The sequence below is a fragment of the Acinetobacter sp. 22512 genome (assembly GCF_052044755.1).
In the GTDB taxonomy this organism is placed as follows: domain Bacteria; phylum Pseudomonadota; class Gammaproteobacteria; order Pseudomonadales; family Moraxellaceae; genus Acinetobacter; species Acinetobacter pittii.
Genome location: NZ_JBQENP010000008.1, coordinates 115343 through 163910 on the forward strand (window position 1 = coordinate 115343; position 48568 = coordinate 163910).

Genomic DNA, 48568 nt, shown 5'->3' on the forward strand with positions numbered 1-48568 from the left:
TGTAACTGATCAACAGACAACCAAGGCAAATGTTGAATACAAATTTGTATTAGACCGTTCAGAAATTGATCTTCCTTTTAATTTAGGACAAGAACTAGAAATCGAATGGACAGGTAATATTTATTGCACTTCTTGTGGCACTAAAACACCAAAGTCTTATTCTCAAGGCCACTGCTTTAAATGTTTTAAGACCAAAGCAGAATGTGACCTTTGTATTATGAAACCTGAAACATGTCACTATCACTTAGGCACATGTCGTGAAGATGACTTTGCCCATAGCGTTTGTTTCCAACCACATATTGTATATTTGGCAAACTCTAGTGCTTTAAAAGTGGGTATTACTCGTGTTAGCCATATGCCAGGTCGTTGGTTAGATCAAGGTGCAACTCAAGCCTTACCTATTTTAAAAGTTGGATCACGCCGTTTATCTGGTCAACTTGAAACCATGTTTGGTTCTTTAATTGCTGATAAAACAGATTGGCGCAAACTCCTCAAGGGTGAAGCTGAACCTTTAAATATGGTTGAACAACGGGATCAATTAATCGAAGAGTTCGCCCCTAAAATTCAAACTATTCGTGAAGAATTTAGTCAAAACCTTGAATTTAACGAAACGGTTGAACTACTAGAAAATGAATTGCCACGTGAGTTTGTTTACCCAGTTGAACAATATCCTGAAAAAATTAAGTCTCTAAACTTAGATAAAACACCGAAAATTCGCGGTGTATTACAAGGGATTAAAGGCCAATATTTAATTTTTGATATTGGTGTTATCAACATTCGTAAATATACTGGTTACGAGCTGATTGTACGTGCCTGAGTAGATTTAAAAAGCCCCTAAAAATGGGGCTTTTTTTACTTTTCAAGTACTTTTAGGACTGCTTGGACTGGGTCTTCTGTATTTCCAGAAATAAGCTGTTTATGCATAGTTAAATGTTGCATCACTTGAATTTGAGCTGTCTCAACATTCATTAGTTTTTCTATTTCAGCTGCTAAATTTTCAGGTGTGGCATCAGCTTGAATTAGCTCTTCAATTACTTTTTTACCCGCAATAATATTAGGCAAAGAGTAATAAGGAATTTTCACCAAGAATTTAGCAATTAAATAAGTTAACCAATGCAATTTATAGAATGTGACCATTGGTCGATGCATCAGCATGGCTTCTAATGTCGCCGTTCCTGATGCTAAAGCAATAACGTCACTCGCGTTCATGACCATACGACCAATTTTCGATTCACTATCTGTATTTTCTAAAATATGAATTTTTGCTTTTAATTGAGGCGCTAATTGTTCAACACCCTGCTCAATCTGTTGTTTACGAGCATCGTTAATTGCCGGAATTAAAAATTGAATGTCTGGATGTTTGGTATGCAAAATATTGGCAGCCCCCAGTAACATAGGAAGAAGACGCTCTACTTCACCTTTGCGGCTACCAGGTAACAAGGCAATATGTTTTTGATTTTCATCAATACCCAATTGCTGTTTGGCAATTTGAATTGGATTCTCAAGTGGCAATTGTTTAGCTAGCGGATGTCCGACAAATGCTGCTGGAACTTTATATTGTTCATAAAAAACTTTTTCAAAAGGAAATAAGCAAAGTACTAAATCTATACTTTGTTTGATGCCATGAACACGCCCTTGGCGCCACGCCCAAACTGATGGGCTCACATATTGAACTGTTTTTATTGGAAGATTCTTTTCTTTAATACTTTTCGAAAGTCTAAGGTTAAAGTCTGGTGCATCAATACCTATAAACATATCAACCGGATGTTGAGTCCATTGATTGATTAGACCATCACGCACGGCGAATAATTTTTTTAAATCTTTTAAGACCTCAACAATCCCCATCACAGATAGAGTTTCCATTGGGTAATAACTATTAAAACCTTCAGCAATCATTTGAGGACCACCGATTCCCTCAAATTCGGCATCGATTCCTTGTTCTCGAAAACTACGCATAAGTTTCACACCAAGCGTATCTCCAGAAACTTCACCAACTACAATGCCTATTTTAAGTTTTCGGTTTGCCAAGGTCATTTACCCAAGAATTTGAAATAATGCATTCTAGCATAGAGGTTTATCAATCTTGAACTTGATCTATATGTACTTACCAAGAGCAGCCACAGTACAAACTATCTAAAATTACACTCATTCACCATCTTTTAATCTAAATTAACAATGCAATTTGAATTGTAGCTTACATTTACAAACAATAAAATAAATGAGAATTATTTACATTATCCTTAATCTTATGAATATCCCACCTCGACCATTTAAGCTTACCGTAATCGCCTGCGCGATTTGTTATGCGAACCTCTCTCATGCTCAGGACTCAGAGGTACAATCTTTACAGACAATTCAAGTTAAAGCATCAAATGCTGAGCAGTCTTCTGAACAAACCAAAGCATATAATGTTAAGAACTCGAGTAGCGCAACCAAGCTTAATATTGAGGCTAAAGAAACTCCTCAAACCATTAACGTCGTTACTCGTCAGCAAATAGAAGATTTTGGTCTTACTAGTACCCGAGATGTTTTAAAAAATACCCCAGGTGTAACAGTATCTAATCAAGAAACTGAGCGAACTACTTATATGGCTCGTGGTTTTGAGATTTCAAATATATTAACTGACGGCGTAGGTTTTCCCCTCTCAGGTTATAACTATAACAATACGAATCCTGATACTTATTTCTATGATCGTGTAGAAGTTGTTAAAGGTGCTGATTCTTTAACTAACGCCTTCGGTGATCCAAGTGCAACAATCAATAATATTCGAAAACGCCCGACTCAGGAATTCCAAGCAAGTGGCGGTGTAAGTTATGGCTCTTGGGATACGCAGCGTTATGAAGCTGATGTTTCTGGCGCAATTATACCGAGTGGAAAAGTACGTGGCCGTATTATGGGCTATGAACAAACTGGTGATTCTTACCTTGACCGCTATTCTTCTGAGAAAAATGGTTTCGCAGGTATTATTGAAGCTGATTTGACAGATAGCACTTTACTTACCGCAGGTTATAGCCAAGAACAAAATAAACCTAATGCAAATAACTGGGGTTCTCTGCCTTTATTAGATGCCAATGGTAAACAAATTTCATATGATCGTTCATATAATCCAAACCCTGACTGGGCACACTGGGATAATGAAACTCAAAATGCTTTTGTTGAATTAAAGCAAAAAATTAATGACCTATGGACGGCTAAGCTAACTTACAACTATCTTGATACGAAGCATAATAGCCGTCTTCTCTATTACTATGGTTACCCAAAAGCTGACGGTTCAGGTGTTTCTCTAACTCCTTGGGGTGGCCAAGAACACCAAGAAAAACATGCTGTCGATTTTAATCTCGAAGGGAGCTATAAGCTTTTTAACCAAGAACATGAGGCATCTTTAGGCTATAGCTATGTACGTAATCATCAGCAAGATAAACAATCTACAGGAACGATTAACGATAGTAACGTTATAAAATCAACCACTACAGATTGGGCAAGTTGGACACCGCAATCTATAACTTGGTCGAATTTTACGGAAGCCGCAAACTATAAACAGAATATTAACTCCATCTATGCCGCGACACGCTTACATCTTAATGAAGATTTAAAACTTTTACTTGGTGCAAACTATGTCCAAGCTGAAAGTAAAGGTGAAAGTTATGGTTCACCAATGTCATATAGTGAAAGTAAAGTCTCACCATATGTTGGACTAACTTATAACTTTACACCTGAATATACAGGTTATATGAGTTACACCTCAATTTTCCGTCCTCAAACTGGTATTGATAAAGATACCAATCAAGCTTTAAAACCTATTGATGGTAAAAGCTATGAAATGGGCGTAAAAAGTTCATGGCTAGATGACCGTTTAACAGGAACACTTTCAGTATTTAAAACTGAACAAAATAATTACCCTTTACGCAGCTCTGATGGAAATCCACTTAATCGAAAAGTACCAACGAGTGGTTTAGAGTCACAAGGTGTAGAAGTCAGTCTATCAGGTCAAATTACTGATAACGTAAATCTTTCTTTCGGCTATGCTCAATTTAGTATTAAAGATACAAAAAATGGTGGCGAGGCAAGAACCTACAATCCAAACCAGACACTTAACTTGCTAACCACCTATACTCCGCCAGCTTTACCTAAGCTGAAAGTTGGTGCAGGTTTACAATGGCAAGATGGGATAAAGTTATATGATTCAAATGTAAACAGTACGATCAAACAAGATGCATATGCTTTAGTCAATTTAATGGCAAGCTATGAAGTCAATGATCATATTACGCTTCAAGCAAATGGTAATAATATTTTTGACAAGAAATATTTAAATAGTTTCCCCGATGGGCAAGCTTTTTATGGCGCTCCAGCCAATTATACAGTTGCTGTAAAGTTTAAATATTAATACCGTAGCCAATCCCAATTTAGGGATTGGCTTTACTTATTATTCTTTGTTTATGTGTCAGTAAAGATGTCCAAAACTGTAAATCTCCCTGTGTCATATCGTATAAAAGTTTTCTATCGATTCTTGCTAGTTTTCGGTATGGGCTTTGCCTGTATGACGTATTTAAGTCTTGGACTCACTGGAATTTTCCTTTTGAATCTGGACAAAGCTGAGGCTATCTATCTTTCAGCATTTATATCGATTTTATTTTACGTAGTCTTTGTAATTGTTGGTTTCTGCATTCAATCATTAGTACGACTGACCATTGTATCAATCGCACTATTTGCCCTTTTCTTTATTGTGACACGGACGGTGGGTTATGCATAAAGGTATACGTCAATCTATGGCATGGCTACACTCATGGACTGGCTTAATTTTTGGATGGCTCGTGTTTGCCATTTTCTTAATGGGTAGCCTATCTTATTACCGCCACGAAATTAATTTATGGATGCAGCCTGCACTTGCGCAATATGAAGTAAAGCAAGATATTGCTATTAAAACAGCATATCAATATTTACAAGAAAACGCTCCAGACGCCAAATCTTGGTACTTAACTGTGGCTACACCAGAAAGTCCCGTCAACACCATGTATTGGGAAAAAGCTGACGGCGGTTATGGTAATGCCACACTTGATGCTAATACGGGAAAAGAACTTCAACTTTCGGCAACCCTAGGCGGAGATTTTTTTTACCGCTTCCATTACCAACTTTTTGGCATTCCAATAATAGTTGGGCGATTAGTCGTATGTCTTGCCGCATTTATTATGCTGATTGCTTTGGTTTCAGGCATTATTACCCATAAAAAAATATTCACTGACTTTTTTACTTTACGTACATTTAAGTCTCAGCGTTCATGGCTAGACTTTCATAATATTTCTTCAGTCATTGCTCTGCCCTTCTTTTTAACCATAACATTTACAGGCTTAGCTATTTTCTTTTATTTATATCTGCCTTGGGGAATGCAAAAACTTTACCCTGAAAACCCTTATCAATATTTTACCGAAATCCGCACAAAGACTATATTTGAGAATCAATCGATTCAACCTGCTCAAAACTTAGCTATTGAGAAGCTGCTGAGCCAAGTTCAACAAAGTTGGGGCAACCAACCTTTATCAACAATGAGTGTAAAAAATCCAAATACCAATCAAGCTCAAATTACATTTATTCAAAAAGAAGACCGCACTATTACTCGAAATCAGCCTCAAATTACATTAAATGCTTCAACTGGCAAAGTCTTAGAAGACACACGTAATAATAGCCCTATTGCAACATTGAATGCGGGTGTTTATGGCCTGCACATGGCAACATTTGCTCAGCCTTTACTTCGTTTAGGATTCTTTTTCTCAGGCATTTTAGGCTGTGTAATGATTGCTTCTGGTTTATTACTTTGGAGTCTTAAACGCCAAATTCAAAATAAAAATAGTCAGTTTCATTTCGGACACTATTTAGTTGACCGTTTAAATGTTGCAGCATTTGTAGGATTGCCTTGTGCAACTGTGGCCTATTTAAGCTCAAATCGATTGTTTACAGTCACGTCAACCACAATCAATTATGAAGTTTATAGCTTTTTCTTGGTTTGGTTAATTAGCTTAATCATTGCATTAATCACTAAAAAACAGCATTTGTGGCGAACTCAACTTAGCGTTTTTATTATGCTGTGTCTTGCACTTCCAATCTTAAATCTAATTTATTTACTTAAACATGAGTATGTTCAAAGCCTCAGTGATTATTGGACCTTTGCACGTGTAGATGTATTTTTGTGGCTATTTGCAGCTTTAGCCATTTTTATATTTTGCAAAATTCAACCTATCCAGCATAAAGCTGTCGCAAAAATTCAAAAAAAGCTGAATAAATTAAATACTGAGGTGAGCTCATGATTCTTATAGCTTTCATCTTAATTTTATTAGGGATGTATATGTTGTTTATGGCGAGCGAGAAATATCGATCGCCGAAATCAACAGGTCATTTCAAATCGTTAGCTCAAAAGTATTACCGATATTTCAAAATAGCCGCATTCATATTATTTGGTTTATGTGCATTTATTCTTATTCAACAATATAAATTTTCAATTGGTTTTGTCAGTTGGTGGATCTTTGCAACGCCATTAACTTTTCTTCTTATACTTTTAGTTAACCCACTAAAGTCACCAAAATAATCATTTTCTTTAAAAAATGATGAAAAATAGTACAAGCTAAGCAAAATTTTCGTTGCTTAGCTTTTTTTTGCATAAGTAAATCATTATTCATGACAACTGTTTATCTCTAAAAGGAATAAGATATCTGCGTTTCGTGATAAGTGGCGATAAAGATGTCTGGTGCTTTTGAATTTATCTTAGCGGGTATGTTAGTTGGTTTCTGTGTAGGGATTACAGGAGTTGGTGGTGGATCATTAATGACACCAATTTTAATTAGTCTTTTTAGAATTGAACCTCATATCGCGATTGGTACCGATTTACTTTATGCCGCAATCTCAAAATTTTGTGGATCAATGGTTCACGCAAAAAAACTCAATATTGTCTGGCCAATTGTTTTATGGTTAGCAGTAGGTAGTATTCCTGCATCTTTCGGTACTTCATGGGTACTTGAGCATTATTTAAGCCAGTCAACACACTATAAAGCTGTACTCACCATGGTGTTAGGTTTTATGCTGACCTTAACTGGTGTTTCCATCATTTTCCGTACGCGTATTGAGAAATTCTTTAATAAATTCAGAACTAAAGAAGTCACTCAAACTGAAAATGAGCAGTTGGCAATCCATAAAAAACGTAGCTTTATCGTGATTATGGGCATCATTTTAGGTGTATTCGTAACTCTTTCATCAGTTGGTGCGGGTGCATTTGGAATCATGGCACTTGTGATTATGTTCCCGAACTTACCTATGATCCGAATTATTGGGTCGGATGTTGTACATGCAGTATTGCTTACCTTAGTGGCTGGCCTTGGACACATGAGTGCTGGTAACGTCGACTTTACACTTCTGATGTGGTTATTGGTGGGTTCAATTCCAGCAATTATTATTGGAACATTAATTAGCTCTCGTATGCCTGAACGTTTAATCCGAAAAATTCTAGGGATTACCCTATTTGCCCTCGGTGTTAACTTTATGGTTCATCCAGTCAAAGCAAAACCGAAAGCACCTGTGGTACAACAACAAGCAGTAGTTGCCGAAAAAACAGGCAACTCGACTGAAAGATAGTAAAATCAATAGGATTTTTCCAATCTGAAATACCATGAGATGTAGTATTTTCATAATTATTTCATGGTATATTCAGTACACAAAACAACCTTTAGTATGATCGAACCAGTGACAGCAATGACTACACATTCAAATTCCGTTTCAAAGCCAGATATCGACGACGTTAATATTAAAAGCATTCAAACTCTTGTAACACCAAATGAGCTTAAGTCAGAACTTCCTTTATCTGATGTTGCTTCGCAAACTGTTCTAAAAGGCCGCGAAACTATTCGTAATATTTTAGATGGTTCAGATAAACGTTTGTTTGTTGTTATTGGTCCTTGCTCTATTCACGACCCAAAAGCTGCTCACGAATATGCTGATCGCTTAAAAGCGCTAAGCGAAAAGGTTAAAGATACCCTATATCTAGTTATGCGTGTTTATTTTGAAAAACCACGTACGACAATTGGTTGGAAAGGTCTAATCAATGACCCGGATATGAACGACTCATTTAACATCGAAAAAGGTTTACGTATTGGTCGTAAACTCTTGCTTGAGTTAAATGAAAAAGGTTTGCCATGTGCAACTGAAGCACTCGATCCTAACTCTCCACAGTACTACCAAGACTTAATTTCATGGTCTGCAATTGGCGCACGTACAACCGAGAGCCAAACTCACCGTGAAATGTCTTCTGGCTTATCTTCACCAGTTGGTTTTAAAAATGGTACAGACGGTGGCTTAACTGTTGCAACCAATGCGATGCAATCTGTTAAATATGGCCATAGTTTCTTAGGTCTAAATGAAGACGGTCAGGTTTCAATTATTAATACAAATGGTAACCCTTATGCACACGTTGTATTACGTGGTGGTAATGGTAAACCAAACTATGACGCAGGCTCTGTTGCAGAAGCAGAAAATGCTTTAGCAAAAGCTAAAGTGAGCAACAAAATTATGATTGATGCGAGCCATGCTAACTCAAATAAAGACCCGTATTTACAACCACTTGTTCTTAAAAATATTACTGAACAAATTTTAGATGGTAATAAGTCAATCGTAGGTATTATGGTTGAAAGTCACTTAAAAGGTGGACGCCAAGATATTCCTGACAATCTTTGTGATTTAGAATATGGCAAATCAGTAACTGATGGTTGTATCGATTGGGAAGCTACTGAAAAGACATTGCTTGAAATGCATGAAGCTTTAAAAGATGTTTTACCAAACCGCTAATTCATCTTTTTAAGATTGAAAATTAAGCCCTCATTTTTTGAGGGCTTTTTTATTTTTGGATGAAACTCAAAATTAAAGTAAATAAAAATAACTCAAAACAAAAGCAAAAAGGAGTACGGTTTCACTTAGTTCAATCGCTGCACCGACGGTATCCCCCGTAATACCACCAATTCTTTTAATAAACAGATGTCTTAAATAAACGAGACTTATTAAAAAACTAATGATGGCAATAAGTCCTTGCAACTCCCAATACAAAGGTAATAGTAGAACGAACCCAGTGATTATCCATGAAGTTGTTTTAGGTGAGTGATCTGTCAAAGAACGCCCTAACCCTTTTTCACGTACATATGGTGTAGTTAAGAATAAAATAGATGGCACCACACGCCCAAGGCTAGGAACAAAGACTAAAAATAACGTTTGATGCTGTTCAATCAATACATAAACCAGTGCAAATTTGAGCAAACATATGATAACTAAGCTGAGGACTCCAATTGGGCCACAACTTGGATCCTTCATGATTTGTAAAGTTCGTTGTTTATCACCAAAACCGCCTACCCACGCATCGGCTGTATCTGCTAGCCCATCTAAATGCAGCCCACCTGTTAGCCAAATCCATAAAGTCATGATGATAGTAGCAAGCAAAAGAACGGGTAATTTAACTAAAAGACACGAGATAAGAAAAAGAACGCCACCAATAATCAGCCCAACCAGTGGATAAAACAAAATAGCTCGACCATTTTGTTGCGCCGTCGGCATTGTCTTTAGCTCAATAGGCAGAACAGTTAAAAATTGCAATGCAATCCAAAAAGGTGTCATATCCAAGTCTCTAACTGGTCTATATTTAAAAGCAAATTAAATTATGAAGAAATAAAAATGGGAATAGCAATCCCTATTCCCATTAAAGACTTCAAAAACTGAAAATCTATTGCATTTGATAGCACTGTTTCAATTTAATGTAGTCGTAGTAAAAACTAGTTGGTGTATAACGTGCATAGTTACATGCAGATTTGAACAAAGTTTCTTTTTCGTTATAAAGCATTTTAACCAAAGTAGAGCCTTGGCTATTTTGGTAAATATCCCATTGGACATTTGCTGCCATAGGTGAAACTACTTCACCGCGCCATGCGCTAGTTGAGTAATTATAAGTCTGGCGAAGCGGTAAAGGCTGCATCATATTATGTAAATCTAGACTGGTTGCTAGAGGAATAATAATTTCAGCATGGGCAAAACGTAAAACTGCTTTGTATGGTTGGGTTTTATTTACAACCGCATCAACTTGTTGGAACCAGTCCTGTTTGAGTCCTTGAGCAATTTCACTTGTGACTTGATTTGACTCTGTAAAACTTGGACCTTTTTCGTAAAAATCGTTTGCATCATTAAATTCAGCGTAGAATTTTGCAGCTTCTAACGGCATATATTTATCAAAATTGATACCTTTCAACTCATCTTTCATACCACCAGAAATTGAATAGAGCTCATAAATATACGCTGCTGCATCAACTGCACTGGAAATCGTATTTTTCCCCTTACCTTTTTCGGTAATTTGCTCACCTTTAGGTGAAGTGACTGTAAAAGATCCAGTGTTGCTAAAACTATAACCTGTTGTACCCAGTTTTTTAATAAAATCCGCTTTAAAAATCGGGCTGAGCACTGTTTGAGCTGTTTTTTCAGCCTCGGTATTTTTCGATAACTCATCTAACTTTTGGGCTAAATCTTTATTATTTTCTTCAAAATCTTGATAGGCCTGACTAGCATCATAAATTTTTTGTTGGCTAGCACTCAGGGGTTGAGCTAAGTCTTCGTCTGCATTCAAACTATGAAAATAGAGTTTGAAACGATCAACGCCGCCATCTTCAACACTCGGCCCGCTTTCACTTGATAAATTGGTATAAGACAATGGAACAATTTTATCTTTCAGTTGCGGTTGTTGTTTTATAAGTTCAGCAGTGAAAAATTTAGCACTATCTACCGCACGATCCACCCCAGAACTTTGTACCAATATAGAGGCTTGGGAATTTAAAAGAGTTGGTAAGCGTTGTAATAAACGATCTGCAATGCCACGGTGTTCTAAGATACCAGTCATGGTTTCATTTCCATAACCGTACTGGCGGATCCCTTCCACGCCATAACCTAATAAGATATTTGCCTTCATCATGGCTTCTAAATCAGCATCTAATTGCTCACCTAATGGTGTTAAGGCATTTTCTGCTTTTGCCTGTTTCCATAAATTATAAAGTGCCAAATCATATTTCAGACTTGAGAGACCTCTTGAACCGTGACGTGCCACTAGCTCTGTAAAAACTGGCTGGAATCCATTCGGTGTTTGTTCATAGTTTTTTATTTCTTGTTGCGGTTGGTAAGGCGTTTTTGTTTGATAATATTTTGATTGGTTTGTGGATGGTGCAGTTTGAGCTTCTTGATCATCATTATCGTTACACGCAACGAGTAATAGTGATGCGGCGAGCACAGTCGTTTTAAATAAAATATTCATAAGTCAGATGAGTGGTTATAAGAAATGCCAATAGCTTAGTTTTTAGCAATGACAGTTCTATTACACAGGCTAAAATAATATTGTAAAAATAATAACTTACAAGTGTATAAAAATATAAAACTACTATCTTAATATAAAAGTTAATTGACCATCTGTTTCAGAAAATTCAAGAGAATATAATTTCCCAAGTTCTGCCGGCATTTTAAGTAAGTCATCTAGAGGCTGTTGTCTGGCTAAGCAAGCCAATAGCTTAATTACACCGCCATGAGTTATAACCAGTGCATGCTGTAAGTTTTGCTTTTGCATATGCTTCAGCAAATCTTGAAAGCCTTTAAGGACCCTTATTTGAAACTGGTTTAATGTTTCTGCGCGAGGTGGACAATATTGACTAGGTTTTTGCCAAAAATTTGCAAGTAATTCGGGTGAAGTTTCATAAATTTGCTGAGTTGAGACGCCTTCCCAATCACCAAAATACATTTCCTTTAAGTCATGATTTAGAAGTAAAGGCAGCTGAGTTGTCTTCGCAAGTTGCTCAGCAAAACAAGCACAACGCTTTAATGATGAACTTATAATGACATCCCATGGCTGATTAGCCACTTGCTCAATGGTTGACTGCATTTGCTGCCAACCTTTTGCTGTTAACTCATCATCTAAATGTCCACGTAAAGTATGGCTATATTGACTTTCGCCATGTCTGAGCAAATCAATTCTAAATTTACCCAATTTTATCCCCGCTAACAGCAGCTTCGGCAAATGTAGCCATCTGGTTGTGTAATACACATGCCATTTTAACCAATGCCAAAGCAGCGCCAGCACCACTACCTTCACCTAAACGTAAATTCATTTTTAAAATCGGCTCAGCATTGAGTTCTTGTAAAATACGTTGGTGGCCATATTCTGCCGATTGATGGCCAAAAAGCATCCAGTCACGCACTTTAGAATTCATTCGTACTGCGCATAAAGCAGCGACCGAACTAATAAAACCATCCACAATGATAGGTAAGCCCACCTGCGCACAGCGGATATAAGCACCTGTAATTGCCGCAATTTCCAAACCACCTACGGCGCATAATGTTTTGAAGACATCACCGACGACATGTTTATGGTGAAGTTCAATTGCCTTTTCAATCACTTCAATTTTATGTCTTAACTGATCGGCACCAATTCCTGTACCAACTCCAGTTAATTGCTCGGCAGTATCATTTAATAAAAGACATGCTAAGGCAGAAGCAGAACAGGTATTTCCAATTCCCATTTCACCCGCAATATAAATATCTGCACCTTTAGATTTGGCCGTGTCTACACTGTTTTTACCTAACTCTAAGGCAGCACGGCACTCTTCAGCATTCATTGCAGCTTGTTTGGCAAAATTTGCTGTGCCGGCACGAATACAATGACGTTCAACCCCTGCATATTCATATGCTTCACCAACTGTACCGCAATCAATCACTTGTAAATGAGCTTGATGATATTTGGCAATGACACTAATTGCTGCACCACCAGTCGTGAAGTTTTGTAACATTTGACGGGTAACGGCTTGAGGATATGCAGAGATATTTTCTTCAACCACGCCATGATCGCCAGCAAAAACTGTAATCCATGGATGGTTAATGTGTGGATGCGCATTTGATTGCAAACTAGCAAGTTTTACTGCTATCAGTTCTAGATCACCTAAAGCACCTGTAGGTTTGGTCAGTTGAAGCTGGTGTTGCTCAGCTTGTTGTTTTGCGTCCACATCAGGTTGCTGTACAGATTGTAACCACCAGTTCATTTTATTTCTCACCTTTTAAAATCATTGGAAAACCAGCCACACAAAACACAACCTTATCTGCAATTTGCCCTAGAGCTTGATGTAGTCTGCCTGCTTCATCGACAAACCGACGACTGATCTCACCGAGTGGTACAACACCAAGACCAGTTTCATTACTTACTAAAATAATTTCTGACTGAAGCGTGGGTAAAATTTTTAACAGCTGCTCACATTCAAATTTCTGAACATTTTGATCTTCTAAAAGTAACAAATTGGTTAGCCAAAGTGTTAAACAATCCACAAGAATAATTTGATTAGGTCGATCAATTTTTTGCAGAATCTTTGCTAAATATAAAGGTTCTTCAACCAAGGACCAGTGAGAAGGACGCTGATTTTGATGATGGGTTATTCGACTTTGCATTTCAGAATCTAGCGCTTGCGCCGTTGCAACATAAGTGACAGCTAATTGCCTGTCTATTGCCGTTTGTTCAGCCAGTCGGCTTTTGCCAGAACGGGCTCCACCCAAAATCAGTTGCAACATGCATCACCTAAAAACAAATGCTGATACGGATATAACTTACCTTGTAAAGTTTGAGCTTGATAATAACCAAATGTTAAATGCTCAACTTTAAGGTCAAATTCAGCCTGTTTATATTGTACAGGTAATTCAGAAATTTTTTGTAAAATCAAATCACTACTATAGTCTGTTTTATACAACCCCAAAGTGATGTGTGGGCAATAATCTAAAGCCGCAATTTCATTAGAAACTAAACCTAACTTTTGGCGTATCTGAAATAAGATATTTTCAGTGTCTCCTATTTCTACAAATAGAGCACTACTAAAGCTATCGATTGAACCAATTTTTAAATGAAACGGAGCAAAATCTTCTTTTTTTAAGATTTCTCTTTGCTGCTCAAATTCACTCAAACTAAAGTCATCACTATAAACTCTGGTTTCGTGGTTTAAAAATCCACATATAAACAGCGTGATATGATATTGACGACTATTGGGTTCTAATAAGAATTCTGAAAAATGCGCGCGCAAGGCATCTAAATAATCAGCTATTTTTTGATCATTAATTTCTAAATACCATAACGCATAATTTTGGCGCCCAAGATGCCACTCAGGATAATCTCGTATAGATGTTGGCATCATGAACGTCGAGGGTTTTATCAACACAGCTTTAATTCAAAATCATTCAGTTTTTGTATTAAAGCATGTTTGCATTTCAGTTGTAGAGCATAATTAAAAGGATTTAGGCATATTGAGTTCGTGCTTTTTCTGAGTTGACAATATTCATGTTTAAAGGCTGTTTGCCTTGTTCAGAAAATAAATATTGAACTAATTGCGTTAACTCAACTTCAAGTTGTGCTTTTTGAGCAGCACCCATATCCAGTTTTTTAACTTGCTCGTGTAAATGTTTAATTGCATCAATCTCTTCAATTTCTAAAAATTGAATCGCATAGGCATAACCCAAAGCAGCACCTTTTAATAGGTTTTTATGAGGTAAATCATGTGCGATATTTACCTCAATTGATGCGATTACTCTTTCATTATGAGTTAACTTGCGAAGTGGATCTCTTGCCACTCTTTGACAAGGATCTTTAAAAGCATATTCACATGAGTCTAGAAAGCTTTGTGCCATACGGTCCAGATCTTTTGCATAATTAGGTAATACAATTGCAAGCCCTTGCTTTACTTCTCTAATTAAGTTTTCTGCAAACGTTTTAACTGAATGATCACCCATGGCAACACCAATAGACTCATAACCTAGTAAAGATGCGTACCAAGCAAGCATGGCATGCACGCCATTCCATAGACGGTTTTTGATTAATTGGATATCAGTAATCTGCCCAACCAAAGCAACTTGACGCAACTTTTCGAGTAAAGGGCTGCCTTTTTCTACATAAATTGGCATATCCGTTTCGCTATGAAACAGAATCAAGTCCATGCTTTGTAATATATGGCCTGGCTGGAAATTACGGCGCATGTTATCGACATATAAAGATACCTGGTTTTGCTGGTCTTGAGTCAGTTTATTACAGTCTTCAATTTCGATTTGTTCTTCGTGTTCAACATCTTCTAAATGCTGTTCAAGGAAATTATGCTTAATACGAAGTTGGCGATATAAATTTTGATTAGATAATTTTGAAACCATGCGATTTACAACGGTATCGCAAAAGTAATGTTCTTTTAAAATATGTTCAGTCACATCTTCATCGTTGGTCAATTCTAATAGAGCTTCTCTAAGATGCTTCATAACTAAATATTTCGCGCCGACTTTATTTAAAATAATTAGAAAAGTTAGTGGTTCAATACATGTTTCAAGTGATGAGTTAAAACGTGCATATAGCCCTTTTGCAATTATTTTTGCCTCAACTTCGATGGCCTGTTCGGGTAAACACAGTGCGATCAAACTTGAATGGGTATACATCTCCAACATTTGTTGTTCATTTTCAGAATCAACAATGGTCATATTCTCAATACGTTCATCATAAGAAAATTGCCCATAGCGAATGCTATATGTTCCAAATGCATTCACAGCTTCGCGAAAAAGACTATTACGTGTTGAAGCAATAATTTTTTTTGGTTTTGTGTACCCATCCCAATGTGACAAGATTTGCGCTACGTAACCACCGCCAATAGCACCAAAACCATGTATCCCAACTGTAAGTTGATTCAGACTTTGCGGAAAAGGTTCCTGCATTTCCGGCATGTCCATAACAGGGATAAATTGGTCGAGATCGGTTAAAAAGTCATACATCTGATCATAATAAAAATGTGCTTTTTCCAGCATTTCGTCATTTGGTTCTTTAATATCTTTTAATAAAATCGTTAAACCTTTTGAAGTGTGAGCTGAAGTTAAACCATTTTCAGAATCTTCAAACATAAGACACTGGTTAGCGTCCAAGTGAAGTTGACTAGCAGCTTTTAAAAAGATTTCTGGATGCGGCTTTCCTTGCTCTACTTCATCACCACAGGTAATCACATCAAAAAATTTATAAACATTCGCATTAATTAAATATTCTTCGGCAATTGCCCTACGGCTTGAAGTCGCAACAGCCATTCTTAAACCAGATTTTCGTAAACGTTCTAAAACTTGAACCAAACCTTTTTTAATCGGTACGCCGTGTTTTCGAATATATTCGAGCTCCATCTCATCAGCTTTTTTTCGAATTTCTTTATATGGAACATTTACGCCATATAGACGTTGAGCCAGTTGCTCAGCAGTAGTTGCACTTAAGCCTAAACATTGCATTAAATATTCGTGTGAAAACTCCTGTCCAATGAGTTCTTGAGATGCCTGTTGCAATGTTTGAAACCGTAATCGCTCAGTGTCAAACATTGTCCCATCCATATCGAAGATAGCTCCGTGAACAGGTTTTCCATGAAAAATAAGCACGTTTTTACCTCTTTTTTTGATCATGTTTTATTCAGGGTATACAAAAAAATGGCTAAAAAGGTAGGATGTTAATAAATGAAACATTAGTGGTTATTTTTTAATCAAAAACATACTCGATCTGTTACTGTATAGAGTTAAATGTCCAAAAGAGTTGAAATGTATAAATAACTATGAACCTAACTTTAATTACAAAAACAGCAGGCCATCCTCGCCTACTGCTTTTGATTAGTTCTTTTTGTTGCGCTGATAATGTTTATTTTTCTTTGTTCCATTTACCGCTAGTTGAACCTGCCTATTTTTATAATATCCTGCAGGCGCTCACATACCAGAAATCAACTCATCTTTTTCAACACCATTGTTATTGGAGTCTCTGGTATAACTTTAAATCGCCTAAAACTTAGCATTACAGTAGTAGACGTTAATCTTAATTACTAGAACGTTTCTCAACCTTCAATATGGATAATGATAATCATTTACATTTAATAATGCAAGTTTATTTTATTTTTTTTTAAATTTATTAAGGAATACCTATGATTTATAGATATTCCCTATCTCACTTCACATTAATAATTGAATGTATAACTGAGGCCGTAAGTACGCCCTTCAGCTGGTATACTTTCTACAAGACCATATACTTTTTCTGCTTGTTGACTATAAATAGTTCGATAGTCTCTATTCCAAACATTATATACACCAAAATCTATACGTCCTTTCCAAGCTGGAAAATGAGCCAAAACATCCATCGCGCTATAGCCTTTAATTTTTACAGCTGAAAGTGAACCATCTTTTACTGCTTCATTTGTACCTTTTATAGCAAGAATTTGCATACGAGCACCATATCCTTCATCACTGTTCCACTCGGCAAAAACAGTACCTTTGATTGGTGAAACTTGAAAAGCATTCAACTCTTTCCATTTACCATCCGTATCTTTATATTGACCTCGCGTATAACCCAGTGTTCCCCCAACTTTAAACTCTTCCATAAATGGGTAGGTCGCCGTTAGTTCAGCACCATATACACGTTGGTCTTTGTCCATAACCTCAGCAACAGTTTCTTTATTACTGTTCTTGTAGAATTGAACAACTTTATCTGAGGTATTATAGAAACCTGTTATACCTAGATTTAGGCTTTGCTCCCCTTGTAAACGCCAGCCTAGTTCATAGCTGTTTACACTAATAGGTTGGATATTCGCTGTTGAGATATTAAATGCATCACGCATCATCCGTTGTACATCTGGAAAACTAAAACCTTGAGAGAAATTAGCAAATATTTGCTGCTCATCTGTTAATTTATATATCGCTCCCAAATTAAATAAAACAGCATCGTCATTTACAGATCCGCTTGGCTGTATCCCATTTTTAGTCGAGTACTGTTCTGTTTCAGCTTTAATATATTGATAACGAGTACCAGCCTGGACATTCATACGGTCTGTTAAAGCGTAATCACCTTGTATAAAAACGCCAGCACTTTGAATTGTTGTATTTGGACCGGCATCGGAAGTTTTACCTGTAGGTTTATAGGTCAAACCTGTATTAAATGCTGTGAAATGCTCGTAGTGTTGTTGATCTTTTTCATGTTCATAATCTAAGCCATAAGTTAGATTAAGATCACGATTCATAATATTTAAATCACTTTGTATTGTTGAACGCAGACCAGCCACTTTGATTTCAGATTGAGATTGTTTTGCTTCTGTACCTTCCCCTCCTAAAAAGACTGGAAAGAAACGAGCATCTTCTTTACGGTAATATCCTTCTAAATTTAAGACCTGACCTAAAATATCTTTATTTTGGTATTGAGTGTTGAATGCATAGCGCTCTGTAAAAGGCTGATTAGATATTTCTAAACCCTTTTTCCCAATATATGAGTTAGGCGCTCCTCCATAAATATAATTTTTCCCATAATCAGGACCATAATTCGTATCTTGTTCATCTTTATAATATTGCGAACCCAAACTTAGTGATTGGTAATCAGTTAAATCTATATTTATACGACTATTAATATCAATTGTATCAGTATCAGGACGGCTACCTTGCATAGGTGCTATAGCAATACGATCACCATGGCTATCGAACTGAGATCCGCGACTAGTGAAATTAGCCCCTAAAAAACCATTTATATTATCTTTATTAAATGAAATAGATTGGCCAATTTCATAAGCTAGACTATCACTTCGAAATGTATCGGAAGACGTAATACCAAGTTTAGTTTCAAAACTTACTGGTTTAGTCGAATCAGCACGTTTCGTAATAATATTAATAATCCCGCCGGTAGAACCTGATCCATAAATACTTGTAGCTCCTGAAAGAACTTCAATACGTTCAATCATGCCTGGACTAATACTATTTAGTTGCCGAGCAACATCGCGTGAGCCATTTTGCGATACGCCGTCAATCATAATCATGACATCACGACCACGCATTGTTTGCCCATAGTTGGTAGTTGTTCCACTACTCACCCCAAGTGATGGAACCAACTGAGCCAGTATATCGGCAATTTTTCGTCCAGCAGTTGCCTGTTGTTCAATTTGCTGCTTTTCAATCGTTTGAACTGTGCCTGCAATTTCAGCAATATTTTTTGGCGTCCTTGTCGCCGTCACTATAATTTTTTGCAATTGAGCTACAGGCTTTTGTGTCGGTTGATTATTAAGGGCTGCCTTTTCAATATTTGTATTTGCATAAACCTGCTGCGCAAACATTGCTGCTAGAGCAATACAACAAGGATTTAATTTAAAATATCGTGATTCAGCACACATCAGATGATTTGAGTTAGCCCCAACCTTTTTGTATCGATGCATTTTCCCTTTCTCCAAACCCAAAAGTTATTAGATAGTTATAAGGCTCGAAATAATACTAAATATAAATAATAATGAGAATTGTTTTTATTAAAATAACTTGATTTAATACTACCTATCTTAAAATTAGTTAATTTAATGAGATAAGAAAAAGATTTATATTACTCATCAAGTACATCAACAAATTGAGCATTTAAGAGTTGTGCTAGATCTTTCGGGTTTAAGCCAATATCTAGTCCCCGTTTTCCTCCACTCACATAGATTTTGCTGAATTCTTGTGCAGATGCATCAATAACGGTTTTTAAGCGTTTCTTCTGACCTAAAGGACTAATCCCTCCGACCAAATACCCCGTTAAACGTTCAGCGTCTTTTGGATTGGCCATTTGCAATTTTTTACAGCCAAACGCCGTAGCCACTTTTTTTAAATTTAATTGATGATTAACTGGCAATACTGCAACAAAAAAATTCTTATCATCGCTAACCATCAATGTTTTGAATACCTCCCTTACATCTAAATTTAGTTTTTCTGCTGCTTCTAATCCAAAACTTTTAGCATTTGAATCATGCTCATATTCATGGATTGAAAATTCAATTTTATTGCTTTTTAACAGTCTACATGCAGGAGTCATAATAAGTAGTGTTATAGATGAAATTATTTGGATTATAGTTTTTTCTAAAAAATTTTTAAATTTGCTTAGGCTATTTACAAGAATTACATAAAAAATCAAACAGCAACTGAATAAAAAATAATCTCAACTTGATATTCATGGCTCGACTCCATATATTTTATTTAGATTTAAGTCTGAGCTGACAATTTTATGAGTTATAAACACAACAATCTGATGGCTATGCGTCACCGTTTTTGGGATGAATCTTCAGATTATGTCTTAAATGAAAAGCAGTTTTTACAGCAGACGTTAATTGAACAAGGCATCTTTAATAACGCAACACTCGAGGATGTTAAGTATTTTTTCTATACCTTACCCAGCATTATTATTGTAAAAGCTCATGCACTTGGTTTTATGCATGATTCAGTCAAACAAATGTTATTACAGCATATTCAGTCCAATCGCCTTCACTTAATGCAGAAGTCTGAATTGAAGATCCAATTTAAAATGTAATTTAAGTTTTTGTGAAAGATCCGTTTTACCCTAGTTTTACTCACCTGAACGCTGTAAGTTTCTTAAATTTTAAAATTGCTTAGGCTATTTTAAAGTTAATGAAATAAAGATAGCCATTTCGACTGATCATTCAGTCTGAGAGAACTATTTTAATACGCTCAAAACATGTAATATTCGTTACAATTTTAGATCACCAGCGTTTGGCTGCATGATGCGCATAGGATTCTATTTTCATGTCAAATCAGAAAGATAAGCTTAAGAGTTTAAAAACTTCTTCCATGGATCGACGCTTATCAATCGCGAAAGCTTCTTTACTTGCAGGAACACGTTGGGCAACTGCAAGCGCCTCTTCTTTATTTTCTAATGAGGAAGAAAAAGAAAAGAAACGCAAAAAAGCGATGAGCGAGCAAGCTAATTATCTGGTTTCTGAAATAGGTAAACTTAAGGGTTCTATTGTTAAGATTGGCCAAATGATGGCCCTTTATGGTGAACATTTTTTACCTGAAGAAATTACACAAGCATTAAACACCTTAAATAACCAGACAGTTGCTTTAGATTGGCCTGCAATTAAGCCGCACCTTCAAGAGCAATTGGGCGCTAAATTAAATGATTTAACAATTGATCATGAGCCAATTGGTACGGCCTCTCTCGCACAAGTACACCGTGCAACGCGTAAATCAGATGGTTTAGAGTTAGTTTTAAAGATTCAATATCCGGGCGTTGCAAATGCTATTGACTCCGATATGAGCTTGTTTAAAAACATGCTTAAACTGACGCGTATGGTTCCACAAACCCGTGAATTTGATCAGTGGTTTGATGAAGTACGTGAAATGATGCATCGTGAAGTTGACTATGATGTTGAAGCTGCCACTACTCGTCGCTTTGGTGAACGCTTAAAAGATGATGAGCGCTATATTGTTCCTACAATTGTAGATGAATATTGCACAAATCAAGTGCTCTGCATGACTTTTGAACGTGGTGTGCCAATTAATAGCCCTGTGATGTTGTCATTACCTCAAGAACGTCGTAATCAACTCGGTGAAGCGTCATTAGAGATTGCGGTTCGTGAAATTTTTGAATGGGGTGAAATGCAAACTGACCCTAACTTTGGTAATTACCTTGTTCGTTTAGGTAATGGCCAAGACATTCAAGATAAAATTGTATTATTAGATTTTGGTGCTATTCGCCAGTTTGATGAACACTTGCTATCAGTTGCCCGTCAACTCATTCAGGCAGGTTATCAACATAATAAAGATGCAATGGTCAAAGCCATGACTGGTTACGAGTTCTTTGATGCGATGCCTGAAAGTATTAAACCAGGTATGGCTGATGTCTTTTTACTTGCAACAGAAGCATTCAGTACTCCTGCAAATAACCCAGATATGCCCGCTGGTCTTATGGATGAACACGAACGTTATGACTGGAAGAAAAGCCAGCTTCATAGCCGTGTTATGCAACAAGCTAGTAAATCAATGGCTTCACGTTATTTTTCAGTTCCGCCAAAAGAATTTATGTTTATTAGCCGTAAATTCATTGGAGCCTACACATTTATGACGGTTATTGATGCAAAAACCAATGTGCGACGTATGATTCGTAACTTTGCTTGATTTAATGAAAGACTAGAATGATTCCATGTCATTCTAGTCAATCCTTCTCGGCTCCCCAACATTACAATTATTTTAAATAAATAAAATCAAAAACTTATAATTTTCTTATTTTCTATTTACCATTTATCTACTCATTTTTCGAATGTCAGTAACGACATAGTTTTTTAATATAAGGCGTGTCAGCATACAACAATAACAATGTGTTAGGACACCATAATCATGACAAGTATGATCAATAAAGCTCAGGGTTTGGGTTTATCGCTGATCACAAGATTGGCTGGAAGCGATGTACTTGATCAACTCAAGTTGCGTAAATTTGTTGAAAAATCTCTTTATCAAGGTTCAAAAGCTGGCTTTAGAGCATTAACGCAGACTCAAAAAGCATTTAAGCCCAAGCAAATCTCTCAACAACGTTTACCTCGCCAACAAAAAAATTTATTTGATTTAAGTTTAACCGAAGAACAACAAATGACTTCTGAAGCAATGTCTCAATTTGCTCAAGAGGTTTTATTGGGGTTAGCTCATAATGCCGATCAGGAAGCTCAGTTTCCTGAAAGTCTTTGGCAATATGTTGAAGATTTAGGACTTAACTACTATGCACTTCCAGAAGCACTCGGTGGAGTAGCGGCCGAACAAAATATCGTTAGTAACTTATTAATTGCTGAAAAACTAGCTGAAGGTGATTTTAGTCTTACAGCAGGATTACTCAGTACATTTAGCGTTATTAATGCAATCACACGTTGGGGTTCTGCTGAAGTTCAGTCGATGTACCTACCATGTTTTGCAGAAGACTCAGACATTACAGCAACTTTTGCTGTTCAAGAAACAACTCCAGCATTTAATCCTTATGCTTTAAAAACAAAAGCATCACTTGAAAATGATCAGTTTTTTATTGATGGGGAAAAAACATTAGTGATTTTAGGCGATTTAGCTGATGTATTTTTAGTAAGTGCAGACTTTAACGGTAAACCAGATGTATTTGTCGTGCAGTGTAATGAAACAATTTCAATAAAAAACACTCCGGCCATGGGCCTTAAAGCGACAGAAACAGCAACTCTTCGCTTTAATCACACTCCTGCTCTACGTTTAGGTGCAACAGATTTTGATTACACTGCTTTTTTAGATTTGGGCAACTTAATGTGGTGTGCAATGGCTGTGGGTACATGTGAAGCTGTAAAAGCTTACTGTATTAAATATGCCAATGAACGAACTGCATTCGGTGAACCTATTTCACATCGTCAAAGTGTCGCTTTCATGATTGCAGATATGGCAATTGAAATTGATGCCATGCGTATGTTGATTTTAAATGCAGCAAGCCTTGCAGAGTCAGGCAAACCATTTCACCGCGAAGCTTACTTAGCTCATCTACTTTGTGCTGAAAAATCCATGAAAATTGGCACAGACGGTGTGCAAATTCTTGGTGGACATGGTTTCACAAAAGAACATCCTGTTGAACGTTGGTACCGCGATTTACGGGCTACTGCAATTTTACAATCTGGCTTACATGCTTAAAAGATCAATCAGAGGATACTTTAATGAATTTACAAAATCCTAAAAAATTCAAAATGATGATTGATCAGGCACATGATGTTGCGATCAATGTTTTACGCCCTATTTCTCGTAAATATGATAAAGCTGAACATGCATATCCAAAAGAACTTGATATGCTCGCCTCTCTCATCGATGGCATGAATGAAGGTGGTGAAGGAATTAATGCTGGTGCTGCGGGTGCTGGAAAGCGCGGTGATACCGACAATGAAGGTATTCGCAATGGAACCAACATGTCGACCGCTCTTGGAATTATTGAGATGTGTTATGGCGATACAGGCTTATTACTGAGTATGCCTCGTCAGGGTCTTGGAAACTCAGCAATTGCTGCTGTCGCAAATGATGAGCAATTAGAACGGTTCAAAGGAACATGGGCAGCAATGGCCATCACCGAACCGGGTTGTGGCTCCGACTCTGCCGCTATCCGTACCACAGCAACCAAAGATGGCAATGACTACATTCTAAATGGTGAAAAGATTTTTGTAACTTCAGGCGAACGTGCAGATTCTGTCGTTGTTTGGGCTACGCTCGATCGCAAACTTGGACGTGCAGCAATTAAATCATTTGTCGTACCTAAAGGTACGCCCGGTATGAAGGTCGAACGTCTCGAACATAAATTAGGAATTAAAGCATCAGATACAGCAGTCATCAGTTTTATTGACTGCCGTGTACCAGCAGAGAACCTTTTGGGTAATGCCGAAGTGGATGTTGCTAAAGGTTTCGCCGGAGTAATGGAAACTTTTGACAATACACGCCCTCTAGTTGCAGCAATGGCAATCGGTTGTGCGAAAGCTTCACTAGAGCGTATTAAAGAGATTTTTAAAGATCAGCTTGATCCTGACTACTCGACTCCCTATCTGCATGCTTCTAACCTTGCAGCACAAATCTACCGTATGGAGGCTGAATGGGAAGCTGCTCGTCTGCTCATGTTAAAAGCAACATGGATGGCTGATAATAAAAAGCCAAACTCTAAAGAAGCTTCTATTGCAAAAGCAAAAGCAGGTCGTGTTGGTAACGAGATCACTTTAAAATGTGTCGAGTTAGCAGCAAGTGTTGGCTATAACGAAGATGAATTACTTGAGAAATGGGCACGTGATTCAAAAATTCTTGATATTTTTGAAGGTACTCAGCAAATTCAACAATTAATTATTGCACGTCGTGAGCTTGGTAAATCTTCAAGTGAATTAAAATAAAAAAGAAGCAAGAGAATCTAAACTCTCTTGCTTCATAACGCTAAGATTTATCTAAAAAATAAATCCCTCTAATCAAATGATTAGAGGGATTGGTATTTCAGGATATATTATTTATTCAATTTTTATGCTTCTAATGATTTATCTACTGCACCAAATTTTTTGAAGATTTTTGCACGTCGTTTTGGTGAAATATTCGCTTTGTTCAAATCACCTTTATAGTGATTAAAAACTCGCTTATCCATTATTTTGAACCACAACGAAGGAATTAACGCAGGTAATAACATACTTGCATAACCACTTGGTAATTCTGGCGCCTCATCAAAATGACGTAATGCTTGGAATGGACGAGTCGGATAAGCATGATGATCTGAGTGACGCTGCAACTGGTACAAGAATAAGTTTGTTACTACGTTATTGTTGTTCCAGCTATGCTCTGGCATTGTACGTTCATATTGACCATTTTCTTTTTTCTGACGCAGTAAGCCATAATGTTCAATATAGTTAATAATTTCAAAAAGACTAATGCCGTAAAATGCTTGTGTCGCTAAATATGGAATTGTACTTTTACCAAACAGTCCCACCATAGAGGCATGAAAAGCAGCACTCATTCCCCAGCCTTGTAATAATTCATTATCTGCTGACCAGAACTCTTTTCCTTTACGTTTTAAACGATTTTTCTCGATTTCAATTGCAGACTTAAAAGAACCCACAACTGTACGTGGCCAGAACTCATAAAATGTTTCACCCATCCGTGAAGAAGCCGGATCTTCAGGAGTTGCTGCACGTTTATGGTGTCCATAAGGATGTTCGATACGGAAATGGTTATAACCTGTAGGAACCAAAGCAAGATGAGATAAAATATGATCAATACGATCATGCTTATGGCTTAATTCATGGGCTGTATTAATCGCAATACCATTAATCGCCCCCATTGAAACACCGAGCAAAATTTTATCAATGAATGATGTAGTTTTACGACTTGTTAAATAACATGCATAAACATTTGCAGCATATTGCAATGGAATAAAACTTTTCACAAGACGTGAGTAATATGGATCTTTTTCTAAAAGCTTAATTTCTTCATCAGTCGGATTACGTGCATCCTTCCCAATAACAGTATCAATTGCAGGGATCACAACATGTAATAAAAGCGGACCACCTAAAGCGAAAACTTTTTTTAATGGACGTGGACCAAAATGGTAACCAGCTAAAATACCTAAACCAATTACAGGTAGAGCTGGACTAATCATCCATAAATAGCGCTTACGATCTATCTCACGCATAGACGCTGGCACTGGCATAAGTTCTTGCTGAACATTTACTGGTGCATTCATAGTCATATTTCCTTTTTCTATATATCTATATAGTTAAAGAAATAGTACTTACTTAACAGTAGTAACCGTCCAAAAAACCTATTTCAAAGTCTTTGGCATTTTCTTCCACTTTTTTGTCCTAAAAACACATGTTGATCTATTCTCATAGCTCACTATAATTTTATTAAAATAATGATTGATCATTTAAAGATGGATGCACTAAGTAAATTTTTTGATGATATTCACCTTAATAAGTCTGAATACATCTATTTAAAAGCACAAGGAGAATGGGCTTTTAAAACACAAGATCAATCTGCTTTACTTGCCTATATTGTTTTAACTGGTTCAGTATATATTCAACTTAATGCGTCAGAAAAAATAATTGCGACAGCTGGTGATATTATTTTAATTCCTTCTGGAAAAGCACATAATGCCACCGACTCAAAATCAACAGCAACTAAATTAGTAGATTCTCTAGATATTACTTCACTTTTTAATGGCCATAGACAAGACGCGATCGAGTTTGGTACTTCTTCTCCAGATAAAACATTATTACTATGTTTACGCTGTCAGATCGATACTCATATGGCAGGTCCTTTGATTAATGCATTGCCTTCTATCATGCATATTCAGCACGAAAATCAAACCAACCCACCAGAATGGCTACAAATTGGGCTTTATTTTTTAGCAATTGAAACTCAAAAAATCAGGCCGGGACATGACAAAATTATTGATCATTTAGTCAGTATTCTTCTCATTGAGTGCATTCGTGATCATGTTCAACAAATGACTGATCAACAAAACTGGCTAAGTGCGTTAACCCATCCTGAATTGAGTAATGCCCTATCCGCTATTCATAGCCAACCAGAAGTCGCTTGGACAGTTGAATCTTTAGCAGAACGATGCTGTATGTCACGGTCCAAATTCGCAAATCTATTTAATAGTATTATTGGGGAACCACCTCTAACTTATTTGCAACATTACCGTTTTCGTTTAGCAAGTCAGTACTTACGCACAAGTAATTTTTCAATTCAGCAAATATCAAACAAAGTCGGCTATTCATCCGAGACTGCTTTTAGTCAGGCCTTTAAAAGAATTTTTGATTTATCACCTAAACAATATCGACAGCAATATATCGAACATCATCTTGATTAATAGAAAATAAAAAAAGCGCCGAAGCGCTTTTTTTATTTGATCAAATTATTATTTAATTTTTGCATGTGATTTTAAATATTGGCTGTAATCTTCCAATATTTGTTGGCCACGAGATTGACGATAAAGTTGTTTTAGCTGTTGTAATTGATCAGCAGGAATAGCATTAGCGGCTGATGAATTTACATTTGAAACTGCAACGACTACCAGCTCATTTGGTAAGTTTGCTGTTGTAACAGACCACATACCCGGTTTAGGGGTAGCTAAACTAAATGCTGCACGTTCAATTTCACGCTTTAAACCCTGTGAACGACTAAATACGCCTGCTGATTCAAATGCGACTTTATTTTTAGCAACTACTTGTTCTGCTGGTTGAGTTTTAAACTCAGTCAACATGGTAGCAATTTTTGCTTGGGCTGCTTTACGCGCTTTTGCATCGATAACTTTGGCTTTTGCTTCATTCATCGCTTGCGCTAATGGTTTTACACCAGCTGCGTGGTAATCACGTACTTTAACCCATACCGTATCACCATTTGCTAATTGAATATTAGATGATGCATTACGGTCACCATTTTTCACATCATCATTAAATAACTTAATTTTGACACTTGGATCACTTAAATATGGGTTTTGAGTTGCTAAAGTTACACCATTCAATGATTCAACTTTTGCACCTTTTACTTCTTGTACAACAGCTTCTAAAGAATCATTACCAACAATTGTTTCATTCAAACTGTTTACGGCATCTGAATAAACAGTAGCAACTTTATTCTTTTCAACCTCAGCCGTTAAACGCGCTTTCTCAGCTTCAAATGAAGGGATTTGGTTAGCTTGAGTTTCTGCTTCAATAATATGATAACCATATTGTGTTTTTACTGGTTGCGAAACTTGTCCATTTTTCAAACTTAAAACAGTTTTATCAAATGCATCCGAGAAAACGCCTGGAGCATATGCTTCAACTAAACCACCTTTTGCTTTTGAACTAGGATCTTCAGAGAACTGCGATGCAGCTTGTGCAAACGAAAGACCACCCTGAATTTTCGCATAAACTTCTTTTGCAAGTTTTTGAGCAGCTGCATCATCACGAGCATCAGTAGTAATTAAAATATGCTTTACAGTTCGTTTAGCATCTTTTTTCTGAGTTTCAACAAACTTTGCATAAGCTTGCTGAAGTTCAGCTTCAGTTGCAGGCGCTGGTTTAGCCATCATTGATGGAGATAAGACAACATAATCAACATCAACCGAAGCCTGTTGCTTAAATTCATTTTGATGCTTGTTATAGTAATCTGTAGCTTCTTGATTAGATGCAGTTAAACCTGTTTTGTAAGCATCTAATTTAATACTAGCTAAATGTAACGTACGTTGTTCAGTTTGCAAATTCGCAATTTGCATTAAATCAACTTTGCTTACTAAAGAGTAATCAGCAAAGGTTGACGTTAACATTTTCAAAGCATGATCTTGACGTAGGCTTGCTATTAAACCCTGACTCGTCATGCCAATAGAACGTAAGTAATTTTCATAGAGTTTTTGTGAGAATTGACCATTCTCTTGCAAACTAGGCTGCTGAGCTAACATTTGCTCAATTTGAGCATCACTCAAAGAGATACCTAATTTTTCTGCTTGCTGTATTAATAGATTACGTGACACCAAAATATCGAGTGCCTTAGCCTGAATAACAGGTAAATTAAGTAAACTTTCATCCCCTTTAACAGCAGCTAAATATTGTTCTTTGTAAGACTGAGTTAAAGTTTCAAGGTCTTTTTTAGATATTTCTTGGCCGTTTACTGTTTTTGCAACATCAGCCTTGTTTCCCCTATTAAAATATCCTTCAATACCTACAAGTGCTAAAGGGGTCAAAAACAAAATTAGAAGGACTTTGCCGAGCCAACCCTTAATGACTGTACGAAACGATTCCATAAGTATTCCAATATTTTATTTCGAGGAGAATTTTAACTGAAAAACCACAATCAATGAATGAGCAATATTGGTCAATTCAGATATTTAATAAAAAACGCGCCTATATTGGCGCGTTTATTCATCTTAAAAGATTAAGCTACTGAATCTTTAAGACCTTTACCAGCTTTAAAGCTAGGTACTTTTGTTGCTTTAATTTGAAGCTCTTCACCAGTTTTAGGGTTACGACCAGTACGTGCAGCACGTTCTTTAACGCTGAAAGTACCAAAACCAACTAAAGTTACTGTGTCACCTTTTTTAAGTGCTTCAGTAATTGACGCAATTGTCGCATCGAGTGCCTTGCCTGCATCAGTCTTAGATACTCCCCCTTTTTCAGCAATTGCATCGATTAATTCTGATTTATTCATGAATAAAACATCCTCTTAATATCGTTTGTTTAAGGTCCAAGGCTATAGTTTAAAAGGCCATGACGCCTTTATAGCAATGCTTTAGGGGAAAACGCAATACTAGAGCAGGGCTTTTAGCAAAAATAAATGCTAAAAAACTGTTATATATTTGCTAAATCCCAACATTTTTTTACTTTTTATTCAATTTTGCTTTCAACTGTTGATTTTCTTCTATTAAAGCATCCACTTTAATATGCAGTTGTACAAGCAGCTGTTCGATGTGTTGCAAATCCTTCGGCGTCACCAATCCAATACGGTTTAAAGAGTGATTAACACTCGTATCAAGAATCTTTTCTACTCTGTCTTTTGTTTCAGATACAGATTCTTTTGCTTTTTCTGTGACTTTGCCAACAGTATTATCTGCCAAGTCTCCAGTTTTTGATTCTAGCTCCTCACCCACTTTAACCAAAGAATCAAAAAGCTTATTTCCCTCCTCTTCCGCACGTGAAAAAGCACCAAGTCCTGCTAGCCAAATTTGCTTAGTATACTTCCTAAAATCTAAAGCTGATTTTCTTGAACTTTTTGATTTTAATTTATTTTTTTCTTCCGACTCTTCTATCTGGGTATCTGTATTTGCATTATCCATTAATCTAAACTCCTAATCAGATGAGAGAAATGATGACTGATTTGACCACAAAATATTTCTATAATATCAAAGTAAAGACTTGATCCATTTACAAAACTGTTCTACAAAGCAAATAAGTCATGTAAATATATTTAACACGACATTGTGTTAAGTTTGGGATAGGATGTCCCATTCTTCGGTTAATTGCTATTTCTAAGGATAAACTTTTATGAGTGAAACGCAACAAAGACAAAAACATCCGCGTCTGTTGCTGAATATTGTTCTAATTATTTTAGAAACTTTTTTTTCATTTATTCTCACCCACGATGGTGCCCTTCGCTTGCAAGCGAAAAAGTTTATTTTGAACAAAACAACGATTCGTATTAATAGCTATTTACCTTTCTTTGACTTCTATGTTCAATTTACAGAAAAAGGTTTGTTATTCGATATTCACTCTTTTGATAGACGTATTGATCTTGAGATCAATAGTACGCTTATCGATTTAATTAAAATTTTTGGTTTTTCTAACCAACGCAGCCTTAAAAATATGCGTATTGATGGTGATGAGGAAACGAAAAAGGAACTTCTAGATTTAATTTCTCATTTAACTCTTCCAAAATTGCTAGTTGACTGGAAACAGTGGTTTAACACTTCAGATGATGAAGCTGAAACCCTTGCTTCACGTAAACGGATCGCTCCATTACTTGAGAAAATTGATCAACAAAGATCAGAGATCAACTCCCTTCACGTGGAAATTAAACAATATCAAAATCGAATTACTCGCTTACAACGACGTCAACGAAATATTAACTTCTCCTTTGGTATAATTAGCCTAATATTTATTGTTTATTTCATATATAATTTGTGGGTTGCCTAATTTATTTTTCTATTTTGTTCCTACACTTGAATTAAAAATAAAAAAACTTGACTATTTTAGTCGGGATTCATAAAATCCTATTATCTAGTCTTAACATGTGTATCGAATCATGCGCCTTACAACTCGCGGTCGCTACGCAGTGACTGCTCTACTTGATTTAGCTTTGCAGCCAACTGAACAAACGATCACGCTCGCCGAAATTGCCGCACGCCAATCCATTTCAGTTGCTTATTTAGAACAGTTATTCGCAAAACTTAAGCGTCATGGGTTAGTTTCTAGTGTTCGTGGTGCAAATGGTGGTTACCATTTGGCTCGAAATGCTGATGAAATTACTGTGTTAGAAATTATTGAAGCTGTAAATGAAACGGTTGATGCAACACGTTGTGACCATAAAGGTAACTGCCAAAATGGTGCAATGTGTCTCACTCATGATTTATGGCAAGAACTCTCTCATCATATTGCCGACTATTTAGCAAAAATCTCTCTTGCCGACCTCATTAGCCGAGACAACGTTCAAACTGTTGCATTACGCCAAAATGTGACTGGCACAGATTCAGCTCTTTTATCGGGTACAGGTATTTGATATGAAACGTCCAATTTATCTTGATTACGCAGCAACCACTCCAGTAGATCCGCAAGTTGCAGAACGTATGATGGAGTGTTTAACTTTCGACGGTACCTTTGGTAATGCTGCGTCTCGTTCCCACGCTTATGGCTGGCAGGCAGAAGAAAAAGTTGAATATGCACGTGAGCAAGTAGCAAATTTAATTAAAGCTGATCCACGTGAAATCGTTTGGACTTCTGGTGCAACTGAATCAGATAACCTTGCCCTTAAAGGTGTAGCTCAATTCTATACATCTAAAGGCAAACATATCATTACAAGTAAAATTGAACACAAAGCTGTTCTAGATCCTTGTCGTGAATTAGAAGAACAAGGCTTTGAAATTACTTATTTAGAGCCAGAACCACAAACAGGTTTAATCACTCCTGAAATGGTTAAGGCTGCCCTTCGCCCAGATACTATTCTTGTTTCTCTTATGATGGTAAACAATGAAATTGGTACAGTCACAGATGTAGCGGCGATTGGTGAATTAACACGTGCCAACAAAACATTTTTCCACGTAGATGCAGCACAAGCAGCTGGTAAAGTTGATATCGACTTATCTACGATGAAAATTGACCTTATGAGTTTCTCTGCTCATAAAATTTATGGTCCAAAAGGTATCGGCGCATTATATGTACGTCGTAGCCCGCGTGTTCGTCTAAAAGCACAAATTCATGGTGGTGGTCATGAGCGTGGTATGCGTTCTGGTACTTTGGCTACTCACCAAATCGTTGGTATGGGTGAAGCTTTTGAGATTGCAGGCAAAACAATGCATGCAGAACAAGAGCGTCTCCGTAAACTTCGTGACAAACTTTGGAACGGTTTACAAGACCTTGAACAAGTGTTCTTAAATGGTCACCCAACTCAAAACGTTGCAAACTATTTAAATGTTAGCTTCAACTTTGTTGAAGGTGAATCTTTAATGATGTCGCTTAAAGATGCTGCAGTATCAAGTGGTTCTGCTTGTACTTCTGCAACTTTAGAGCCTTCATATGTTCTTCGCGCATTAGGTTTATCTGATGAGCTAGCACACAGCTCAATCCGCTTTAGTTTTGGTAAATACACAACTGAAGAAGACATTGACCACGTGCTTACAATTACCAAAGCCGCTGTTGAGAAATTACGTGAACTTTCTCCGCTTTGGGATATGTACAAAGAAGGTATCGATCTTTCTACAGTTGAATGGGCAGAACACTAATTATTGAAATTAGTGTTTTAACCCTCATATTAATATTAGGCTGACCCCGAGGTTTGGAGAAGCGAAATGGCTTATAGCGAAAAGGTAATTGATCATTACGAAAACCCACGTAATGTTGGTGTTTTAGATAAAAACTCTGAAAATGTTGGTACAGGCATGGTGGGTGCACCTGCATGTGGCGACGTGATGCGTTTACAAATTCAGGTAAATGATAGTGGTGTGATTGAAGAAGCACGCTTCAAAACTTATGGTTGTGGTTCTGCAATTGCATCAAGCTCACTTGTAACTGAATGGTTAAAAGGTAAGACTCTTGATGAAGCTCAAGCGATCAAAAATATTGATATCGCAACTGAGCTTGCTCTTCCTCCAGTAAAAGTTCACTGCTCTGTACTAGCTGAAGATGCAATTAAAGCTGCGATTGATGATTACCGCAGTAAAAAATCTAAAGCTTAATTTGTTACCATTGTAAACGTTGGAGTTTTCATGATTCATTTAACTGAAAATGCTGCGACTCATATTAGCAATTACCTTAAAAATCGAGGTAAGGGTGAAGGCATTCGCGTGGGTGTGAAAACTTCTGGTTGTTCTGGGTTGGCTTATGTTCTCGAATTTGTTGATTCTGTCGATGAACATGACCAAGTTTTCGAACAATTTGGCGTTAAGGTTTTTGTAGATCCAAAAAGTCTTGTCTATTTAGAAGGCTTAGAAATGGACTACGTAAAGAATGGCCTTAACGAAGGGTTCGAATTTAACAATCCCAATAAAAAAGGTGAATGTGGTTGCGGTGAGTCTTTCACTGTATAACTCCCTCTTCTCCTTCCATCCTTTTCATTAAAACAGTGACTTTTTATAGCACTGTTTTAATGTATTTAATTAACGTGGACCTCCTTTCTAATGAATCATTTTGAGTTGTTCAATTTACCCGTAGAACTCGATATCGATTTGGCGAGCTTAAAAACTAGTTTCTTAAGTTTGCAACAGCAATATCACCCAGATAAAGCAGAAGATAAAGATCAGGCATTGATCAAATCAAGTGAAATCAATCAAGCTTTTAAAGTACTTTCGCAAGTAGATAGCCGCGCTGCTTATCTATTAGCGTTAAAAAAGCAAGATCACCACCTCGATCAATCCATTAGTGATTTTGAGTTCCTACAATCAGCTCTAGAACTTCGTGAGCAACTTGATGAAGCAACTTCACAAGAGCATTTAAGTACTCTTAAGCAAGAAGTTTTTCAGTGGATTGATGGCTTAGTTCGCGAATTTAAAATTGACTACTCAGATGAAGATTGGGGCGAAGCTCGAGATACTGTACGTAAATTACGTTTCTTTCAGCGCGTTCTTAACGATATTGAAAAAGCAGAAGATCAACTGTTGGATGATGAAGACAACTTTGATTTAGACGATGATTTTTAATTTGCTTTTTCCAATTTATATTCAAAGGATTTAACTCATGGCACTTTTGCAAATTGCTGAACCGGGTCAATCCAGTGCCCCACATGAACACCGCATTGCGATTGGTATCGACCTAGGAACAACACATTCTTTAGTTGCGACAGTGTTATCAGGCAAACCAAAAGTCCTTAACGACGAAAAAGAAAGACGACTTCTTCCTTCTATTGTGCATTATGGAAATGATGTCACTCATTATGGTGAAGAAGCAAAACCTTTCATTATTGCTGATCCAAAAAATACAATTGTTTCTGTAAAGCGTTTTATGGGACGCTCAAAAGCAGATATCAAATTTCAACACCCATATGAATTAGTGGGTTCTGAAAATGAGATGCCAGCTTTCGAGACACGTTCTGGTCGTAAAACGCCTGTTGAAATTTCAGCTGAAATTTTAAAACAACTAAAAGAACGTGCTGAATCTAGTTTACAAAACCCAGTAAATGGAGCCGTAATTACTGTTCCAGCTTATTTTGATGAAGCACAACGTCAAGCAACACGCGATGCTGCACAGCTGGCTGGGTTGAATGTACTACGTCTTTTAAATGAGCCAACTGCTGCTGCTGTGGCTTATGGTTTAGATCTAGAAACGAATTTAGCTACAGATCATAACTATGTGATTTATGACCTAGGTGGTGGTACTTTCGACGTATCAATCCTACGTTTTTCACAAGGTGTCTTTGAAGTATTAGCTACAGGTGGTCATACTGCTTTAGGCGGTGATGATTTAGATCGTCTCATTGTTAAGTGGGCTAAAAAACAATTAAATATTGATACGCTAAGTGATGAAAACTATGCAGTATTTATTGTTGCTGCTCGCCAAGCAAAAGAACAACTCTCTACACAAGAATCCGTTCAGTTAAAACTACTTGAAAATGTACTAACACTTGATCGCTCAACCTTTGAGAGCATTATTCAAGTTGCTTTAGATAAAACAATCAGTGTTTGCAAACGCGTTTTACGTGATGCAAAACTTGAGTTATCAGATATTCAAAATGTTGTTTTAGTAGGTGGTTCTACGCGTTCGTATGCTGTTCAGCAAGCGGTTCGCAATGTATTTAACCAAGAACCACTTTGCACAATTAATCCTGATGAAGTAGTAGCGATTGGTGCTTCTATTACAGCCAATCAATTAATTGGAAACAGCCAAGACGGCTCACTACTTTTAGATGTTACTCCTCTTTCTCTTGGCTTAGAAACCATGGGTGGATTAGTAGAGCGTCTTATTTCTCGTAATACAGCTATTCCGGTTGCTCGCCGCCAAGAGTTTACTACTTATCAAGATGGCCAGACTGCCATGCTGATTCATGTAGTTCAAGGTGAAAGAGATTTAGTCGAACACTGTCGATCGTTAGGAAGATTCGTTCTTCATGGCATTCCCCCAATGACTGCTGGTCAAGCACGTATTGAAGTTACCTTTCAGGTAGATGCAGACGGCTTGCTTACTGTTTCAGCTCGTGAAACAACTTCAGGTGTACAAGCTCAAATTGATATTAAACCATCTTATGGTTTATCAGAGTCTGACACTGAACGCTTGCTAATTGAAGGTTTCCAACATGCAGAAGAAGACAAAAATCTGCGTCATTTAAAAGAAACCAAAGTTGAGGCCCAACGCGAGCTTGAAGCATTAGAACAAGCTTTGAAAGTGGATGCTGATTTACTCAATAATGAACAGCTCGAAGTACTTAAAGCCGCTGAAAACTCGCTTAAAGTACAACTTGAAGACAATGATATTCAAGCAATTAAAAAAGCTGTAGAACAACTTAAAGTACATAGTGATGCTTTTGCTGCACTACGTATGAATCGACATATTGACCACGCCTTAAAAGGTACAAAACTTGAAGATTGGTCAAATTCAAACTAAAGGTATAGGTGATCAATATGCCCCGCATTAAAGTACTTCCTCACGCTCAATTTTGTCCTGAAGGTGCAGAATTTGAAGTTGAACAGAATGCAAATCTTTGCCAAAGTTTGCTTGATCGAGGAATTAAAATCGAACATGCATGTGACATGTCATGCGCTTGTACAACATGTCACGTAGTAGTTCGTAAAGGTTTTGATAGCTTAGAAGAAATGGATGATGTTGAAGCAGATCTTTTAGATCGCGCTTGGGGTCTTGAACCGGATTCTCGCCTCTCATGCCAAGTAAAAATTGTTGATGAAGATTTAGAAATTGAGATCCCTAAATATACAATCAACCACGCTTCAGAAAATCATTAATCGTGTTAATAAAAAAAGCTGCTTTAAAAGCAGCTTTTTTTATATTTTATAGACTCTAAACTTGATCTTGTTGGTCTATTTCTAAAGTTTTAACTTCATCTTCAAGTCTTAACTGCGCTATACCTTGAGTATTCACTAAAGTTTGTTGAACTTTAATTCGTTGAATCATTTTCTCAAGCACTTCTACTAATTCAGGATATTCATAGTTTTGTACTTCTTCTAAATTAAGTACCAAGTGAAAGCCTTTATACTCATAATCGAACCATTGCTGATGATCCGATTTATTGCCTGTATATTTCTCCATCACTTGCCATGTCTTTACCGCACCTTGAATACCTTTTAGATAAATCGGTGTTTTAGGTGCGCACAGGAAATCACTTTTGATTAATTGATAAGTATCATCTGAAATTAAGATTTCATCTATTTCAGCAGCATATTGCAGACGAGCCGCTAAATTCACATCACGACCTACAATCGTATAAGCCATACGATGTGTTGCCCCATAATTTCCTACGTGGCAATAACCAGTACTAATGCCCATTCGGATATGCAATGCTGAGTAACCCATTTTTTTCCAGCGCTCGCGCAACAATTTCATTTGCTGACGCATAGCGATTGCCATTTCTACACAGGCTTTGGCATCTTGCTCCACACCTTGTGAATTCGGATCACCAAAAAATATAAGGATGGCATCACCCATAAATTTATCGACTGTGGCTTCATACTGTTTAGCGATTTCTGTCATATGACTTAAATAGTCATTAAGCAAAAATGCTAAATCATCTGGAATCAAAGTTTCTGATAACTCCGTAAAACCCTGGATATCAGAAAAAAACACTGTCATTTTTTTACGCTTATATTCAATCTTTGCTTCAGCCTCACCGCGCATAATAGACTGCCATAATTGTAATGGCGCATAACGACTTAACTGATTAGCAAAAGCAATATAGCGGGTCATTTGGTCATAGTAATGTTGACGCTGTTGACTGATTTTTTTAACCCAACGATGCTGGTAGTAGTTTCCGATGGTAATAAACATAACCAAGCCAAGAAGTGTAATTACAGTCAACTCTTGGCTAGTAGGCTCAAAATATGTATAAAAACCAAATAAAAAGAAAGTACTTAAATAAAAAATAATCGCGCCTAACAAACTGGTCAAACAAATGACTGCGAAAGAAATACGACTATTAATTGCTGAATAAAATAATGCAAAAATTGCAATAAATGTAGGCACCAAATTAAGATGCAGACCTGCTAAGGTAACTGCCACAACAATTGCATCGATTGCAAAGAAAACACTTTTTTGAGTTTTTTTATCGAATTGGTACTGAAGCCAATGTTCTAACTTCGAACTAATAAAAAGCAGAAATAGGAAAAAAGGTGGAACATAGATCTGATAATTTGTATTAGGTGAGGTAAAAGCATAGATCACTAAAATTAATGACAGAATTGAATATCCCATCAAACGATGAAAATATGCAAACTGCTTAGGCTCTCTATCGATAAACCTCTCTAATTGCACCCTATCCTCCACACCTCAATGTAGCCACATTTATATAAATGTGGCATTGCATTGATTTAGTCCATGCGCCAATCAAATGGCATATCACCTTGACCACGTAACGCAAGCATAAGAGTTTGACGCATATGAGCCAGCACATCATTTGTATAAGGAACCGCAGGTGTACCCCATACTGGTTTAGGCCATGCAACATCATTCTGATAACGTACCACATGATGGAAATGCAATTGAGGCACCATATTGCCCAAAGCTGCAACATTCATTTTATCAGCGCGGAATACACGAGATAGCTGGCTAGACAACCAACTTGATTCGCGCAAAAACTGTTCTTGGTCAGCTTGGCTCAACTCATATAATTCTGTGATTCCCGGCACACGAGGGATTAAAATCAGCCAAGGGAATTGCATATCATTCATTAAACGACATGTTGAAAGCGGAAAATCGCCTACAAAAAAAGTATCTTGAGCAAGTTGTGGATGCAAACTAAACATATCTTTTATAAATGACAATAAACAATAATGGCTAATACTATCACATCAGTTTTGATGTGAGTATTGCTAGTGTCTGGTTTGATTACAAATAACAATGATTTTATGCACTTATTCCCCCAATAGACCGAGAAATCGTGCATAAAATTCTGTTATCAACATACAAAGGATTTATATAGAATGAAAATCACTTTAAAACACTATTCAAGCATGTAATTCATTCAATAATTTCGCTAATAAATCATTAATAAATTGGATTCGTTTTTCCTGCTCTTCAAGCTGAACCATAACCTTTAAACGTTGACCACCTTCCATACGATAATAGGTTGGATGCTTTTGCATGAGTTGAATAATACTGATGGCCTGAACAGGTGTATCAGGCGAGAATTCAATATTGCCGCCTTGAGTATTAATATCAATTTTAGTAATCCCCAGCTGTTCAGCTTTCAGTCGAATTTGATGAACACTAAATAAGTGTTTAACTGATTGCGGTGGAACCCCAAAACGGTCAATAAGCTCCATACGGATGTTGTCGAGCTTTTCTTGGGTATCTGTATTACTAATACGCTTATAGAATAATAAACGCTGATGCACGTCACCTAGGTACTCATCTGGAATAAGAGCAGGTATGTGTAAATTAATTTCTGCTGTTAATGATAAAGGTGCATCAAAATTCGGCGTTTTGCCTTGCTGAATCGCTTTAGTAGCTTTTTCCAGCATTTCCATATATAGGCTATATCCAATTGCCTGCATTGAACCACTTTGCTGCTCACCTAAAAGCTCACCGGCACCTCGAATTTCTAAATCTTCCGTAGCCAGCATGAAACCAGCACCAAGAGTTGAAGCACGTTGGATTGCATCAAGGCGTTTTTCAGCATCACCTTTTAAATGCTTTATGGAAGGAACCAATAAGTAGGCATAAGCTTGGTGGTGTGAACGTCCTACACGGCCACGCAGTTGATGTAATTGAGCTAAACCAAGTTTGTCAGCCCTTTCTATCAAAATAGTGTTGGCATTTGGAACATCAATTCCAGTTTCGATAATTGTTGAACATACCAATACATTGTATTCTTTGTGATAGAACTGTTGCATGACTTGCTCAAGTTCTCTTTCCCTCATTTGTCCGTGAGCCACTGCTACACGAGCTTCAGGAACAAGCACGCGAATATTTTCAGCTGCTCTCTCAATCGTATCAACTTCATTGTGCAAGAAATATACTTGGCCACCACGTAGTAACTCACGCAAGATCGCTTCTTTAATAGACGCTTCGGTATGTTCTTGTACAAAGGTTTTAACAGCTAAACGACGGGCTGGCGGTGTAGCGATGATAGATAAATCACGCATTCCCGAAAAAGCCATATTTAAAGTACGTGGAATTGGTGTAGCTGTAAGTGTTAACATATCAACATCTGCGCGTAATGCTTTAATACGCTCTTTATCACGCACACCAAAACGGTGCTCTTCGTCGACCACCATTAGCCCGAGATCTTTAAACTGCACATTTTCTTGTAAAAGTTTATGGGTGCCCACCACAATATCGACTTTGCCTTCAGCAAGGTCTTCAATATTTTTCGTATGCGTTTTATTTGAACCAAAGCGTGATAATACTTCAATACGAACAGGCCAGTCGGCAAAGCGGTCTTTAAAAGACTCATAATGCTGTTGAGCAAGCAATGTCGTCGGTACTAAAACAGCAACCTGTTTGCCATTTTGCACCGCAACAAATGCTGCTCGCATTGCAACTTCTGTTTTACCAAAACCAACGTCCCCACAAACAAGTCGATCCATCGGTTTAGCTTGTTGCATATCATAAAGTGTCGCTTCAATAGCATTGGCTTGATCAAGTGTTTCTTCATACGCAAATCCACTCGCAAATTGCATATAAAGTGACTGATCGACTTCAAAACCAAAGCCAGGTTTTGACTGACGACGTGCTTGTATATGTAGCAACTCTGCTGCAACATCATGAATTTGTTCTAAAGCTTTACGTTTAGCCTTACTCCACGCGTCAGTTCCAATTTTATGTAATGGTGCTAAATCTGGATCTCCGCCACTATAGCGACTAATGAGATGCAAGTTAGTTACAGGCACGTAAACTTTTGCCTCTTCAGCATAGTCTAGTTGCAAGAATTCATAATCTTGCCCTTCAATTGCCAAAGTAATTAATCCAGCATAACGCCCTACACCATGGTCAATATGAACAACAGGAGCACCTATGCTTAATTCGGTCAAACTACGAATTAGGAATTCTTCTGAAACTTCTTGCTGACGTTTACGACGACGTTGAACTACGCGATGCTCATACAACTGATTTTCTGAAATAACAGACAATTGATCGGTTAAAAGCAAACCACGGTCTAATGGTGCATTCGTAATAGCAATCGCAAACTGACTTTTCTGGAATTGCTCAAAACTATCTACACTAGGAATATCTCCCAGACTGGCACGCAAACCATCTCTTAAACTTTCTCGTCGACCAGCACTTTCTGCAACCAATAAAACAGGATGATTTGCTTCATCAATATATTTTTTAACTACCGCAAATGGTTTTTCTTTTTTCGGGTCAACTGGCAACTTAGGTGGTTGCTCAACCTTAAGATTTAGAGCCCCAGCTTTTTTTTCAACTGCTTCAGCGCTTACAAGCATACGTGGGAACTGATTTAAAGCACTTAGCAAGTTATTGGGTGCAATAAATAACTCATCAGGAGGGAGAATTGGTTGATCTGCGTTATGGCGTCTATCTTCATAACGACGAAAAACTTCTTTCCAAAAACTGGTTAAATCGGTATCCACATCATCAGTAGTAATTACAATGCAATTCTTTGGGAAGTACGTTGTAAGTGCACTTTGAGATTGCATGTGGGTTTTATTAAAAAACAACGGTAAATAAAACTCGATTCCTGGAGATGCGATTCCATCAAGAACATCTTGGTAAATTGGGTTTTTCTTAGGATTCGCGGTCGGAAAAAGTTCAGAATAACGATCTCTGAAAATGGAGCGAGCTTCTTTTAATGGGAACTCTTTCGCGGGAAGAACTGTAAAACTTTTTAACGTTGTGGTGGTTCTTTGTGTTTCTGGATCAAAGAATTTTAAAGTATCAATTTCATCATCAAATAGGTCAATACGGATAGGTGCATCCTGACCAGATGCAAAAATATCCATAATGCTGCCACGTACAGCAAACTCACCATGGTCGTAAACTGTATCTACTAAATGATACCCAGCATGTACTAAACGTAGCTTCTGTTGTTCTAAATCAAATTTTTGCCCCACACGTATATCAAAATGCTCACCTAAAACCCAAGAATATGGTGCAACTCTTTGAGCTAAAGTGCTTGCTGAAATGAGCAATACACCTTTTTGCGGCATATTGGATAAAATCGCGAGTCGTTCTGAAACAATATCTTGATGAGGTGACAAGCGGTCATACGGCAAAATCTCCCAATCAGGGAAAATTGTCGGTTTTATGCCATAAAATTCAAGTTCACTTTCTAACTGGGCAACATGTTGGTTATTTCGAGCTACTACAACGAGCAAAGATGAATGCTGAACGGCAATTTCTTTGAATAATAATGCAGCAGACGAACCTAATAACGACCCTACCCAACGTTTTTCACCGGCTTTGAGCTGTTGTAAATTCAATTGAGAGATTTCTTGTTGAAACATGTATATGGCTTTTATCAGCTAAAAAGATATGAGCTCAATAGTAGCATGATGTTTTTAGTGAAATGAGTTATTTTTTTGAAAATCAAACTACTAGTTGGCCCTACTTTTTATATTTTTTAATCAATTAACTATGATTATTTATCACGCAAAAACAAAACGTAATATTGATTTAAAATTTGTATAATCGCTTTGAGTTGAAGTAGCTTTTCTTGAGTATTTTCCAATCTTGCAACATAGCGCTGTGTTGCGATTTCTAAATCAATCTTTTCATTAATTTGTGGCGTAATTTGAAATAACTTTTGAAGATTATCAAAATTCTGTAATTTACGGTTTGAGAAATATTCAAGATGCTCTGACCACTTCTGATTAATCACTACATCATTAATGATAGGCCCACGTTCAGAATCAAATTTTAATTGATTCTCTTGCAAGTAAAGTTTTTCTGGTGTTTCTTTTGAGCCTTGAAAAAGCTGCGTTATCTTTTTAAACATTTCATCACATCATATTTATTTCAATTTAAATAATGGAAGTAATCTAGTCACTCCCATCATTTAAGTCTTCTAAACTAACGACTATTCATCGCCTAAATCATCAAGAAAATCTACAGTCGGTACAAAAAATAAAGTACCTGTTTGAGCAGTACTAAAGTCAAGTAACCGATCTAGGTTACCATGCTCATTGCCTAAAAACATGTTCTCAAGCATTTGTCGGGTTGTACTAAATTTACGCGAGTAGCCAATAAAGAATGTGCCATATTCATTTCTAGACGGATTTGAAAAAGGCATATTAGCTCGCATAATTTTAAGTTCATTACCTTCTGCATCATGAGCTTTACTAACGACATTATGAGCCGTTAAAGGTTTTTCATCATCGCCGAGCTCAACATCATTGAACTTTTTTCGGCCGATTACTTTTTCTTGCTCTTCGTCAGTTAATGAACGCCATTTGTCCATATCATGTGTATATTTTTGGATAAAAGCATAACTTCCCCCGATAAAGTCAGGGTCTTCATCGCCTACTAATGCCCACTGTGCTGCAATAACAGGTTCAGGATTCTCTGTTCCATCCACAAAGCCAATAATTGCACGACCGTCAAAATAACGAAAACCATGAACTTCATCAATTGGATACGTTACTTTACCAAGCTGTTGATTAATTATATTACCCAGCTCGTAACATAAAGTCTGACGATCAGCACGTATATGAAAAAATAAATCACCCGGAGTTGAGACAGCCGTGTATTTCGGACCTCTAATTTCTTGAAATGGTTGTAACTCTTGAGGCTTGGATTGCTCTGGAAATAATATATCCCATGCATTTGAGCTAAAACCTAAAGTAGCATTAAATTTACTATCTGGATAACGATTAAAGAGACTTCTGGTTAGTGCTGAAAAATTAGCAGCAAAATCTTTTACTTTTTCTATTACAGAATCACCTTGAGCTAGTCCCAATACAATAAATAATGCATTTTCACCAGGAGTACTCGTTACAGGTTGAATTCTCATACATTCCATAAAATATGCCTTTTTAGGTATTTAAGCTTATTAATTTAGCATACTCATATTTTTTTCATACAACCTGTTAAGAAATCTGATGTTGATAAGAGTTTAAGAAAACGCCTAAACTCTTACTCAGATTAAGCTTAATCAACGTCCATATTGCTTTTTTAAATACTTTACGATTTGAGCCGACTCAAACATCTTCACTCCCGTATTTGGGTCTACTAAGTATGGTACTTGCATTTTACCTTGCATAATCGGCAACAGCTTTTCTCTTTTTCCGCCTTCTAAAGGTATGTATTTACCAGGTTTTAAGCGAAGAATAGCAGGTCCCATATCTTGCCATCTCTCTTTTGCCACATTATGCAAAATATATGGTAGCTCAAGTTCAGAGAGTAGACTTCTTACAATTCGTGAATACGGACTTGCTTCAAAACTCCATAACTCAAGTTTTTGTTCAGGTGCAGCTCTATCAACAATTTTTTTATTTATCCATATTCCACGAGCTCCATTTAATATAGTTCCTGCAACTGCAACATAAGGCATGTTTGGGTAACTCGAAAATTTCTGCGGTGTTTTCCCTGTCTTACCATAATGTTTAAATAAATGATGAATAATATCCTGTGATTCATATAGCTGATCGCCAGTATTTTCATCAATTAAAAATGGAAACTGTAATTTACCGCCTTTTTCTTTTACAACTGAACGATACTTTGTTCCACCTTTAGGACATGGATAAATTTCAACGTCCAGATTCAAAAGTGTAATCACTTCACGAACACGACGGCAAAATGGTGAACCTTCAAATTCATATAATTTCAAAGCCTTTGCAGGTTGTTGTGGAAATGCTGTTCCTGAAACACCTCTACCACCTTCAGCAATTGCAGATACAACTGCTTGAAGTACTTTAATTTGATGAATCACCATCATGCCTTCCTTTATATTAGAGAATTAGACTAATTTTTCTTTTGCTATCACAATCCCATTATTATCAGCATAGATAAAATCACCAGATTGAATTGTGACTCCACCAAAATACAAATTAATATCTACCTCACCAATGCCCTTACGATTACTTTTTTGTGGAATTGCAGCCAATGCATGTACTCCCAAATCTAAGGTCGCAAGTGCATCAACGTCTCGTACACAACCGTAAATCACTACACCATTCCAGTTGTTTTTAACTGCTGACTCAGCAATCAAATCACCCATGAGTGCACAGCGCATAGATGCACCACCATCCACAACTAATACTTTACCTGTACCATCTGTTGCCAATAACTCTTTTACACGTGAGTTATCTTCAAAGCACTTTACTGTTACAACCTGTCCCCCAAAAGTTTTACGAGCTCCATAACTTTGAAAGAACTTGCCATCCATTGATGGGATTACAACCTGTAAGCCTTTTTCAGGGTTATCATCTAATAAATCACATGTTACAAATGGTACTGTCGACACTTTAATACTCCCTTATCGAGTTTGTTGTATGCTCAGATTATCATATCGTTTAAAGGCTTCAATTTGCGTTAGCGCCGCTACGACCATCGTATGAGCCAATTGCTCGACAGTTACTGGCTTATATTTGAATGGCTTTTGAAATTTATTCTCAATAAGTTTAAATAGACTCTGCCCTAAGTCTTCAATAAACCGTACATCGCTGCGTTTACCAATCAGTAAAGACGGTCTAAAAATAGATAGTTTTTCGAGTTCTAAGCTCTCAATATAATCCTCTAACTGTCCTTTCATTTTATTATAGAAAATTGGAGAGTTTGCATTTGCTCCAAGGGCACTCACTAGCAGTAAATGAATGTGCTTATCTTGCACTAGATCTGCTAAATGGGCATTGATTTCATAATCCACGGCATAAAAAGCCTGTTTTGAACCAGCCACTTTTAATGTTGTTCCAAGACAGCTAAAAGCATGGGTATGGCCATTCACATCTTCATCATTGAGTAATAAAAAGTCCTCTATAACAAGTTGAGTAACTTTTTTATATGTATTAAGTAGTTGTGATTCTTTTCTTACCACAACAGTAATCGCTTCAAATTCTGGTGTTTGCTCAAGCTGTTCGACAAGCGCTAAACCCACAAGTCCCGTAGCACCTATCACAATTGCTTTTTTAGTACTTATAGTCATTTTTTATCCAACCCTCTTTAAGTTTGTATCAAATTTAACCTTTTCTTACCGTTTTAGCAGCCCCTAAAACCGCTTAAAACGCTCGCAAGGCTTGACTTCACCGTGTTGATTCATCACAATATGGCACTTGTTTACGGGCTGGTGATGGTTACACCAGTTTACTGAATTGACCACAGCCCGCCCAGACCAACTTATTTTCAAGGAGTGCAAGAGTGGCAAACTCTGCTCAAGCTAAAAAACGTGCGCGTCAAAACGTTACAGCGCGTAAACACAACGCAAGCTTGCGTTCTATGGTTCGTACCTACATCAAACGTACTTTAAGTGCAATCGCTGGTGGTGATTATGCTGTTGCTACAGAAGCTTACAAAAAAGCTGTTCCTGTAATCGACCGCATGGCTGATAAAGGCATCATCCACAAAAATAAAGCTGCTCGTCATAAGAGCCGTTTAAATGCTCAAGTTAAAGCGTTAGCTAACTAATTTGAACATGTAAAAAAAGCCCAATAGGGCTTTTTTTATTATCTATTGTTTTTGAGCCTATAGCACTTTATGAAATTTAGCTACATTCAGCTCATAGGCCTTTCCTCTCCAAATCCACTTTAATTTACAATTTGGAAACTCTTCACCTTCAAACCATACAAATAATCCTTCCATCATTTCCGGCCAGTCTTCTTTCTTAATTTTATTCTCGCCAGAAATTACAGCAACAATTGCTGCAATAATCGTGTCATGACTCACGGCTAAACTAAGACCGCCTTTAGTTTTTGGATGAGTCCGGTAAATAAGCTCTAGTACATCTAAAACACCTGTAATGGGATGTTTCATACCAGGTAATGCATTATTTACAAAACTATTAATAAAACCTAAAGCACCCTGCTTTTTAAAATAAGGAGCAGCTTGTTGTATATCCAACACAAAGCTACCCGGTTCAACAAGTAGCCCTTGCTCAATAATTTCAATCGTATGAGTATTTGATTGGGGACTTACATCGTCAGCCCCTTCAATCATGAGTGCCGCCGTATCGACACAGCGTTGTATTGGACTTGAAATACAATGCTGAATAACACGATCTGTATTTTTGATTAAGTAATTACCCCATGCCTGCGCAAGCTCACGTCCTTGAGGAGTAAGTTGGAGATCATAACCAGCCAAGCCCTGCCCATCTACAAGTTCTCTTAAAGAATGGCGCGTAAATAAGGTTACAGGAGTTGAAGCATCGGGCAATAAATCAATTGCTTCAAACATACTTTTAGGCAATAAATCGAGTGCCATCTTTATCTTGTCATCTTTTTTCAATACTTTGCCACTATAACATGTCTGGCATAACTCTCAATCGATAACACCTGATTGGGCTAATGCTTCAAATGCTATTTTTTTGCTTTCCTGATCACGAAAAGCGATAAAGCCCTTATTTAAAACCGTGCTTCTTTGGTTATATTCAAAAGGTTTTCCATCCAGAGTAAGTAAACCACCGCCTATACTTTCTAACAGACCTTGACCAGAACTGGTATCCCATTCAGAAGTAGGATGAAAGCGTGGGTAAATATCTATTTCACCTTCTAACATCATGCAAAACTTATAGGCACTCCCAGCTTCTCGTCGAATAATGCGATGTTCTTTTTCTATAGGTTGAATAAATTTTTGGTATTTTGGATTTTTACTACAGTGACTAAGTCCTATTTGTATAGGTGCATCTAGCGAAGTTGAACTAACCTGATATTGATACCATTGTTGTTGGCTAAAGCTATATTTAAAAGGTAAATCTTGCAGATATCCTAAGTACACCACTTGTTCACATGGCACGGCAATAACTGAGAAAACTGTTTCTTTGCCGTTGATCAAGCTTAGATTGATCGTAAATTCATCACGTTCATGTATAAACTCTTTCGTACCATCAAGCGGATCTAACATCCAACATGTAGACCAGTCATGACGGGCACTATAATCACTTTCTTCAGACAATACAGGCAACTCTGGAGTAATCTCTGCAAGATGCTTTAATAAAAATCTATTTACCTTTAGATCTGCTTGGGTTACAGGTGAATCATCTTGCTTTTCATGAATAGTAAACTCATAACCCGCAGAATAGTTTTGATATTCTTCTAGTAAAATCTGACTCGCCTGTTCCAAAATCGGCAGAAGTTGGTGAATTAAATTATCTTGTGGGCGCGTAGTTGTTATAAACATAAATATGCTCTATATAGTTTCATTTCTATTATAGGTGAATTATGAACAATTCTATATTCGCCAACAGTTTGATTTACTAAAATAGTCATTTATCCTAATCATTAGGATTGTTACTTTCCGCCTATGCTATTGAGGTAATATGAATAATTTTAATATTTATAAAAGTCTTTATTCCGTACAAAAAACAATCTATAAGTTATGAAAAATAAACAACTTAAATCAGATTTATCCATTTCCTTTTCATATATTTCTTGGTATGTTCAAGGACACAATAACAAGATGGAAGAAAGTGCACATGATGCTATATGGATATCATTTCTCGACAATAGAACATAACTGGGAAGACCTTAAGCCCTTAAATGAGTTTCTACAAACATTTGCAGATGATGATGGTGATGTCTCAACACGAGATAAAGAATCACTCAAAGAAATCATAGCGAAATCTGATACAGCGTTGGCTCTCGCTAGAGAAATGGGTTGGGATGGTAGTTATACTGGCTGCCCTTATCTATTCTGGTTACCAAGTAAAAATAGCCAATCTTTTGAATATGGCTGATATGTGCTGAATTAGCAGGAGACTTTCACTTGGGATATGCTAGGCAGCTAAC

46 protein-coding genes and 1 pseudogene (1 of these 47 only partly in view) are annotated in these 48568 nt (G+C 37.0%); 22 read left to right on the forward strand and 25 right to left on the reverse strand.

From position 1 onward, the window contains the following. Positions 1 to 817 carry the 3' portion of a DUF2797 domain-containing protein gene (locus ACTJJG_RS10810; RefSeq protein ID WP_004708933.1) on the forward strand. The gene continues 53 nt to the left of window position 1, outside the view, so the window shows 817 of its 870 coding nt (coding positions 54-870); the start codon falls outside the window, past its left edge; it ends in the stop codon at positions 815 to 817. 35 nt (positions 818 to 852) lie between these two features. On the opposite strand, the gene lpxB is transcribed toward ACTJJG_RS10810, so the two are convergent. Next, complete coding sequence (gene lpxB, locus ACTJJG_RS10815) at positions 853 to 2028, reverse strand: lipid-A-disaccharide synthase (RefSeq protein WP_032057498.1); 1176 nt, start codon at positions 2026 to 2028, stop codon at positions 853 to 855. Positions 2029 to 2248: 220 nt separating this feature from the next. On the opposite strand from lpxB, the gene ACTJJG_RS10820 reads away from it, so the two are divergent. The 4 genes from ACTJJG_RS10820 to ACTJJG_RS10835 all read left to right on the forward strand — a co-directional run bounded on the left by ACTJJG_RS10820 (position 2249) and on the right by ACTJJG_RS10835 (position 6577). Further along, entirely contained in the window at positions 2249 to 4384 is a 2136-nt protein-coding gene (locus ACTJJG_RS10820; protein ID WP_069119312.1) for a TonB-dependent siderophore receptor, read from the forward strand. A 66-nt stretch (positions 4385 to 4450) separates the two neighbouring features. Continuing rightward, positions 4451 to 4750 carry a hypothetical protein gene (locus ACTJJG_RS10825; protein ID WP_032056970.1) on the forward strand — a complete coding sequence of 100 codons (300 nt, stop codon included), beginning with the start codon at positions 4451 to 4453 and terminating at the stop codon, positions 4748 to 4750. After that, positions 4743 to 6299, forward strand: coding sequence for a PepSY-associated TM helix domain-containing protein (locus ACTJJG_RS10830; protein WP_032056971.1), 1557 nt, complete (start codon positions 4743 to 4745; stop codon positions 6297 to 6299). Before ACTJJG_RS10825 ends, ACTJJG_RS10830 begins: the two co-directional genes overlap by 8 nt. Next, on the forward strand, positions 6296 to 6577 hold the full coding sequence (locus ACTJJG_RS10835) for a hypothetical protein (RefSeq protein WP_032056973.1): 282 nt from the start codon (positions 6296 to 6298) through the stop codon (positions 6575 to 6577). The genes ACTJJG_RS10830 and ACTJJG_RS10835 overlap by 4 nt, the downstream gene beginning before the upstream one ends. Here the strand turns inward: ACTJJG_RS10835 and ACTJJG_RS10840 are convergent. Beyond that, positions 6552 to 6668: a hypothetical protein gene (locus tag ACTJJG_RS10840; RefSeq protein ID WP_080776883.1), complete on the reverse strand. Its 117-nt coding sequence runs from the start codon at positions 6666 to 6668 to the stop codon at positions 6552 to 6554. The two genes, ACTJJG_RS10835 and ACTJJG_RS10840, sit on opposite strands and share 26 nt — an antisense overlap. Before the next feature lie 61 nt (positions 6669 to 6729). Here ACTJJG_RS10840 and ACTJJG_RS10845 point away from each other — a divergent pair, with 61 nt between their 5' ends. Both ACTJJG_RS10845 and ACTJJG_RS10850 read left to right on the forward strand, forming a co-directional pair. After that, a complete protein-coding gene (locus ACTJJG_RS10845; RefSeq protein ID WP_069119310.1) occupies positions 6730 to 7617 on the forward strand; it encodes a sulfite exporter TauE/SafE family protein in 888 nt (295 codons plus the stop codon). Between the two features lie 96 nt (positions 7618 to 7713). Next, positions 7714 to 8823 carry a 3-deoxy-7-phosphoheptulonate synthase gene (locus tag ACTJJG_RS10850; RefSeq protein ID WP_372552515.1) on the forward strand — a complete coding sequence of 370 codons (1110 nt, stop codon included), beginning with the start codon at positions 7714 to 7716 and terminating at the stop codon, positions 8821 to 8823. A 72-nt stretch (positions 8824 to 8895) separates the two neighbouring features. On the opposite strand, the gene ACTJJG_RS10855 is transcribed toward ACTJJG_RS10850, so the two are convergent. The 9 genes from ACTJJG_RS10855 to ybaK form a co-directional block, all read right to left on the reverse strand. After that, positions 8896 to 9639, reverse strand: a complete 744-nt coding sequence (locus ACTJJG_RS10855; protein ID WP_017482235.1) for an adenosylcobinamide-GDP ribazoletransferase — start codon at positions 9637 to 9639, stop codon at positions 8896 to 8898. Between the two features lie 106 nt (positions 9640 to 9745). Continuing rightward, on the reverse strand, positions 9746 to 11314 hold the full coding sequence (locus ACTJJG_RS10860) for a histidine-type phosphatase (protein ID WP_032062323.1): 1569 nt from the start codon (positions 11312 to 11314) through the stop codon (positions 9746 to 9748). Between the two features lie 123 nt (positions 11315 to 11437). Beyond that, entirely contained in the window at positions 11438 to 12037 is a 600-nt protein-coding gene (locus ACTJJG_RS10865) for a histidine phosphatase family protein (RefSeq protein WP_032062325.1), read from the reverse strand. After that, a complete protein-coding gene (cobT, locus tag ACTJJG_RS10870; protein ID WP_033849940.1) occupies positions 12030 to 13085 on the reverse strand; it encodes a nicotinate-nucleotide--dimethylbenzimidazole phosphoribosyltransferase in 1056 nt (351 codons plus the stop codon). Before cobT ends, ACTJJG_RS10865 begins: the two co-directional genes overlap by 8 nt. Position 13086: 1 nt before the next feature. Continuing rightward, positions 13087 to 13605, reverse strand: coding sequence for a bifunctional adenosylcobinamide kinase/adenosylcobinamide-phosphate guanylyltransferase (cobU, locus tag ACTJJG_RS10875; RefSeq protein WP_032062329.1), 519 nt, complete (start codon positions 13603 to 13605; stop codon positions 13087 to 13089). Then, entirely contained in the window at positions 13593 to 14219 is a 627-nt protein-coding gene (locus ACTJJG_RS10880; protein WP_372552516.1) for a 2'-5' RNA ligase family protein, read from the reverse strand. The genes cobU and ACTJJG_RS10880 overlap by 13 nt, the downstream gene beginning before the upstream one ends. Before the next feature lie 100 nt (positions 14220 to 14319). Beyond that, the gene (gene mtlD, locus ACTJJG_RS10885; protein ID WP_372552517.1) at positions 14320 to 16467 is read right to left on the reverse strand and encodes a bifunctional mannitol-1-phosphate dehydrogenase/phosphatase; all 2148 of its coding nucleotides are present in this window, start codon (positions 16465 to 16467) and stop codon (positions 14320 to 14322) included. Positions 16468 to 17030: 563 nt separating this feature from the next. Next, positions 17031 to 19262 carry a TonB-dependent receptor gene (locus tag ACTJJG_RS10890; protein WP_336025952.1) on the reverse strand — a complete coding sequence of 744 codons (2232 nt, stop codon included), beginning with the start codon at positions 19260 to 19262 and terminating at the stop codon, positions 17031 to 17033. Between the two features lie 158 nt (positions 19263 to 19420). After that, on the reverse strand, positions 19421 to 19888 hold the full coding sequence (gene ybaK, locus ACTJJG_RS10895) for a Cys-tRNA(Pro) deacylase (RefSeq protein WP_017386867.1): 468 nt from the start codon (positions 19886 to 19888) through the stop codon (positions 19421 to 19423). Positions 19889 to 20077: 189 nt separating this feature from the next. On the opposite strand from ybaK, the gene ACTJJG_RS10900 reads away from it, so the two are divergent. The 4 genes from ACTJJG_RS10900 (at position 20078) to ACTJJG_RS10915 (ending at position 24728) form a co-directional block, all read left to right on the forward strand. Then, positions 20078 to 20380: a hypothetical protein gene (locus tag ACTJJG_RS10900; RefSeq protein WP_005076193.1), complete on the forward strand. Its 303-nt coding sequence runs from the start codon at positions 20078 to 20080 to the stop codon at positions 20378 to 20380. Positions 20381 to 20613: 233 nt separating this feature from the next. Beyond that, positions 20614 to 21987 (forward strand): ABC1 kinase family protein, encoded by a 1374-nt coding sequence (locus tag ACTJJG_RS10905; RefSeq protein ID WP_017386866.1) that lies wholly within the window; start codon positions 20614 to 20616, stop codon positions 21985 to 21987. Between the two features lie 228 nt (positions 21988 to 22215). Further along, positions 22216 to 23499 (forward strand): acyl-CoA dehydrogenase family protein, encoded by a 1284-nt coding sequence (locus ACTJJG_RS10910; RefSeq protein WP_170815239.1) that lies wholly within the window; start codon positions 22216 to 22218, stop codon positions 23497 to 23499. Positions 23500 to 23522: 23 nt separating this feature from the next. Next, positions 23523 to 24728, forward strand: coding sequence for an acyl-CoA dehydrogenase family protein (locus ACTJJG_RS10915; protein WP_014206631.1), 1206 nt, complete (start codon positions 23523 to 23525; stop codon positions 24726 to 24728). A 122-nt stretch (positions 24729 to 24850) separates the two neighbouring features. On the opposite strand, the gene ACTJJG_RS10920 is transcribed toward ACTJJG_RS10915, so the two are convergent. Further along, positions 24851 to 26062, reverse strand: coding sequence for an alkane 1-monooxygenase (locus ACTJJG_RS10920; RefSeq protein WP_069119302.1), 1212 nt, complete (start codon positions 26060 to 26062; stop codon positions 24851 to 24853). Positions 26063 to 26251: 189 nt separating this feature from the next. Between ACTJJG_RS10920 and ACTJJG_RS10925 the strand changes: the two genes are divergently transcribed. After that, positions 26252 to 27196, forward strand: a complete 945-nt coding sequence (locus tag ACTJJG_RS10925) for an AraC family transcriptional regulator (protein WP_016803370.1) — start codon at positions 26252 to 26254, stop codon at positions 27194 to 27196. 48 nt (positions 27197 to 27244) lie between these two features. Here ACTJJG_RS10925 and ACTJJG_RS10930 read toward each other — a convergent pair whose 3' ends face one another. From ACTJJG_RS10930 to ACTJJG_RS10940, 3 genes are all read right to left on the reverse strand, one after another. Beyond that, entirely contained in the window at positions 27245 to 29110 is a 1866-nt protein-coding gene (locus ACTJJG_RS10930; protein ID WP_032056987.1) for a SurA N-terminal domain-containing protein, read from the reverse strand. Positions 29111 to 29241: 131 nt separating this feature from the next. Continuing rightward, a complete protein-coding gene (locus ACTJJG_RS10935) occupies positions 29242 to 29514 on the reverse strand; it encodes an HU family DNA-binding protein (RefSeq protein ID WP_001043034.1) in 273 nt (90 codons plus the stop codon). Between the two features lie 169 nt (positions 29515 to 29683). Next, complete coding sequence (locus tag ACTJJG_RS10940; RefSeq protein ID WP_005069443.1) at positions 29684 to 30139, reverse strand: phasin family protein; 456 nt, start codon at positions 30137 to 30139, stop codon at positions 29684 to 29686. 208 nt (positions 30140 to 30347) lie between these two features. Here ACTJJG_RS10940 and ACTJJG_RS10945 point away from each other — a divergent pair, with 208 nt between their 5' ends. From ACTJJG_RS10945 to fdx, 8 genes are all read left to right on the forward strand, one after another. Then, on the forward strand, positions 30348 to 30995 hold the full coding sequence (locus ACTJJG_RS10945; RefSeq protein WP_005076210.1) for a hypothetical protein: 648 nt from the start codon (positions 30348 to 30350) through the stop codon (positions 30993 to 30995). A 109-nt stretch (positions 30996 to 31104) separates the two neighbouring features. Further along, positions 31105 to 31578 (forward strand): Rrf2 family transcriptional regulator, encoded by a 474-nt coding sequence (locus ACTJJG_RS10950; RefSeq protein ID WP_002117915.1) that lies wholly within the window; start codon positions 31105 to 31107, stop codon positions 31576 to 31578. Position 31579: 1 nt separating this feature from the next. Continuing rightward, positions 31580 to 32797 (forward strand): IscS subfamily cysteine desulfurase, encoded by a 1218-nt coding sequence (locus ACTJJG_RS10955; protein WP_032056989.1) that lies wholly within the window; start codon positions 31580 to 31582, stop codon positions 32795 to 32797. A 66-nt stretch (positions 32798 to 32863) separates the two neighbouring features. Continuing rightward, positions 32864 to 33250: a Fe-S cluster assembly scaffold IscU gene (gene iscU / locus ACTJJG_RS10960; protein ID WP_002117907.1), complete on the forward strand. Its 387-nt coding sequence runs from the start codon at positions 32864 to 32866 to the stop codon at positions 33248 to 33250. 30 nt (positions 33251 to 33280) lie between these two features. Then, the gene (iscA, locus tag ACTJJG_RS10965; RefSeq protein WP_002117986.1) at positions 33281 to 33601 is read left to right on the forward strand and encodes an iron-sulfur cluster assembly protein IscA; all 321 of its coding nucleotides are present in this window, start codon (positions 33281 to 33283) and stop codon (positions 33599 to 33601) included. A 90-nt stretch (positions 33602 to 33691) separates the two neighbouring features. Next, complete coding sequence (gene hscB / locus ACTJJG_RS10970) at positions 33692 to 34210, forward strand: Fe-S protein assembly co-chaperone HscB (RefSeq protein WP_014206626.1); 519 nt, start codon at positions 33692 to 33694, stop codon at positions 34208 to 34210. Positions 34211 to 34247: 37 nt separating this feature from the next. Continuing rightward, positions 34248 to 36107 carry a Fe-S protein assembly chaperone HscA gene (gene hscA / locus ACTJJG_RS10975; protein ID WP_372552518.1) on the forward strand — a complete coding sequence of 620 codons (1860 nt, stop codon included), beginning with the start codon at positions 34248 to 34250 and terminating at the stop codon, positions 36105 to 36107. A 17-nt stretch (positions 36108 to 36124) separates the two neighbouring features. Continuing rightward, positions 36125 to 36463 (forward strand): ISC system 2Fe-2S type ferredoxin, encoded by a 339-nt coding sequence (gene fdx, locus ACTJJG_RS10980; RefSeq protein WP_009387062.1) that lies wholly within the window; start codon positions 36125 to 36127, stop codon positions 36461 to 36463. Between the two features lie 55 nt (positions 36464 to 36518). Here fdx and ACTJJG_RS10985 read toward each other — a convergent pair whose 3' ends face one another. From ACTJJG_RS10985 to ACTJJG_RS11020, 8 genes are all read right to left on the reverse strand, one after another. Then, entirely contained in the window at positions 36519 to 37985 is a 1467-nt protein-coding gene (locus ACTJJG_RS10985) for an adenylate/guanylate cyclase domain-containing protein (protein WP_017403203.1), read from the reverse strand. 56 nt (positions 37986 to 38041) lie between these two features. Further along, positions 38042 to 38476, reverse strand: coding sequence for an HIT domain-containing protein (locus tag ACTJJG_RS10990; protein ID WP_002117900.1), 435 nt, complete (start codon positions 38474 to 38476; stop codon positions 38042 to 38044). A gap of 201 nt (positions 38477 to 38677) precedes the next feature. Further along, on the reverse strand, positions 38678 to 42139 hold the full coding sequence (mfd, locus tag ACTJJG_RS10995) for a transcription-repair coupling factor (protein ID WP_032056992.1): 3462 nt from the start codon (positions 42137 to 42139) through the stop codon (positions 38678 to 38680). A gap of 134 nt (positions 42140 to 42273) precedes the next feature. Then, positions 42274 to 42630 carry a hypothetical protein gene (locus ACTJJG_RS11000; protein ID WP_032056993.1) on the reverse strand — a complete coding sequence of 119 codons (357 nt, stop codon included), beginning with the start codon at positions 42628 to 42630 and terminating at the stop codon, positions 42274 to 42276. Positions 42631 to 42711: 81 nt separating this feature from the next. Then, complete coding sequence (locus tag ACTJJG_RS11005; RefSeq protein ID WP_080776895.1) at positions 42712 to 43644, reverse strand: Dyp-type peroxidase; 933 nt, start codon at positions 43642 to 43644, stop codon at positions 42712 to 42714. 141 nt (positions 43645 to 43785) lie between these two features. Next, the gene (locus ACTJJG_RS11010) at positions 43786 to 44568 is read right to left on the reverse strand and encodes a glutathione S-transferase N-terminal domain-containing protein (RefSeq protein WP_081318476.1); all 783 of its coding nucleotides are present in this window, start codon (positions 44566 to 44568) and stop codon (positions 43786 to 43788) included. Positions 44569 to 44589: 21 nt separating this feature from the next. Further along, positions 44590 to 45096, reverse strand: coding sequence for a ribonuclease E activity regulator RraA (gene rraA / locus ACTJJG_RS11015; RefSeq protein WP_005076226.1), 507 nt, complete (start codon positions 45094 to 45096; stop codon positions 44590 to 44592). A gap of 12 nt (positions 45097 to 45108) precedes the next feature. Further along, entirely contained in the window at positions 45109 to 45774 is a 666-nt protein-coding gene (locus ACTJJG_RS11020; RefSeq protein WP_032062345.1) for an NAD(P)H-binding protein, read from the reverse strand. A 212-nt stretch (positions 45775 to 45986) separates the two neighbouring features. Here ACTJJG_RS11020 and rpsT point away from each other — a divergent pair, with 212 nt between their 5' ends. Then, positions 45987 to 46253: a 30S ribosomal protein S20 gene (gene rpsT / locus ACTJJG_RS11025; protein WP_002117906.1), complete on the forward strand. Its 267-nt coding sequence runs from the start codon at positions 45987 to 45989 to the stop codon at positions 46251 to 46253. A 57-nt stretch (positions 46254 to 46310) separates the two neighbouring features. Here the strand turns inward: rpsT and ACTJJG_RS11030 are convergent, their stop codons facing one another. Continuing rightward, complete coding sequence (locus ACTJJG_RS11030) at positions 46311 to 47045, reverse strand: histidine phosphatase family protein (protein ID WP_002117975.1); 735 nt, start codon at positions 47043 to 47045, stop codon at positions 46311 to 46313. A gap of 57 nt (positions 47046 to 47102) precedes the next feature. Further along, positions 47103 to 47960 carry a 3'(2'),5'-bisphosphate nucleotidase CysQ family protein gene (locus ACTJJG_RS11035; protein WP_372552520.1) on the reverse strand — a complete coding sequence of 286 codons (858 nt, stop codon included), beginning with the start codon at positions 47958 to 47960 and terminating at the stop codon, positions 47103 to 47105. A gap of 295 nt (positions 47961 to 48255) precedes the next feature. Here ACTJJG_RS11035 and ACTJJG_RS11040 point away from each other — a divergent pair. Continuing rightward, a pseudogene (locus ACTJJG_RS11040) lies at positions 48256 to 48513 on the forward strand (hypothetical protein); the annotation flags it as partial. Positions 48514 to 48568 lie beyond the last annotated feature (55 nt).

Excerpts from the sequence above, each read along its gene's own strand:
- ACTJJG_RS10820 (WP_069119312.1), top strand. The coding sequence starts at position 2,249 with ATGAATATCCCACCTCGACCATTTAAGCTTACCGTAATCGCCTGCGCG.
- ACTJJG_RS10825 (WP_032056970.1), top strand. The coding sequence starts at position 4,451 with ATGTCCAAAACTGTAAATCTCCCTGTGTCATATCGTATAAAAGTTTTC.
- ACTJJG_RS10830 (WP_032056971.1), top strand. The coding sequence starts at position 4,743 with ATGCATAAAGGTATACGTCAATCTATGGCATGGCTACACTCATGGACT.
- ACTJJG_RS10835 (WP_032056973.1), top strand. The coding sequence starts at position 6,296 with ATGATTCTTATAGCTTTCATCTTAATTTTATTAGGGATGTATATGTTG.
- ACTJJG_RS10840 (WP_080776883.1), bottom strand. The coding sequence starts at position 6,668 with ATGAATAATGATTTACTTATGCAAAAAAAAGCTAAGCAACGAAAATTT.
- ACTJJG_RS10845 (WP_069119310.1), top strand. The coding sequence starts at position 6,730 with ATGTCTGGTGCTTTTGAATTTATCTTAGCGGGTATGTTAGTTGGTTTC.
- ACTJJG_RS10850 (WP_372552515.1), top strand. The coding sequence starts at position 7,714 with ATGATCGAACCAGTGACAGCAATGACTACACATTCAAATTCCGTTTCA.
- ACTJJG_RS10855 (WP_017482235.1), bottom strand. The coding sequence starts at position 9,639 with ATGACACCTTTTTGGATTGCATTGCAATTTTTAACTGTTCTGCCTATT.
- ACTJJG_RS10860 (WP_032062323.1), bottom strand. The coding sequence starts at position 11,314 with ATGAATATTTTATTTAAAACGACTGTGCTCGCCGCATCACTATTACTC.
- cobT (WP_033849940.1), bottom strand. The coding sequence starts at position 13,085 with ATGAACTGGTGGTTACAATCTGTACAGCAACCTGATGTGGACGCAAAA.
- cobU (WP_032062329.1), bottom strand. The coding sequence starts at position 13,605 with ATGTTGCAACTGATTTTGGGTGGAGCCCGTTCTGGCAAAAGCCGACTG.
- ACTJJG_RS10880 (WP_372552516.1), bottom strand. The coding sequence starts at position 14,219 with ATGATGCCAACATCTATACGAGATTATCCTGAGTGGCATCTTGGGCGC.
- ACTJJG_RS10890 (WP_336025952.1), bottom strand. The coding sequence starts at position 19,262 with ATGCATCGATACAAAAAGGTTGGGGCTAACTCAAATCATCTGATGTGT.
- ybaK (WP_017386867.1), bottom strand. The coding sequence starts at position 19,888 with ATGACTCCTGCATGTAGACTGTTAAAAAGCAATAAAATTGAATTTTCA.
- ACTJJG_RS10900 (WP_005076193.1), top strand. The coding sequence starts at position 20,078 with ATGAGTTATAAACACAACAATCTGATGGCTATGCGTCACCGTTTTTGG.
- ACTJJG_RS10905 (WP_017386866.1), top strand. The coding sequence starts at position 20,614 with ATGTCAAATCAGAAAGATAAGCTTAAGAGTTTAAAAACTTCTTCCATG.
- ACTJJG_RS10910 (WP_170815239.1), top strand. The coding sequence starts at position 22,216 with ATGATCAATAAAGCTCAGGGTTTGGGTTTATCGCTGATCACAAGATTG.
- ACTJJG_RS10915 (WP_014206631.1), top strand. The coding sequence starts at position 23,523 with ATGAATTTACAAAATCCTAAAAAATTCAAAATGATGATTGATCAGGCA.
- ACTJJG_RS10920 (WP_069119302.1), bottom strand. The coding sequence starts at position 26,062 with ATGAATGCACCAGTAAATGTTCAGCAAGAACTTATGCCAGTGCCAGCG.
- ACTJJG_RS10925 (WP_016803370.1), top strand. The coding sequence starts at position 26,252 with ATGGATGCACTAAGTAAATTTTTTGATGATATTCACCTTAATAAGTCT.
- ACTJJG_RS10930 (WP_032056987.1), bottom strand. The coding sequence starts at position 29,110 with ATGGAATCGTTTCGTACAGTCATTAAGGGTTGGCTCGGCAAAGTCCTT.
- ACTJJG_RS10935 (WP_001043034.1), bottom strand. The coding sequence starts at position 29,514 with ATGAATAAATCAGAATTAATCGATGCAATTGCTGAAAAAGGGGGAGTA.
- ACTJJG_RS10940 (WP_005069443.1), bottom strand. The coding sequence starts at position 30,139 with ATGGATAATGCAAATACAGATACCCAGATAGAAGAGTCGGAAGAAAAA.
- ACTJJG_RS10945 (WP_005076210.1), top strand. The coding sequence starts at position 30,348 with ATGAGTGAAACGCAACAAAGACAAAAACATCCGCGTCTGTTGCTGAAT.
- ACTJJG_RS10950 (WP_002117915.1), top strand. The coding sequence starts at position 31,105 with ATGCGCCTTACAACTCGCGGTCGCTACGCAGTGACTGCTCTACTTGAT.
- ACTJJG_RS10955 (WP_032056989.1), top strand. The coding sequence starts at position 31,580 with ATGAAACGTCCAATTTATCTTGATTACGCAGCAACCACTCCAGTAGAT.
- iscU (WP_002117907.1), top strand. The coding sequence starts at position 32,864 with ATGGCTTATAGCGAAAAGGTAATTGATCATTACGAAAACCCACGTAAT.
- iscA (WP_002117986.1), top strand. The coding sequence starts at position 33,281 with ATGATTCATTTAACTGAAAATGCTGCGACTCATATTAGCAATTACCTT.
- hscB (WP_014206626.1), top strand. The coding sequence starts at position 33,692 with ATGAATCATTTTGAGTTGTTCAATTTACCCGTAGAACTCGATATCGAT.
- hscA (WP_372552518.1), top strand. The coding sequence starts at position 34,248 with ATGGCACTTTTGCAAATTGCTGAACCGGGTCAATCCAGTGCCCCACAT.
- fdx (WP_009387062.1), top strand. The coding sequence starts at position 36,125 with ATGCCCCGCATTAAAGTACTTCCTCACGCTCAATTTTGTCCTGAAGGT.
- ACTJJG_RS10990 (WP_002117900.1), bottom strand. The coding sequence starts at position 38,476 with ATGTTTAGTTTGCATCCACAACTTGCTCAAGATACTTTTTTTGTAGGC.
- mfd (WP_032056992.1), bottom strand. The coding sequence starts at position 42,139 with ATGTTTCAACAAGAAATCTCTCAATTGAATTTACAACAGCTCAAAGCC.
- ACTJJG_RS11000 (WP_032056993.1), bottom strand. The coding sequence starts at position 42,630 with ATGTTTAAAAAGATAACGCAGCTTTTTCAAGGCTCAAAAGAAACACCA.
- ACTJJG_RS11005 (WP_080776895.1), bottom strand. The coding sequence starts at position 43,644 with ATGAGAATTCAACCTGTAACGAGTACTCCTGGTGAAAATGCATTATTT.
- ACTJJG_RS11010 (WP_081318476.1), bottom strand. The coding sequence starts at position 44,568 with ATGATGGTGATTCATCAAATTAAAGTACTTCAAGCAGTTGTATCTGCA.
- ACTJJG_RS11020 (WP_032062345.1), bottom strand. The coding sequence starts at position 45,774 with ATGACTATAAGTACTAAAAAAGCAATTGTGATAGGTGCTACGGGACTT.
- ACTJJG_RS11030 (WP_002117975.1), bottom strand. The coding sequence starts at position 47,045 with ATGGCACTCGATTTATTGCCTAAAAGTATGTTTGAAGCAATTGATTTA.
- ACTJJG_RS11035 (WP_372552520.1), bottom strand. The coding sequence starts at position 47,960 with ATGTTTATAACAACTACGCGCCCACAAGATAATTTAATTCACCAACTT.